Below are 55551 nucleotides of genomic sequence, written 5' to 3' on the forward strand. Positions count from 1 at the left end.
CCATCCATGTCCCGCAAAGGGAATAGCCCAGATAATGGGATGATGGAGTCTTTCTTTGGCGTCTTGAAAACAGAAATGTTTTACGGATTTGAAAAGAGTTTCAAGTCTCTGGATCAACTGGAGAAAGCTATTACTGATTATATTTTTTACTATAACAACAAACGAATCAAAGCAAAATTAAAAGGACTTAGTCCTGTCCAATACAGAACTAAATCCTTTCAATAATTATTTGTCCAACTTTTTGGGGTCAGTACACACTTGCGGCATCGCTTTTTATTTATGTTCTTAGTTACTACTATGCTCCTGTCATGGCCAAGTATTCAATCTTGATGCACTTGTTCATGACAATGGCAGAGCGCCCAGCCTGACGCAGGATCTCTTCTGCTTCTTGGCTCTCCAAACCCAGCTGAGCCCAAAAGATTTTAGCATCTGTTTGGATAAATTCACGCGCTACATCGGGCAAGAATTCACTGCGACGGAAAATATCGACAATGTCAATCGGCTGGTCAATATCCAGCAGACTAGCATAGACTGGCTCACCAAGAATGGTTTGGCCAACTGCCGTCGGATTAACAGGAATAATCTTATAACCAGCCTCCTGCATGAGCTTGGAAACCCGATAGGATGTGGCATCCTCACGAGCAGACAAGCCCACAACCGCAATGGTCTTGGCGTTTCTCAGATAATCAAAGATGACATTCTGATCTGGATTTTGAAAAGAATAGGTCATAACTACCTCCTTTTAAGAGTGATAATGATAGACAAATAGGAAAATCAAGAGGGCAAGCAGGCACACCGGGCGGATAAGCCTGACTTCTCTCTTGCTCAGTATCGAACGACCTGGCATTTGGGGAAAGAGGGCCACCAAAACTGCCGTAGCAGCCAGACCTATATTGGCCAGATAGGCCATCTTGGTCAGACTTGCCAGTAGGAAGCTCAGAAATGTAAGTCCTACTCCCAACAGAATCATTTGCCCATAGGTCCGTGTTTGCAGCCATTCTTACATCATAGTCGTCCTCTGAGTATTCTTATTTCTTAGAAAGGGAATAAACTACATCCTTAAGCTGACCGATAGCTTTCTTGAGTGCTGTCCGGTCCTTGTCCAAGCCTGGATCCAACGAGTAGTAGATAGAGCCTACAACAACAGAATCATCATACTCTCCAGTCGATTCCATCCGATAGAAGGTCAGGCGGGCCATTTTTTGATCGTTCATAATCTGACGACCGGCCTTCCACTCCTGGTCATTGATGATCACAACTGACTGCTCAATGAAATTGTGGTTGGTTTCCGCCATACGGGCAGCCAACTCTTCTTCGTTCATGTTAACACCTTCTTCCAGTGGTGACTTGTTGAAGGCATTGATAGTGTAGAGTTGAACCATGTAGTTGTTAGCGCCTTCCTTGACATCGTAAACCGCAGCTAGGGTCTCATCTTCTGTGTTTTCTTTATTGATGGTCCAGTTGGCAGGCACATCATAGTAGCGCCAATTTTCTTTGATATTGCCGTTTTCATCACGTTCCGCAACACCATTGTTGGCCGCATGTATCTTGTGACCTTTTTGCGTCTCATCAGCTGGCGGATTGTCATTGACAGCAACGACTGGGACATTGACAAGAACATTGAACTGTTCATTTGTGGTGTCTTGTTTTTCTTTTAAAATAGGCAATTGAGTTGAGAAATCATCACCCGAAGGATTGGTTCCCTTGTTTTCTTTCTTCTGGCCACAGCCAACGAGAATCACACTAAACAAGGCAAGTAGAAGAATTGATTTTTTCACGTTATTTCCTTTCTTATTTAGCTTCATACCAGGTCTGACCGGCATTTTCATCCGCAAGCAGTGGCACAGACAGGGCAATGGCGCTTTCCATCGTTTCCTTAACCATAGCTTTGACCGTTTCCAGCTCTGCCATTGGTACCTCCAAAACAATCTCATCATGGACCTGAAGGAGCATGCGGGTAGATAGACCAGCCTCAGTCAGGGCCTTGTCCAAGTTAATCATAGCCACCTTGAGGATATCAGCAGCGGATCCTTGGATTGGAGAGTTGATGGCTGTTCGCTCGGCAAAATTTCGGACGTTGAAGTTGCGAGAGTTAATATCTGGTAATTCTCGACGGCGCTTGTAGATGGTTTCTACAAAGCCCTTATCTCGTGCCTCACGGACGATGGTCTCCATGTAGTTCTTGATACCTGGGAAACGTTCAAAATAGGTGTCGATGTAATTCTTAGCCTCTTTTCTCGTGATTCCGAGGTTGTTAGAAAGTCCGAAGTCAGAAATGCCGTAGACCACACCAAAGTTGACAGCCTTGGCATTGCGACGGTCGTTAGCTGTCACATCTTCTGATTTTTCAATGCCAAAGACCCGCATAGCTGTCGAGGTATGAATGTCTGCCCCCTGCTGGAAGGCCTCAATCAAGTGCTGGTCCTGGGAAATATGGGCTAGGACACGGAGCTCAATCTGCGAATAGTCCGATGCCAGAAGAACGCTGTCTTCCAGCGAAGGCACAAAGGCCTTACGAATGAGGCGACCTTGTTCCAGACGGACAGGGATATTTTGCAGGTTAGGATCTGTCGAAGACAGACGACCCGTCTGGGTCAAATCCTGAACATATCTGGTATGGATTTTGCCGTCTTCCAAAATCGCTTCCTGCAAGCCAATAACGTAGGTTGATTGGAGCTTGGTAATCTGACGGTAGTCCAAAATCTTGGAAACAACTGGGGCAATTGGGGCAAGACGTTCTAAGACATCCACTGCTGTTGAGTAGCCTGTCTTGGTCTTTTTAGTGTATTCCAATGGTAGGCCCATATCCTCAAAGAGAATGGTGCCCAGCTGCTTAGGCGAATTTATATTAAATTCTTGACCAGCTAATTCATAGATTTCCTTGGTCAGCTGCTCTATCAAGACTTCATTTTCAGCCTGCATGGCTTGGAGAGTCTCTTTTTCTACCTTGATACCGGCAATTTCCATCTTGGCAAGGACATCCGCCAGGGGCAATTCCATCTCGTAGAAGAGCTCCAATTGCTCATGTTCTTCGAGTTTTGCCAGCATAGCTTGCTCGGTCTCAATCAAGACCTGGACCTTACGAGCCAGATGCGGGAAGAATTCCTCACGGACTGGTAGGGCCAATTTGGCTCCCTTACCATAGACCGCCTCATCTGGTACCAAGCTAGTCTGACCGTAGAGGTTGGCAATGGTGGTCAAGGTATTGTCCTCAACTGTTGACAGGAGATACTTGGCCAAGCGACTGTCAAAGCTGGCAAGAGGGAGGTTCAGGCTCTTTCTTGCCAAGAGAACCTTACCCCGTTTGAAATCATAGGTCTTAATGGTCTGATGTTCCAAGAAATCACGCAGGATAGGACTGTCCAGTAATTCTGGACCACCGACATAAATCCCGTCCTTATCGCCCCAGGCCAGGCCAACAATTTCCTCTCGGTGGTAATTTTCACCTAGAATCTCAAAATAGAAGAACTGGTCCTTCTTAAGCATATCAGCCGTCACATCTGTAACCGTTTGGAAATCCAGTACTACTTCCTCTTGGGTCTCGGTCACTCCCAGCTGGGCCCGGAGTTGCTTAAAGCCCATGTCATCGTAGAATTGAGCCAGCTCCTCAAGATTTGGACCAGAGTAGACAATGTCGTCCAGGCCAATTTCAATCGGAGCATTGGTATCAATGGTCGCAAGGGTCTTAGACAGGAAGGCCTGGTCCTTGTCGTTGATGAGGTTTTCCTTCATCTTGGAGGCCTTCATGCTGTCGATATTTTCGTAAATCCCCTCTAAGCTGCCGTGTTCAATGAGGAGCTTGAGACCCGTCTTTTCACCGATTTTAGTCACGCCAGGGATATTATCCGACTTATCCCCCATGAGGGCCTTGAGGTCGATAAACTGGACTGGGGTAATCCCCATTTTTTCCATGAGGTAGGCTGGGGTAAATTCCTCAAATTCTGCCACGCCTTTCTTGGAAATCTCCACAACCGTATTTTCATCTGTCAGCTGGATCAAGTCCTTGTCACCGCTGACAATGGTTACATCAAAAGGAGTGTCTATCCGCTCTGCCATTTTGTCCAAGGTACCGATAATATCATCTGCCTCGTACTGTGCCAGCTCATAGTGCTTGACCCCCATGGCATCCAGCATCTGGCGGATAAAAGGAAACTGCTCGCGGAACTCGTCCGGTGTCTTGGCGCGGCCCGCCTTGTAGTCGGCGTACATCTCCGTCCGGAAGGTGGTCTTTCCAGCATCAAAAGCCACAAGAATGTGGGTCGGCTCAATCCGCTTCATCATGTGGTCCAGCATGAGGTTAAAGCCATAAATCGCGTTGGTGTGGAGCCCAGTCGGACTCTTAAAACGGTCAATTTGGTTGTAGAGTGCAAAGAAAGCACGAAAGGCTACAGAAGAGCCGTCGATTAGTAAAAGCTTGTTTTTATTCATAGGTCTATTATAGCATGAAAAAGAGGTTTTGGTGGGCTGGGGAGGGCTGGAAAAAGAAAAATCCTAGCTAGGCTGCTAGGACTTCCTGAAGGTTTCATCAAATAAATTCTACTCCACTGACTTGAGGGCTTCCAGCATGTCGACCTTTCTGAGCTGGTGGTTGACATACCAGCCCAGGCCTGCCAGAATGCCCACTATGGCTAGGACAGGGATGATGTAGACTTCTGCACCCACATGGGGATTAAAGCGAATGGAGTCTGAGCCAATCATGGCCAGGAGCAGGCGGTGCAGGTAAAAACCTGATACCAGACCGACCAGCACGCCAATCAAGGATAGGGCAATGGTTTCCCGGTAGATATACATGGTCACTTCCTTATTGTGGAAGCCCAGCACCCGAATGGTAGACAGCTCCTGGATTCGCTCGGACATGTTGATGATGGTCAGATTGTAGAGGATGACCAAGCCCAGCAGGATAGAGAGGACCACTAAGATGGTCATGACCGACTGCAGGGAGCCTGCCATGGCCGTCAGCATGTTCATGAGCGAGGTATTTTGCACCAGACTCTTGACTCCAGGCATGGCTAAGAGCTGACTGGCTGTATCTTGGACCTGGTCGACTTGCCCCTGCTTGAGCTGGACCAGATAGCCATTAGCCGTCCGCCGCTTGCCCGTCACCTGCTCATAGTAGGCGTCCGTCATATAGATGAAGTGACCTGCATACATCTCGACAACATCGGCCACACGGACGGTCACTTGCTCATCTTCCAGAGTCATCTTGAGCTTATCACCCCTTCCGACACCGTAGAGCTGGGCCAATTTTTCCGTTAGGACAATGCCCCTGCCACTAAGCTGGATGGACTGACTAGCCTTATTTTCCAGGCTGACCAGATTTCCTATATCCTCTCTGTCCGTCACATAGATACCGACAGACAGGTTCTTTTTCACATCGCCAATCTGCAGGGTCTGATTGGTCTGTTCAAAGGCAATTGGCAAGGACTGGCGGACCTGGTTTGACTGGAGAAAGGCAGTCAACTTGTCCAATTCCTCTTCAGAAGCTCTGCCATTTTCCACCACCAGTAGGTCATAATGGAGCAGGTCCCCAAACTGGCGATCGACCACCCCAGAGATAGAGGAGCGAATCCCCAGACCGCCAAAGAGGAGGGCGACGGTGCCGGCCACGCCAAAGATGGTCATGAGCATGCGGAGCTTGTATCGGAAGATATTGCGGGCCGTCACCTTGTGAGTAAAGCTGAGACGGGACCAGACTGCCTGCCACTTCTCCAAAAGAATCTTGGAACCCGCTGCTGGAGGTTTGGGCAGGAGCAAATGGGCTGGCTTTCCCTTGAGTTCCCGGTGGGCCACCAGATAGGCCGGCAGAACCGAGGAAATGAGGGACAGGACCAGGGCTAGCAGGGTCCAGAGGGGATAGAAATGGAGCTTGGCAGGGCCAATCACCGTGGTCTTGGTGATGATATCCGAAATCATGGGCGACAGGGCGAAATTGCCTGCCAAAATACCAACCAAGGTGCCCAATAGACCGGCACCTAGACCATAGAGGATGAACTTGGTCATAATCTGACGGTTGGTGTAGCCCAGAGCCTTGAAGAGACCCGACTGGCTGCGCTCCTCGTCGACAAATCGAGCCATAGTGGTAAAGGTAACCAGGGCCGCTACCAGATAGAGGACTACTGGAAAGACATTACCCACTGCGGCAATAGAGCGAGTAGCATTGCTGTAGGTCGTATAGCCGTCTCCACCTGGTAGGCTGGACCGAGTAAAGACCTGATAGGGTGATTTCTCCAGCTTGGTCAAGTCTTCCTTGGCATGGGCCAATTCATCCTCGGCCTCCTTGATGTCCTTGGTGGCATCTGCTTTTTTGTTGCTGAGCTCTGCTTGGACCTGGTTCAAGTCCTGATCCGCCTGATTGAGACGGAGAGCCTCTTGATTGAGGGTCAGACTGGATGATTCCAGAAGACTAGCCCCCCATTCATAATCAGCGAAACCAGCCTGATAGGCTGCCAGACCTTGCTCGTATTGGGCCAGACCCGCCTGGTATTGGGCTAGACCTGCTTGGTGCTGGGCGTTCCATTCATTGAAGCTGGCAAGACCTGCCTCGTACTCGCCTAACTTAGCTTGGTAGAGGCTGTAGCCTGACATGTAGGTCTGATAGGCTGTGTCGTAATCCGCAGCATTGGGATCCAATTTTTCTAGGTCTGCATCCAGCTGGGCCTTGGCCTGGTTAAGCTGATTGGCAGATACTTCCAGCTGGGCATAGTTTTCTTCTAGGAAGACACCTGTCTGGTCCAGCTGGAGCTTGCTGGCATCCAACTCTGCTTTGCTGGCTTCTAATTGGGCCTTGCTGACCATGAGTTGGTCATAGGCCGCTTGCAATTCTGCTTCAGATTGGATAATCTTGGCTCTGCCACGGGAAAATTCTGACCTACCCGTTTCCAGCTGCTCTTTACCAGACTGGAGGTCCTGCTCTGCCTTTTCCAAATCAGCCTTGGCCTTAGAAATATCCTGCTCTCCCTTGGCAATCTCTTCCTGGCCTTCCGACTGGATGCTGGCCAAACGGAGCTCGTCGTTATCAGACAGGAGCTTTTCCAAGTCTTCCTGGTGCTGCTCCAACTTGTCTTCATAGGCTGGACTGGCATAATCCAAGCCTGCCAAATCATCGTAGCGGATCCGGGCAATGGTGTAAACGTCCGAGTCGAAGGCTTCTTCCATGGCCAGACCGTAGCCAGCCAGCTGTCCATTGCCGCTAGAGGCCAGACCCATGGTCGTGTTGTCCAAGATTTCCGAAGAGGCCACAAAGCCAACTACCTTGAACTGGTTTTGCGTGAGAATGGTTCCACCCTTGTTTGGCTCCGTCATGTCTATCCTGTCACCGATTTTGAAGGATGATTGAAGCGAGGGTGACAGGGCAATTTCGTCTTTTTGCTTGGGAAAATTTCCTTCCAAGAGCTGATAGCCTGAAATGGTCGGACTGGCCGAAAAGAGGCGAACTGCCTGGTCCTTTTCAAGAGTCACATCCTTAAAATAGCCAGCTTCAACTGCCGTTCCGTCAATTGCACCTATTTCATCAAGGTCTGCTTGGCTAATACCCAAACCAGAAATGACTGCCAAATCCAGGGTTTTCTGGTCAGTAATATAGGCTTGGGCTGTTTGTTCCATATTGGGAGCTGTTACTTTCAGACCTGTCAGAGCCAGGGCTCCCAGCATCATCAGGCTAAATAGGGACAAAAAACGCCCCTTGGAAGAAAGGAGGGATTGCCTCATATCCTTCCAGTAGATTTTCTTTTTCATAGGCTCCCCCACTAATATTCTAGACTAGCTATATCCTGCGGATTTGCATTCAGCTCTACAGAATGTACACGGGCATCCCGCATTCGAATCACTCGGTCGGCAATGGGAGCCAGTGAGTTATTGTGGGTCACGATAATCACCGTAGCACCTTGCTTGCGGGACATATCTTGCAGGATTTGCAAGACCTGCTTACCAGTTTGGTAGTCCAAAGCCCCAGTCGGTTCATCACAGAGGAGAATTTTAGGCTTTTTGGCAACCGCACGGGCAATGGCCACCCGTTGCTGTTCGCCGCCTGAAAGCTGAGCGGGGAAATTATTGATACGGTGACCGAGTCCGACTTGTTCCAAGACCTCCTCAGCATCCAAGGCATCCTTGACGATTTCTGCTGCCAACTCCACATTTTCCTTGGCGGTCAGGTTGGCGACTAAATTATAAAACTGGAAGACAAAGCCAACGTCATCTCGGCGATAATTGGTCAGTTCATGACTTGACAGCTTGGCGATATCCACACCGTCAATCCAAACCTCCCCCTCGTCATTGCTATCCATGCCACCTAAGATATTGAGCAGAGTGGATTTGCCCGCACCAGATGAGCCCAGAATGATGACCAACTCACCCTGCTCAATCTCAAAGGACACGCTGTCATTTGCCACAATGGTCGCATCCCCCATTTGGTAGTATTTCGACGAATTCTTTACTTGGATATAGGACATGGCACACCTCGCTTCTTCTCTTCCTAACAACTGTATTCTTACTACTTATTATAGCACAAAAGAGGGTTTTCACCCTCTCCTTCATCTTTTACACTTGGGCAATAGCAGAGCCGCCATAGAGTTTGAGTTCTTCTCTGATGGTTTGGTAGTAATAGCGATCAAAGGACCGCCAAGCCTGCCTGCTGGTTTCACTCAATCGCAGGTCACCTAATCCAACTAGAAAACTGGTCGAACGATAAAACTTCTCAATCGCAATCAGTTCTGAATTGGTGACCGACTTGGCTTCCGACAATATGCGAATGGTTTCTGTCAAATTATGCTGGAACCGTTGTTCATCAACTGTCCCCCGCTTATCTGCTTGAAAGGCCTGATTCAAGTCTTGAATGAGGGCCAAAACGTCTTGAATAATCTGTGTCTTTTCCATAAAAGACCCTCCTTTGAATTATTGAATTTAGTATATCAAATTAGACAAAAATATTCCAGTCCTTTGTAGAATCCCTTGATTTATATTTATGTTGATATTATAATTATAGAAAATGACACATTTATACATCTATCCGTTCGCCATTTTTCTCCTGGAGGTATCTATGTTTCAAATTGAAGGTAAGCTATTTTTCCGTAGCAAGAAAAACTTGGTCGCTATCTTGGTCTTGTTGATTGCTATCCTGTCTAGTTCCTTTCTAGCAGGCTACCACAATCGGCAAGCCAAATTAAAGGTCATCCAACACTATGAACAGTCTATCCGAAATTTTGAAAATATCATACAAGATTTAGAAACACAGTATCAGAATCAAGCCCTCAGCGAAGAGGATTACCAGGCTGAACAAACATTTTTTACAGACTATATTGCCAACTACCAGAAGGAGATTGAAGCGGTCAAAAAGGAGGACTGGACCTATTTTTATGAGAAAAATATCCAGCACTATCAGCAGGATGGCCAATACGTCAGCCTTTCCTACCGAAGCTATGAATTTACCCCACAAACCATCGAAAATACCTTCTTGATTTCCAAGTATCTGTTAGAAAAGGAGATACCCTCTGCCTTTCCAACTGAGCTTTACCTAACAGCCTTTGAACATCCCAAAACACCAACAGATAGAGAAATCGTCAAGAGTCTGGGCCAGCAGGCCTTAAAAGGAACCAGTCATGAAATCTGGCAGGGACAAAAACAGCTGGGCCTGGTCATCACCCTTCCCCTCTTTCTCCTGGCTTTCACCAATTTTTTCATCAAAGACCAGCAGGGAACTAGCCGGCAGATCCGCCTTTTACAGACCCTGGGGTTGACTAGAATTCGAATGACAACCAATAAATACCTAGCCTTCCTAACACTATATACTGCCCTCTTTCTCACCCTCTATCTGAGCCATTTTCTCATCGCTTTTTTGCTAAATGGCAATAGTAGCTGGATCTATCCCGTCACGACCTATAGCAGTAGGGGACTGGCTTACAGTTTTATTACCACAGCCATAAAACCTATTTACCAAGTCATCTTATTGGCCTGTGGTATGCACTATCTCTACCTTCTATTTTTGCTGGGACTGGCACAGACCTTGGCTAGAGTCTTAAAAAATGGACTGGCTGGACTGGTTGTCACACTAGGACTTGTCATCTCTGCCAATTTCTTTCCCCATATCTTCAATCCATTTAGCCTATGGAATGCGGGCAATCTGGCGGACGGAAGTGCTATCATCTACCAGCAATTAACAGGATACAGCATTCCAAAAGTCTTTACGGTTCTTCTCATCAGTAACCTGCTCATCTATATCCTGCAATTCTATCTCCTGACAAGAAAAAGTGAGGTCTAACCATGCGATTATCCATTCACAATTTGTGCAAATCCTACGGGAAAAATAAGATACTAGACCAGCTAAACCTAGAACTGGCGGAGCCTGGAATCTGGGCCTTGATTGGACCAAATGGAGCTGGAAAGACAACTCTCCTAGACTGCATTGCCAACCTGCAAACCTTTGATTCGGGAGAGATTTCTATAAACGGCAAGAAGCACGATAATCCAAATGTCTACCAAACCTTTTCCTACCTGCAGGACAACCGGGTCCTCTACCCTGAATTGACAGGGCTGGAACACTTGCGATTGGTCCAAACTATCCAAGGGTTACCCAAAGAGCGGATTGAGGAAGTCATCCAAGAAATCGGCATCCGTGATTACGTGAACATTCCTGTCAAAAATTATTCACTGGGGATGAAACAACATCTCCTGCTGGCAATCGGTATTATGAACAAGCCCCAGGTCATGCTCTTGGATGAACCCTTGAACGGCTTGGACCCGACCAGCTACATCCAGACCAGAAAATTGCTCCAGAAACTAGCCAAAAATGGTTCAACCATTATCGTTTCTTCCCACCAATTAAACGAGGTGGACCAACTAACCGACCAACTGCTCTTTCTTAAACAGGGAAAAATCATTGAGTGGAAACTGGAACAGGTTGGGCGACAATATGCCATTCAGACTAGTGACAATCAGACAGTGTATCAGAAACTTGGGCAAATGAAGGGACTGACTTTGGCCAATGATAGCATTCAGCTAGACACCAGTGTTCACAGTCTGCATTTCTACCTAGACCAAGTCATGGCGTGTCAGGTGGAAATTCTAGATATTAGCATTCAGGAGCACCAGTCCGAAGAAATCTATAAAGAACTATTTGAATAGGGAGGCTTGACCATGAATCTATTGTCCCTTTTCATTCTACGACTGAAACGCAATGCTATTTTTCTAGCCCTCATGACTGCTGTGGCTCTTATCCCGCTTGCTCTGTCCTATCGGAATGTTCTAGAGGCCGAAAACTTGCGCTTTGAGGACCGAACCCGTATCATACAGGTCAAAAAAGAAGCTGAAACCTTCTTGTATGCTGACGATAAGGAAGCCCAAGCCTTAGACCAGGAAAGCATGGATTATTATAAAAAACTCTTGGAACTGACGACCACCTACTTAGAAAAGGAACATATCCAAGGAAAAAGTCAGGAGGTCTTGGAAACGGAGTTAGAACTCTACCAGACCTTGCAAAACTGGGAGGCAAAGGGGCATAATATCAACCATTTTACGAACAGCGAACTGGCAGAACGTATCACAGTCTATAAAAACGTTCTAGAGCAAGCTCTTACTTTTCACTACCCTACTGCTCCTAAGGACTTTTATATGACCTTCTTGCAACTTCTTCCAGCTAGTAACTATATGATCCCCCTTGTCATCTGCTCTTTGATAGTCTGGCTCCTTATGACTGACCTTTCAAAACATCGTGGTCTCCTCTTTATCAACGGACTATCCCCTAGTCAATATGCCACTAGCCTGACCTTACTTGCTCTTCTCCTCCAAGTTGCTATCTATGCTCTCATCCTGTTCACGCTACTTCTATTGGCACATCAGTTCCAATTTACCTTCCAAGAAGACTATCCTCTACTAGTCGGCACAACTACTCTATCTACCATATCTGTCAGGGAACAAATACAGAAACTCCTGCTGGTAACGGCTGGAGTGACAGGTTTCTATCTGACCTTTATCCGATTAGCAACGGCTAAAGTCCTACAAACATACAAGCGAAAATAAGCCACCTCGAAAATGGTGGCTTTTTGCTGGCAAAAAAAAAACGATGCCTATTCAGACACCGTTATATCTTGATACAAGCCAAGCCACAATCCAACATGGATACCTGTTTATGATGAGTAATCATCCTAATCACCCTTTCTGATGCTAACATCGGCATAGGCATCTATTTTGAGGATACTTGCCTTATTAGCTCCTTCTTCAGGAACTTCTAGTAACTTCGCCCCGCTATTCAACTTGACATCATAACTTCCATCGTAACTTCTAGGCAGAGTAATATCTACAGTACCGTTCCATGTATCAACATAAACTTCTTTAAAAGTAGCACCCTTTGCCAATTCAATTTTTGCTTTTAAACTACTCTTCCCACTTGCTACGGTTACTAACTTAAAACCCTTTTTACCCAATGGTATATAAGCATCGTTTTCACTAATATCTGCCTTCTCAAGTGTTGACATTGCTGATTCAGAAATTTTCCCTGTCAAACTAATCGTCGTCACTTCTTGGTCTGTTTCCACAATTTCAAGTTCAAAAGGTTGCTCACTACCATAGATTTCAATAGTATTAATTTCTTTGCTTGTTACAGTCCAAGACTTAGCAATCTCTACATCTGTTTTGTCACTCTCTAAACTTAGGTAAATCGCAACTCCTAAAAAAGTAATGATTAAAATGAAAAATGGAATTATTTTTTTCATTACAAGTGCCCTCCTTAAACTATTTAAACTCCCTACTAGAAAAAAGTAAGTACGAACTCAATAAATAGACAACACTAAATATCAATGCAATCAGACTAGACGGAGTAAAAAATTCTGTTTGATTAGTGATTAACTTTACCTGATTAAATAGAAAGAAATGAGAAAAGACATCATTTGCCAAGAGACTTGTTGTAACATACGAAACTAAATTATCAAACATCAAGACAATCATGGTATAAATAAGGTAGGCTTGATAAATCTTATCTACATACTGAAAAATAAACAGACACAGTAGCGAAAAACAGAGATGAAATGGCAACTGTTTAATGAGTAGGTCAAATGATTCATCCACATCTACTTGTCCATTCAAAAAAATTCTACATACAATTACTGTAAAAAATAGTAAAAGCGTATATGCAAAACACAGGGACAAGGTTTCAAATAATTTATAAAGGTAAACTGAAAAACGAGAGGAACTTTTTATGATTGCATGGTTAATGGTGCGATTGGCAAATTCTTCTCCCCAGACTAGATTACAAGCACTTGAGAAGAATAGAGGAATAAACCCTGCCACTGAAGATAAAATAACCGTAATACCTCCTTGTCCATCAGTTTCTCTCATCAGATAAGCGAAGAGTACTCCTAAAAAAATCACCAGAGAGACTGGAAAAAATAAACTTCTTTCTTTCCATACCCTATAAAAGTCTGATTTCACTTTATGGAACATGAGGAACCTCCTCTCTTGCAATCAAAGATAGATAATAGGATTCAAAACTCGGTTGAAATTTAATGATTTCCTCGATTTGAATCTCATTTTTCCGTAAACAATCAATAATCCAGCTAGTTGATTTCCCAATTTCTGAAAGCTCAATTCCTTCTTCGGTCACTATCGCCTCAATTCCCTCGGAAAGTAACACTTCGAGTGCTTCATGCTCCTTATCCACTCTAACAATACGTTTGGTTTGAAGTAAGTTTTGCAAGGCATCTTTTTGTATTATTTGCAACACTTTTCCTTTGCTCATGATGATATACTTGTCAACGACTAAGTCTAATTCAGACAAGATATGGCTTGAAACTAGAATGGTCATACGATATTCATTTTTCAAAAGCAGAAGAATCTCACGAATTTCCTTAATACCCACAGGGTCCAGACCGTTTATTGGCTCATCTAATATGAGTAGTTTGGGCCAATCACAGATAGCCAAGGCTATTGCCAAACGTTGCTTCATTCCAAGAGAAAAATCTTTCACTTTTTTCTTAGAATCTACACCCTCAAGTCCAACCATTCGTAATAGATTTTTGACTTTGTCTTTATCCGTTCCGATTCCTAAACCAATCATTTGAACACGAAGATTGTCGCCTGCAGATAAATGGGGATACAGAGCAGGTGACTCTACTATACAGGAAACAGCTTGACTCTCTAAACCACTTATTTCTCCAGAATTACTCGAAATCAATCCTGCAAGAATTCGGATTAAGGTAGTTTTGCCAGCACCATTTTCTCCCACTAGACCACAAATTTCTCCACAGTTAATATCAAAACTAATATTATCTAAAACTTTTTGCTTTCCGTAAGTTTTGGATACTGCTGTAACATTTAATAATGTATTTGCCATAGCAACCTCCTAAAAAGAAAAGTCGATAGAAAAGTGACAAACTATCGACCAGTCAAGTTATTAAATTATTTGGTGAACGGAACCATGTAAACTAATCCCAGCAAAGGAAACCGATTCCATACCAATAGTATAGACAAATTTGACCAGCTGTTATTTTTGTTTTTTCTTCAATTTTCTCATGGCAGGCTTTTTTGTAACCCCTTTCATTTATAGATTATCACAACTCTTTTAGCTTGTCAATACAAAAAACAACCTATTTGTATTTTTTTAAATTGTATGTAAATATGCATATTTTGAACGATATAATTAAAAGAATTTTGCAAATAAAAACGCAGAAATTGCGTTTAAATATGTACAACCCAGTATTTTTATCTACTCACAACTCTTACCAATCTCCAAGTCGTTGGGGTTCCTAGATTTTGTCTTCTTCTATATATCGCTCCAGATTCAATTCCATTTGTCGGTTAGCATCCAATTTATATAAAAAATATGCCTGACGAAAATGTTGTTTCGCACTCTCTGTATTTCCAAGTTCTTCATGGACATTACCTAGTAAACAAAATAAATCGGGTAATGAATAATAGCTTCTGTGTGACCTACAAAATTCGATAGCCTTTGTGATGCTAGCTATAGCTTGGATGTAATCCTTCTTTAGCCATAGGTAACGTGAAATGTTATATTGAAGCTTAATTTTTAATTCCAATTCTTCAATCGTGATAGGTTGGAAATTATCCGTTTTTTCTATCAGTCTTTCAAATTGTACATCAAATAATTCTTCATCATTAATATCAAAATAAAAATTTAGGAGTGTATTTGATACTTGTAAAAAAAATAAATTAGAACTCTCCAATTTTTCTAGTAAATATTCCATTTTGGATATAGCTTCCTTCTTTTTATCATAAAAATAAAAATCAACTAATCCACCTATCCACTCTAAGTATAATTGATTTGCTACCGATAAACGATGTTTATTATTAGACTCCAATTCATAAACATATCGTAGTCCTTGGTAGTCTCTATGGACTAAGAAATTTCGGATAACAGTTTTAAATTCTACTAATTCCTCCTCCTGCTCAGAAACAGTGTCTTCAAAAAAGTAATTCATCGAAACATTTAATTTTTTTGATAATTCAAAAAGCAATTCAGATCCTGGAGTATAAGCGCCACTCTCAATTCTACTAATTTGACCTTGTTTACATACACCTTCTGCCAATTCTTTCTGAGATAATTTCATCTCTTTTCTTTTTTGTTTTAACCTAGAGCCTAGTTGTATACTCATTGTTGTTACCCCACTCGTATTATATAACTATTCTAGCACTTATGAATTTTAAAGACAATAAAAATATCCATTTGCATATTATTTATGAAATCTATATTAGAATATGTATGTCATCTCTTCGTTTCATACTAAACCATAATCTTCCCCTCTTATCACAACCTATCTTCACAATAAATTTCTAGCAGGATAACTGAGCGTCAAAAAACGATGCCTATTCAGACATCGTTATATTCTTTTATTTAACAGCTTCCAAAGCCGCATCATAGTCTGGATGTTCGTTGACGTTGTCCAGATATTCTACGTAGGTGATTTCATTGTCGGCATTGAGGACAAAGACCGCACGCGCCAAGAGGTTCCACTCCTGCATGAGAAGACCATAGGATTTTCCAAAGGCATGGTCATAATAGTCGGACAGGGTCACTGCAGACTCCAGGCCAGAATTTCCACACCAGCGCTTTTGGGCAAATGGCAGGTCGACAGAAACCGTGATAACCACTGTGTCTTCCATGCCAGCCAGCTCTTCATTGAAACGGCGGGTCTGGGTATCACAAATACCTGTATCAATGGACGGCACGACGCTGATAATCTTGGTCTTCTTGCCATAGTCCTTGAGACTCTTGAGATTGAGTTCATTGTCCATGAGGACAAAGTCAGGCGCCTTGTCACCAACCTGCAAACGTGGACCTACTAGGGTCACTTCTTTTCCAATAAATGTCGTCATTTTTCAATCTCCTTCCGATTGCTATACCCATTGTAAGCGTTTTTTATAAAAATTACCACTAATTTGACTAAAGATGTAGAAATTGACACAAATTTGCTTAAATCAATTTTCTGGTCCGCAAACGCAGGGCATTGAGCAGGACAGATACAGAGCTGAGGGCCATGGCTGCTCCAGCCAGCATTGGATTGAGAAGGGGACCGCCGAAGAGATGGAGGAGACCCATGGCAATCGGAATGCCGATGACATTGTAGGCAAAGGCCCAGAAGAGATTTTGCTTGATGGTTTTCATGGTCAATTGGCTCAGTCGAACAGCCTTAGGAACATCCATCAAATCACTGTGCATGAGAACCAAGTCTGCCGTTTCGATAGCGACATCAGTACCAGAACCAATGGCAATACCAACCTCGGCTTGGGCCAAGGCAGGAGCATCATTGATGCCGTCTCCGACCATAGCTACCTGCTTGCCTTGGGCTTGTAGGGCCTTGACCTGATTGGCCTTGTCCTCTGGCAAGACTTGGCTGATGACGGTGTCAATTCCCACTTGGTCAGCAATGGCCTGAGCTGTTTTCTCATTGTCCCCTGTCAGCATGACCACTTCCAATCCCATCTGGTGCAAAGCCTGGATGGCTGCGTGACTGGATGGTTTTACTTGGTCAGCAATGGCAATGACTACCAACAAGTGTCCGTCTGCTGCCAGATAGACAGGCGTCTTGGCTTGGTTGGCGTAGGTTTCTGCTGTCGCAATGGCAGAGCCAAGCGCAATCCCAGACTCCTTCATCAGCTTTTCATTGCCCAACAAAATAGTCTGCTCTGCTATTTTCACCGACAAACCGCGACCGGAAAGGGCTTGGAAATCCTGACTAGGGAGAAGAGATAATCCAGCGTCCTCTGCGGATTTGAGCAGGGCTTGAGCCAGCGGATGCTCAGAGTATTGCTCCGCACTTGCTGCCAGCTGGAGAACTTCTTCCTCAGTGGCAGAACTGAAAACTGTCATGTCCGTCACTTGAGGTTTACCTTGGGTAATGGTTCCCGTCTTGTCAAAAACGATGGTGTCGACCTTTTGAAGGACCTCAACGGCTTGACCTGACTTGAAGAGGAGACCATTTTCCGCCCCCTTACCAGTCCCGACCATAATAGCCGTCGGTGTCGCAAGTCCCAGAGCACAAGGACAGGCAATAACCAGCACTGAAATAGTGATGGAAAGAGAGAAAATCCAAGGTTCTTGCCCCAAGGTCCACCATGCTAACCCAGATAGGAGGGCCAGGACCATAACAATCGGCACAAAAACCGCTGAAACACGGTCAGCCAGCTGGGCAATGGGCGCTTTAGAACCCTGTGCCTCTTCGACCAGCCGAATAATTTGTGCCAGAGTCGTATCTGCTCCAACCTTGGTCGCTTGCATTTGAAAGGCACCATGCTGATTGAGTGTGGCACCTACTACGCTATCACCGACTGCTTTTTTGACCGGCAAACTTTCTCCCGTCAGCATAGACTCATCCACGGTCGATTGACCTTGGAGAACTTTTCCGTCAACTGGAATTTGTTCACCCGGACGGACCTGCAAGACATCCCCAACTTGGACTTGTTCTAAGGGAAGGGTGACTTCTTGCCCGTCGCGGATTAGTCTGGCTGTCTTAGGAGCTAGGTTCATCAATTTCTTAATGGCATCGGACGTCCATCCTTTGGACAGGGCCTCCATGTGTTTCCCAAGGGTAATCAAGGTTAAAATCACAGCGGCAGACTCGAAATAGAGCTCGGGGTGCCCATGCGACAGATCCGCCTGACCTCTCGCAATCAGAACCGTCATAATCAGACCTTGCACAAGAGCTGCGCTAGTTCCCACCGCAATCAAGCTGTCCATATTGGGATGACCTGCAAACAGTGTCTTAAAACCTTTTTGATAGAAGGCGCGCCCGATATACATGACCGGCAGAGTCAGAAATAGTTGAACCAAGGCGAAAGTCAAGGGTTGATGAAGAAAGGCAGGTAAAGGTAAACCACCACCCGGTAACATTGGCCCCATGGCGATATAGAGTAAGGGCAGGGTGAACACAGTTGACCAGATAAAACGGGACCACAAATCTGATTGATGTTGTTCCTTACTATCGACAGCTGTAACAAGCGAATTTGTTTGTGGCAAGACAGCCTTGTAGCCAGCTTTTTCAACGGCAGACAGAATCGCAGCTGCATCTAAGCGATCCTTGTCATATGTCATCGTTGCCTTTTCCGTTGCCAGATTGACAGCCACTTCTTCCATACCAGCCAGTTTCCCTAGCGCCTTTTCTACCGTCATGGCACAGGAAGCACAGGTCATGCCCTCAATAGCATAGGTTTCTGTGATAAGGTTGCGGACCAAGCCATAACCAGCCTTTTCAACTGCATGACCAATGTCGCTAAGGCTCAAGACATTTTCATCAAAACTGACACTCAATTTTTCAGTTGCCAAATTGACGCTGGCTTCCTCTACTCCTACTAATTTCCCGACAGCCTTCTCGACCGTCAAGGCACAGGTGGCACAGGTCATTCCTTGAACAGGCAGGGTCATTTTTTTCATAGAATTTCTCCTTCGACTACATTTGTAATTATATTGTACAACAATTGACTACAATTGTAAACAAACTTGTTTTAAAAAATCCATTTGAAAGAAAAATCTAGACCTCCGTATTTCCTTCTCCACCTAAACAGCCTGCGATATGCTATAATAATCTCATGCACAATCCAGTTTTATTAGACGGAGAGCGGATTGACCAGCTCTTCTCGACAGATGTTCAGATTATTCAAAATCGGGAGGTTTTTAGCTACTCGATTGACAGCGTTCTTCTTTCGCGGTTTCCAAAAATGCCTGCTCAGAAGGGGCTAATTGTTGATCTTTGTAGCGGAAATGGGGCGGTGGGGCTCTTTGCTTCTACACGCACCAAGGCCCAGATTATTCAGGTTGAATTACAGGAACGCTTGGCGGATATGAACCGCCGTTCCATTGCCCTCAACGGTCTAGAGGAACAGCTTTCGGTCATTAATGACGATTTGGCTAATCTGCCCCAATATGATTTGCGGTCCAAGGTTGATTTGATGCTCTGCAATCCTCCCTATTTCAAGGTAGATAAAGAGTCAAACCTCAATGAAAGCGAGCATTATCTCCTAGCCAGACACGAGATTGCGACCAACCTAGACAGCATTTGTCAGGTAGCCCAACAGGTGCTCAAGTCCAATGGTCGCTTGGCCATGGTTCACAGACCCGACCGATTTTTAGATATTTTGGACACGCTGAGAACCTACAAGCTCGCTCCCAAACGTATCCAATTTGTCTATCCCAAGGCCAGCAAGGAGGCCAATATGTTGCTGATTGAGGCGATCAAGGACGGCTCGGTGGACGGTCTGCACATCCTGCCACCTCTGGTTGTCCATGAGGAAAACGGCGACTATACTCCTGCCATTCGTGAGATTTATTATGGAAAATAAGGCCTACTTGTATGTTTTGGAATGTGCCGACGGGAGTCTTTACACTGGTTATACGACGGATGTGGAGAAGCGGCTTGCTACCCACAATCGTGGAAAAGGGGCCAAGTACACCCGCGCACGCTTGCCTGTCAGCCTGGTCTACCAAGAAGCCTTTGCCAGCAAGCAAGAAGCCATGTCTGCCGAGGCTTTGTTTAAGAAACGCAGTCGGCAGAGCAAGTTAGACTACATCGCAGAAATGACAAAAAAACCTCGACCCAAATAGGTCGAGGTTTTGGTTTAAAATCTTTCTAAAATCCGATCAATTTTAGCCATTGCCTCTTCAAAAATAGCCTGAGCCTGGCTCGGATCAGCCGATTGCCCTTCGATAAAGACTTGATGAATATCTTCAAAGCCTAAAAATTCAAAGATAGACTTGATGTACTGGGCAGCTGGATCCTGACCTGCATAAACACCACCATTGGACTGGATGTGCAGGAGCTTTTTGTCCTTGACCAAACCGATAGAGCCTTCTGAACCATACTTAAAGGTCAGGCCTGCTACATTGATGGTATTGACCCAAGATACCAACTGACTTGGCACATTGAGATTCCAGAGAGGATTGACGACGACAATCTTATCAGCTGCAAGAAATTGCTGGGTCAAGGCATTGTAACGGTCCAATTGCTTTGCTTGTTCAGGACTAATATTCTCGCCTTTTTTAGCTGCTCCCATAGCCGCTAACAAGGATTTGTCCAAGGCTGGAATCTGGTCTTCAAAAACATCCACTACTTCTATCTGATCTTCTGGGTGCAAACTGGCGTAACGAGTTTGAAACTCTTCCAAGGCTCGTAAGGCGTAGGATTTTTGGGCATCAAGTGGGTGGGCTTTTACAATCAAAACGGTTTCCATGGTATTTCTCCTTTTATCACTAGTTATTGGTAAATGTATTATACTCCATTTAATTGGAGATTCAACTGATATCCTCAAGACTTCAAATAGGTGTAAGCAACACAGTCCAAACTTTCAACAGCTGTAAAGCCAAGTGCCTCATAAAAAGACTGTGTTTTCTCAGTATTGTCCGTCAAGAGATGGAGCTGATAGATCTCTGGAAAGTGTGCAATGGCTTGCTCTAAAAGAGTGCGACCAATTCCCTGACGTTGATAGGTTGGCAAAACCAAGATATCCTGAATAAAAACAATCGAATAACCATCACCAACTGCCCGCAAAAGACCCACTAGACGGTCACCGTCAAAGGCCGCAAGAACGAGCAGACTATGTTCCAAGGCCTTCTGTAACATGGTAGGCCGGTCAGTATAATTTGTCCAACCAACTGAATCATAGATTTCAATGACTGCTTGAAAGTCGAGTTGAGGATTTTGTTTGTAAGTAATCATGTCTTTCTCCTTTGTATTGTTTTTTAGAATACAAAGGCTTTATCCATTGTCAAAATGCCCATGGTCACCCCTCCTGTTTTTCTACTTCTACTATAACAAAAACTGCTCCAATTAGGAAGCAGTTTCAACTTTATCTCTCACCCTTATTGCGAATTACGAAGCCTGTTTGCTTTTCACTTGAGGTGCGTTGGTGTGGTTTTTTGTTGTCTTGACGGCGGTTATCACGTTTGAACTTGTCATCGCGACGGTTGCGGTCTCCACGGCGTCCTCCACGATCTCGATTGCGGTCACCATCACGACGACCACCGCGATCACGGTCGCGACCTCCACGTCCACCTTTACCCTTAGCTTGACCGGGTGCAAACTTGAATGGCAATGGTTTTTCACGCGCGATTTCCACTTCTGGCAAGCTATCTGGATCTTGTACGGTCAGGCTGAGTACGTATAGAGCAAGCTCTTCAGGGGTAAATTCGGCCGCCAACTTAACTGCGTCTTTCTTAAACTTATCAAAGTTTCCACGAATGGTCTCGTCTGCGAAGTCACGCTCAATCTTTTTCAAAGCAACTTTTTTCTTCGCTTCAAAAGCCTCTTCAGCGGTCGCAGGCTTGAGCCCCTTCATACGCTTCTTGGTCAACTCTTCGATGATAGCCAAGTAACCCATTTCATTTGGCGAAACAAAGGTGATCGATTGACCAGACTGGCCAGCACGACCTGTACGACCGATACGGTGTACGTAACTTTCAGGGTCTTGTGGAATATCGTAGTTGTAGACATGTGTCACACCTGAGATATCCAATCCACGCGCTGCAACGTCTGTCGCAACGAGAACATCAATTTGATCTCCCTTGAAATCGCGGATAACACGCAGGCGTTTATTTTGATCTAAATCTCCGTGAATCCCTTCTGCACGGAAGCCACGCAGTTTGAGTCCACGAGTCAATTCATCGACACGGCGTTTGGTACGACCGAAGACGATAGACAATTCTGGCTGGTCAACATCCATGAGGCGTGTCATAGTGTCAAATTTCTCATTTTCTTTGACACGGATATAGTATTGATCCACGTTGACGTTGGTCAATTCCTTGGCCGCAATCTTAACGTGCTCAGGCTCTTTCATGAACTTGACACCGATACGCTTGATTGGCTCAGGCATGGTCGCAGAAAATAGAAGGGTCTGGCGACTCGCTGGCACACGTTCGATGATGGCTTCAATATCGTCCAAGAAGCCCATGTTAAGCATTTCATCCGCTTCGTCAAGAATGAGGGTTTCAACTCCGTCAAGCTTGAGGGCTTTTCTCTTAATCAAGTCCAAGAGACGACCAGGTGTACCAACTACGATATGGGCACCTGAACGAAGGGCCTTGATTTGTTTTTCAATGCTAGAACCGCCGTAAACAGAGCGAACTTTTACACCCTTCTCACGACCAAATTTGAAGAGTTCTTCCTGACTTTGCACTGCCAACTCACGTGTTGGAGCAATAATTAAGGCTTGAACAGCTTGATTGTCGATGTCAATTTTGTTGAGGGTTGGCAGACCAAAAGCTGCGGTTTTCCCAGTCCCCGTCTGGGCCTGACCAATCACATCCTTGCCTTCAAGAGCAAGCGGAATAGTCTGCTCTTGGATAGGTGACGGTGTTTCAAACCCCGCCTTCTCAACGGCAAGCAAAATGTCTTCGGACAACTGTAAATCTGTAAATTTCAATGTTTTCTCTTTTCTAAAAGGCAGTGCGAAGCTACCTTATCTCACTTTTTTTGTAACAACTATTTCCACTGGCAGCGAACTAACCAGTATCAGACTTGCAACTTACCTAGTATACCACATTCTAAGCGTAAAGGTTGGCTTTTGCCTTGAAAATATTAATAATACGTTTTCATGATTTGTCCCAAAACCGAGCCCATCCTTCTTTCACTTTTTTCTAAAATCCAGCATATTTACTTTACAAATCTATCAAAATAAGGTAAAATATTCTTCGTGTGTAATGGACGCACAAAAATACAGTTTATCCGCTGGGTTTAAAAGCACCTATGATTGACAAAGATAGGAGAAAAAAATGAATCCATTGATCCAAAGTTTGACAGAAGGTCAGCTTCGTACTGATATCCCTTCTTTCCGTCCTGGTGACACTGTGCGTGTTCACGCGAAGGTTGTCGAAGGTAACCGCGAACGTATCCAGATCTTCGAGGGTGTTGTGATCTCTCGTAAAGGCCAAGGCATCTCAGAAATGTACACTGTACGTAAAATCTCTGGTGGTGTAGGTGTTGAACGTACATTCCCAATCCACACTCCACGTGTTGACAAGATTGAGGTTGTTCGTTACGGTAAAGTACGTCGTGCTAAATTGTACTACTTGCGTGCTCTTCAAGGTAAAGCAGCTCGTATCAAAGAAATCCGTCGTTAAGATAGTCCCAGAGGCTAGCTTAATCGGTAAAAGAAGAGGCATTCCAATCGGGATGCCTCTTCTTTTACCAAATTTTATTTAAAATCCTATATCCAGGATTTTTATTTTATCTCATAAGTTACAGCCAGCACCCCAGACTTCAGAACATGGCTCTCTTGAAGCTGAAATTCTGCTGCAATTCCCTCCAAGAGACGGAATCCACTACCGACAGATACAGGGGAAATGCTTAATCTCAATACATCTATTAGGCCTTCTTCCATGAGAAATTTAGCCAGGCGTGAGCTACCCAAAACCAGAATATCTCCACCTTCTTGCATTTTTAGCTGCTTCTACTATCCAACAATGTCACCTTTAAGCAAGGTCGTATTGTTCCAACCCGCTTTCTCTAGGCTGGTCGAGCAGACCAACTTTTCAACCTTCTCAATCCAGGCAGCATGGTTTCTCTCATGGTCACTAGCATCAGGATTGTCCAGCATAATCGGCCAGTAGCCATACATCATCTCATAGGTCTTTCGTCCCCACAGGATTGTATCGACAGTAGACAGGACCTGATTGGCTACCGCCTCCAATTCTTCATTGTAAGCTACAAAGCCAATATCCATGGTACCATTTGGTCCCTCAACCATGCCGTCTACTGACGAATGCAAAAATACAATCAAATTTCTCATAACACTTCTCCACTTTTCTTAATAAGCTATTAGTCTAGCCTATTTCCGATAAAAATGCAAAAAAAGAAGGACTAGTTTCCTAATCCTTCTCGTTTGAATCTTCTTCAATCGGTGTGATAAGAATCTTCAGCTTGGTCACACGACCATTTTTCACCTTATCATTGCTGAGAACCAGGTGGTGGCCCTTGCTGTCCACCTCAAAGGAAACTTTTTCCTCCTGGCTTGGAATGGTACCCACACCTGTCAGATAATAGCCGGCAATGGTATCCACATCATCGCTCTCCAACTCCATATCAAAATGTTCATTGAAGTCGTTGAGGGTCATATTCCCCTGAACGATAAAGGTATTGTCTGCAATTTCACGGACAAAGACTTCTGTCTTATCGGTCTCATCATCGATTTCACCGACAATTTCTTCCAGAAGGTCTTCCAAGGTAGCAAGACCAGCAACGCCACCGTATTCGTCCAGCAAAATAGCCATTTGGTTTTGGGTATTGCGAAGGGCCTTGAGCAAATCATCCACAAAAATTGTCTCCGGTACGAAGAGCGGTTCTTGCATGATGCGGCGAATATTGAGATTATCAAAGCCGTTGGTAAAGCCTTCCGCCAAGATTTTCTTTGTATGAATCAGGCCAATCACATTGTCCTTGTCGCCTTCGTAGACTGGGATACGAGAAAAGTTTTGCTTGAGAATTTCAGCCATAATGGCGGCAATTTCATCATCAATATCCACCATGAAAGCATCGGTACGAGGAACCATAACCTCACGGGCCATGAGCTCGTCCAGATTGAAAATCCCCTGCAGCATCTCGATTTCTTCCGCATCCAAGGTCTGCTCGCTCTTGGTCAAGATATACTCAATCTCGTCACGGGTCATCTGGTCATCCGCATCATCAAAATTCATAGGTGTGATACGGCTAATCAGGTTGGTCGCAGCTGAAAGCAGCCAGACAAAGGGGCTGACAATCTTGCCAAGAAAAATAATGACAGGAGCCGTTACAACTGCTAGATTTTCCTTCATATTCATGGCAATCCGCTTGGGATAAAGCTCACCAAGGACAATGGAAATAAAGGTCAAAAGTGCCAGAGCCAACCAATAGCCAGCTGTCTGAGCTGTAGCCGAATCGCCCAGCCACTGGGCCAAAATCGCACCTAAATCACTAGCCAAACTTGCACCCGAAAGAATGGAGATGAAGGTGATGCCGACTTGTATGGTCGATAAGAAGTTATTTGGATTTTCCAAGACGGAAACCAGGCGAATGTACTTCTTCTCCCCCTCGGCTGCCTTCTGCTCCACACGAGAGCGGTTGAGCGACACCAGGGCCATTTCTGAAGCCGAGAAAAAGGCGTTGAGCAGGGTCAACAAGAGCAAAACAAGTAATTGAATGTAAATGGTCTGACTACCGGGGTCTTCCATGATATGAATGTCTCCTAAAATAAAAGTTATAGCATTCCTATTATACCACAATTTCTAAAATTTGCTAGAAATGTGCTGAATCTTTCATTCTGTGGTAAAATAGTCAAAAAGATGAGGAGATGGGTCATGATTATTTCAATGAAAAATGTCAGCTACCGCAGACAGGGTAAAAACTTACTAGAGGACATCAACTGGGAATTCAAGGAAGGTGAGCGCTGGGCCATCCTGGGTCTCAACGGGGCTGGAAAATCTACACTGCTACGCATTCTCATGGCAGAATTTTGGAAATCGTCTGGGGACCTGGCTGTTCTCGGAGTTGAATTTGGCAGAGGGGACATCCCCAGCCTCCGTACAAAAATCGGTGTGGTTGGCTCCTTTCTAGCCGAACGTTTTCCTATCGACCTGACGGCAGAGCAGATTGTCCTGACAGGAAAGTATAAGTCCTCCATTCTTTACAAGGAATACGGTCAGGCAGAAATCGATGAGGCCACAGCCATGTTGCGGGAAATTCGTGCGGGGCATTTGATTGGGCGGACCTATGCTAGTCTGTCGCAGGGGGAGCGTCAGCTGCTGCTGATTGCCCGCAGTCTTATGGAAAATCCAGCAATTTTGATTTTGGACGAGGCAACGGTTGGTCTGGACCTCTTGGCTCGTGAGCGCCTACTCCAGCATATCGACCATATCTGTCAGCTACCGACGGCGCCTGCTATCATCTTTGTGACCCACCATGCGGAGGAAATCACCAGCAACTTCAGCCATGTCCTCCTGCTCAAGGAAGGCAAGGTTTTGACCCAAGGACCAAAGGAGAAAATCCTGACGCCTGAACTTTTGGGTGACTTCTATGGCAATCAGGTCGAACTGATTGAACTCGGGGAGGAACGGATTTTTATCAAGCCAATATTAGACTAAAAAACCAGGAAAACCTGGTTTTTTGCTGTTTATTTGAATTAGCTTACGAGCCCACTATTAAAATGAATCAAATTCCCGTAAACTGTAGCTTTCCAGCTGGTTGATATTGCGGCGAAGATCCTTGGCAACCTGATTGGAAATGAGCTGATCTGCCTCGTATTCCGCCACAATCTTCCTTTCCAAGTAAAATCCTCGCAGCAAATCCTCCAAATTATCCGGCTTGAGACGACCAATCAGGTCTTCTACTCGAACCCCTGCCAAGACAAGCTGGGACTGGTAGACCCGGTAGCGCTTGAGAATAGTCAGATAGTCCTTGGGATAGTTTGACTGGCAACTATTAAGGAAGGCAATGATATCAACCGTATTTGCAATAAACAAATCTGACAGGTCTGGATGACCATGTTGATTGTCAGCTTTCATCCGTCGTCCCTTGTTTTTCACCAATTCCACCCATTCATGGTACCACTTGGCCAGGACCCGGCGACCAATCATAAAGAGATAGGTCCAGGTAGCTACCAAGTCTCGGTTGATGTCCTGCTCCATTTCGCTGAGATAGGATTGGTAAATCCGGTAGGAAGACATATCCAACAGGCCCTCTTCAAACCGTTTTTCAAGACCAGCTCGTTCAATTTCTAGGATTTTCAAGCGTAATTTGGCAACTTCACGTCGTCGCTCCACAGGAATGAGCTGGCGTTGCAGATTTTCCATCCGCTTATAGTATTGACCGATAACTGCATAGATAGTACTAGGATTGTTGGCATGCTCCACATCCATTTCCAAGAGATCAATCACTTCCTTCAAAATCGCCAAGCGTGCGGGACCTTCTGGGATGGTCGCCTCTGTTCGAGGTTCTGCTAAAAGGGGCAGGACAAGGAGACCGGTCAGGAAACTAAAGAGGGTAACCATGCCGACCGTAAAGAGGATGAGACTGTAGGTTGTCTGATCTACTTCTGGCAGCAGGAGAATGGTTGCTATGGAAACCGAACCCTTCATTCCAGAAAAGGTCAAGATAAGCAGGTTCTTAAGTTGGTAATCGCCAGATTTCTTGACTAATTTCAACAGGAAAATACCCACAAAGCGAACTAGAAAGAGACTGGCAGTCAAGACCAAGACCGTTGTCATCAGCCAAGCATTACTGATGAAGGGATTCTTCAAGGCCGGCTGGACAATCCGGGTAAATTCATAACCAAAAATGATAAAGACAAAGCCATTGAGAATAAAGCTCAGAGTCTCCCAGATAATAAACGTCACTCGATCAACACGCGCATCAAAGAGGGACATTTTCTTCAATTGCTTGGACTGGAAAAGACCAGCAATCACGACGGCGATAATGCCTGACCCCCCTAGATAACTAGCTACTATATAGGCCAAGAGAGGCAAGGAAATTTCCAGCAATAGGACCCCAGCAACATCAGCCGCATCTAATTTTTCCAGAATAGAAACGGCCGCTCGGTGCAAGAATACAAAGAGCAAGCCAACAAGGGCACCAGCAAGCAAAACCCAGACCAATTGCCCACTGGCCTGCAGGAGGGAAAAGGTCCCGGTCGTCAAGGCCAGGATGGCAAATTGGAAGGCAACCAGGCCACTCGCGTCGTTGAGCAAGCCTTCCAGGGTCAGGATTTCTTCTAACTTCTTGGGAAACTTAAAGCGTTTGGACAAGGCCAGAAAGGCCACCGCATCCGTCGGAGCTAAGGCAGCTCCCAGGGCAAAGCTAAGTGGCAGGGGAATTTCCACTGGGAGAAGATATCCTGCCAAACCACCAATAGCCAGAGTGGTCAAAAAGACCAGAGGAAAAATCAAGTAAGCAATAGTGGACTTATGTCGCTTCAAACTCTCAATATCACTCTCCTGTCCCTCACGGAAGTTGAGGGGAGCAATGACCAGGGCCAGGAAAAGCCCGGCGTCAATCCCCACAGTCTCGTCACCAAACAAGGCACCGACCAGGACCCCCAAGAGCAGCTGGACAAAGGGCAGGGGCAGTTTTGGATTGAGCCTATAAAGGGTATTGGACACAATCAATAGAATCAATAAGAGTATCAAGATAAATGTATGACTGATAAAATCACCTCCGCTTTCTCAGTAGGATAGCACTAAACTACTTCATCCGTTCCACCATGACCAAAAACGGTGGAGTGTTGACTTGGTTGAGCGGTTTGTAGAGCATGGCTGTAAAGACGGTCTGGTCTAGCTGGCTGACAAAGTCTAAGACAGCATCCTTCTCAACCGCCCCACCCTCATGTCCATAATAAATCATGATGGCTAGGCGACCACCAACCACCAGTCTGTCAAGAACTTTTTCAATAGCTTGAAGGGTGGTTGCAGGCAGGGTAATAACTGACTTATCCGCCGAAGGAAGATAGCCCAGATTGAAAATTGCTGCCTTGCATTCCTCCACATACTTGTCTAGGTTTTCGTGCCCTGTCAAAACCAATTGGGCATTGGTCAAGCCAGCTTTTTCTAGTTTTTCAGCCGTTGTGGCCAGGGCTTGTTCCTGAATATCAAAGGCCACAACTTTTCCTGCTCGTTGGGCTAAAAATAGCGTGTCATGACCATTTCCCATCGTCGCATCGACCGCTAGGTCCTGGTCTGTTAAAATCTCATCTAAAAAGGCATGGGCCATGTGTAAAGGTCTAAGCATTTTCACTCCTTAAGCTAATAATCTTACATAATATTCGGTCAAGGTGGCTTCGTCCACCTTTTTGCGTTGCTGCAACCACCAGCTGACCGTCTCCACAAAAGTGGTCACAACAAAATGCACCAGCAAATCCTCTGGAAGATTCCCCTTGTCCTGCATGTAGTCTTCAACCACTTTTGGAAAAATGTCGTGTTTCAGCTCCGCTTCCAGTTCTCTTAGAAAATAGGCATTGCGGGACAACAAAAGGCTGGCAACACGATCTTGATTGGTCCGAAAGTGTTTGAAAATATGAGCCAACAAAGTCTTCACATCCGCATCTTCACGACCTGTAAATAAGTGGTGAAAGAGGTCATGACAAAGTTCTTCCAAAAGAGCCTCTTTACTGGCATAGTGGGCATAGAAAGTGGAACGCCCCACATCTGCCAGGTCAATAACATCCTGCACGCGCATGTCATCATAACCTTTATCATTTAATAAGGTCAAAAAAGCCTGAAAAATAGCTCTTTTTGTTTTTGCAATTCGTCTATCCATTTTTCGTACATTTCAAACAATTTGTTCAGAAAAAGACAAACCGTTTCTCTTGTTTCTAGTTTTTTGGCTCATTACAGTACATAATAAACCTATAAACAGTATAACACAGAAAGGGAATCTCATGTCATCTTCTAAAAATACATTTATCGCTTTTCTCCTCAATCTTAGCTTTTCTATCATCGAGTTTATCTTTGGCTGGCTCTTTGGTTCTAGCGCCATCTTAGCAGATGCTGTTCATGATTTGGGTGACGCCCTCGCCATCGGAAGCTCTGCCATCATGCAAACCTATGCCAACAAGCCTGCTGATAGGGTTTATCCCTTTGGCTACAAGAGATGGAATATTTTGGCCGCTCTCTTGACTTCTAGTATTCTGATTATCGGCTCCAGCTTGATCCTTGTAGAAAACATTCCCAATCTTTTCCATCCCAACCCTGTCAATCAAGATGGGATGTTGGTCCTCGGCATTATCGCTATCATCATCAATTTACTCGCTTCCCGTATTGTAAAAAATGGCCATAGCCATAATGAATCCATTCTCAGCTTACACTTTTTAGAGGATATATTGGGATGGCTGGCGGTCATCCTTGTTTCCATCATTCTTCAATTCACTGATTGGTACTTTCTAGACCCATTACTCTCACTCGGTATTGCTATCTTCATCCTCTCCAAAGCCCTGCCAAAAGCTTGGAACAATGTTAAGATTTTACTTGAAACCAGTCCGCAAGGAGTAAATCTTGAAGAAGTTAAAGGAGTCCTCCTGGCTCTTGAAAATGTTCACGAAATCACTCAGCTAAATGTCTGGACCATGGATGGATATGACCATTGTGCGACTGTGACGGTCAAACTGACAAATCCTGCTGTAGCAGACAAGACCAAAGCAAAAATACGGAATTCTCTCCATTCCTTTGGCATTATCCAGAGTACCATCGAAATTTTGTAAAAAAATTTTAAAAAATATCTCATTTTCCTCTCCCATTTGCGAACTAATAGGTATGAAAGCAATTATCTTATTTTTCCTTGGAGCCTCTATCGGTTCCTTCCTCGGTCTGGTCATCGACCGGTTTCCCGAGCAATCTATCGTTGCACCTGCCAGCCACTGCAATGCCTGCAAGCGTAGGCTCAAGGCCTGGGATTTGATTCCCATTGTTTCCCAAGTCCTGACCAAATCCAAATGCCGCTACTGCAGAGCCAAAATCCCTTATTGGTATCTGGGACTGGAAGTCTTGTCTGGTCTCTTGGTCCTGCTCTGCCATTTTCAAGTCCTTTCCCTTATGGAAATGGTGCTGGTCCTTGGCGGCCTGGTCTTGACTATTTATGACATCAAACACCAGGAATATCCCTTCATGGTCTGGTTGGTCTTTACCCTTGTAGCCCTAATCTTATCTCAACTCAATTGGCTCTTCTGTGGCTTTTTGGTCCTAGCCTTTGTGACAGAAAAAATGTCCAAGTCTATCGGCTCAGGCGACTTCCTCTATCTAGCCAGCCTATCCCTGCTTTTTGGCTTTACCGAAATTCTCTGGATTGTCCAAATCAGCTCCCTCCTGGGTCTGGCTATCTTCTACATCTTTAAATCTCGGTCCCTGCCCTATGTCCCCTTCCTCTTTTTGGCCAGTATTTTGGTGACTATTGTTCTTTAAATCGGGTTTTCCCGATTTTTTTTGTTATAATGATATTATTGTTAGCAAAGGAGAATACCATGACTCTATATACAGACGACAGCCTGACCATGCACACCGACCTCTATCAAATCAATATGATGCAGGCCTACTTCAAGCAAAACATTCACAATAAAAGGGCGGTTTTTGAAGTGTATTTCCGTAAGCAACCCTTTGAAAATGGCTACGCAGTCTTTGCAGGGCTAGAGCGGGTTGTCCACTATCTTAACAACCTGACCTTTAGCCAGACAGATATTGACTACTTGACCGAATTGGGCTATCCAGAGGATTTTCTGGATTATTTAGCCAATTTAGAGATGAAGTTGAGCCTTCGTTCAGCCAAGGAAGGGGATTTGGTATACGCCAATGAACCGATTATGCAGGTTGAGGGACCGCTGGCTCAGTGCCAATTGATTGAAACGGCTATTTTGAATATCGTCAACTACCAGACCTTGATTGCTACCAAGGCCCGTCGCATTAAAGCCGTTATCGAGGACGAACCCTTGATGGAATTCGGGACACGCCGGGCCCAAGAAATGGATGCAGCCATCTGGGGAACACGCGCAGCCTTTATCGGTGGTGCTTCAGCCACTTCCAACGTCCGAGCCGGCAAAATATTTGGCATTCCTGTAGCTGGTACCCATGCTCATGCCTTGGTTCAAACCTATGGCGACGATTATCAAGCCTTCAAGGCCTATGCAGAGACTCATAAGGATTGCGTTTTCTTGGTCGATACCTACGATACCCTCCGTGTTGGTGTGCCAGCCGCTATCCGTGTCGCCAAGGAAATGGGCGACAAAATCAATTTCAAAGGTGTTCGTATTGACTCTGGTGACATGGCCTACATTTCTAAAAAAGTCCGTCAACAGCTGGACGACGCTGGTTTTACTGAAGCCAAGATTTACGCTTCTAACGACTTGGATGAAAATACCATCCTCAACCTCAAGATGCAGAAGGCTAAAATTGATGTCTGGGGTGTCGGAACAAAATTGATTACAGCCTACGACCAACCAGCTCTCGGTGCTGTCTACAAGATTGTTGCCATCGAAGAGGAAAATGGAGTCATGCGTGACACAATCAAACTATCGTCCAACGCAGAAAAAGTGTCTACCCCGGGTAAAAAACAGGTTTGGCGCATTACTTCTAAGGAAAAAGGCAAGTCAGAAGGCGATTATATTACTTTTGCCGACACAGATGTGACCAAGATGGACAGCATCTACATGTTCCACCCGACCTACACCTATATCAAAAAGACGATTGAGAATTTTGAGGCTCGTCCGCTCTTGGTTCCTATTTTTGAAGAAGGCAAGCAGGTCTATGAATTACCAAGTTTAGCGGATATTCAATCCTATGCCAACCAAGAAATTGACCAACTCTGGGACGAATACAAGCGCGTACTCAATCCACAGCTCTACCCTGTTGACCTTGCCCAAGATGTCTGGGATAACAAGATGGACCTCATCCACCGCATTCGCAAGCAAAGTCAAGCAAAATCTATCTAAGAGAGGCTCCTATGACCTTACAAAAAACGATTATCCAACAGCTGGGCGTCAAGCCCAAAATTGATCCACAAGAAGAAATCCGCACATCTATCCAATTTCTCAAGGATTACCTAAAAAAAAATCCCTTTCTAAAAACCTATGTTCTGGGCATTTCTGGCGGTCAAGATTCCACCCTTGCTGGTCGTCTGGCCCAATTAACCATGGAAGAAATGCGGGCTGAGACAGGAGATGAGGACTACCAATTCATTGCGATTCGTCTGCCTTACGGCGTTCAGGCTGATGAATCCGACGCCCAAGCCGCTCTTGCTTTCATTCAGCCAGATGTCAGCCTGACCATCAATATCAAGGATGCGACGGATGCTATGGCAGATGCCGTCAAATCGGCCGGCCTGCCCTTGTCTGATTTTAACAAGGGAAATGCCAAGGCCCGCATGCGGATGATTGCCCAATATGCTGTCGCTGGCGAACGCAAGGGTGCCGTGGTCGGAACCGACCATGCCGCAGAAAACATTACAGGCTTTTTCACCAAGCATGGCGACGGCGGTGCAGACATTCTGCCGCTCTTCCGCCTCAACAAGCGTCAAGGCAAGCAGCTCTTAGCGGCTCTCGGTGCCGACCGCAAACTCTATGATAAAGTTCCTACGGCTGATTTGGAGGAAAACAAGCCCGGTCTGGCAGATGAAGTAGCCCTCGGCGTGACCTATAATCAGATTGATGATTATCTAGAGGGGAAAACCATTGACCTCCAAGCCCAAGAAATCATCGAAGGCTTTTGGAAAAAAACAGAACACAAACGCCACCTACCGATTACGGTATTTGACGATTTTTGGAAATAAATCACTTGAAACACAGAAAAAACCTCACTGTAACAGCTAAACAGTGAGGTTTTTCTATGAAACAAGACGAATAAACATGCACGAATATTCAAGGAATCTCATCATTATTTCATCCACTAACCAAATCCCGTAAGTCATTTGATTAATTATACATATTTTACAAGATTATATGAAAGCCGTCAATGGTTTTTGCGGAATTTTCTGAATAATCCGAATAATCATTCATTTCATTTCTTCTGCTTATAGATACGGTACCAGAACCGATAGAACAGGTAAGCCAACACCCCACCCAGCGTATTGGTCCAGAGGTCATCAATTTCAAAGACACGGCCGGCATCAATCAGAAGATCCAACAAGAGTTGGGTGCACTCAATGAAGAGGCTGATACAAAAACTATAGAGGGCAGCTGCTCGAAGGCTCCGCCATTTTTCAAAAAGAAAAACAAGAGCCAAAACGAGAGGAAAGAGCAGGAAAATATTGGTGGCATTTTGCAGGAAAATCCAGCCCAAATCCGCCAGACTGTCGACCTTGTCACCGTTGACGATGCTATTAAAGGGAACCGGCAGAAAATAGAGGCGCCCGACCTGGATGATGCCCGGAGTGGAAAAATCCTTGTACTGGGGGTACCAGGACTGCGGGAGGAAACACATGAAAACAATAGCCAGAGCATAGGCTCCAGCTAAGATTTTGTATATCTTTCTTCCAAGACCAGTCAAATTGCCGTCACTGAGGAATAACCTTCTCATGCCTGAATACCTGCCTTGGCCTTGGCTTCAGCGATGCGGGCACGCGCCTTTTCACGGTCTTTCTTGAGCGTATTGGAACGCAGCTGACCACAAGCGGCATCAATATCCGTACCATGCTCTTGACGAACGACACAGTTGACCCCATTTTTCTTAAGCAGGTCAAAGAAGGCAAGGGTCCGCTCACGGGTCGACCGGCTGTACTGGTCATGCTCAGATACCGGATTGTAAGGAATCAGGTTGATATAGGACAATTTGCGGATATTCTTGGTCAAGTCTGCCAATTCCTGAGCCTGTTCCAAACCGTCATTCACTTCATTGAGCATGATGTACTCGAAGGTCACGCGACGGTTGGTCGTTTGGATATAATCCTCAATCGCCTCAAACAAAACCTCAATAGGGTACTTACGGTTGATGCGCATGATGCTGGAACGTAGGTCATTATTTGGCGCGTGAAGGGACACGGCCAGATTGACCTGAACGCCTTCGCGGGCAAAATCCTTGATTTTTGGTGCCAAGCCAGACGTCGACACAGTAATGTGACGGGCACCGATAGCCAGCCCCTTGTCATCATTGACTACACGTAAAAAAGTCATGACATTGTCATAGTTGTCCAGTGGCTCACCAATCCCCATGACCACGATATGGCTGACACGTTCACTCTGTCCACGTTCGTCCAAGTATTTCTGCACCAGCATGATTTGAGCCACAATTTCACCACTGGTCAAGTCCCGTTGCTTGGGTATGAGACCAGAGGCACAGAAGGTACATCCGATATTACAGCCGACCTGGGTCGTCACACAGACAGACAAACCGTAGTGCTGACGCATGAGCACCGTCTCAATCAGCATGCCGTCTGGCAACTCGAATAGGTATTTAATCGTACCGTCTTTTGACTCCTGCACAATCCGCTGTTTCAAAGGATTGACAACAAAGTTCTCCTCCAATTTTTCAATCAAAGATTTGGGCAAATTAGTCATCTCTTCAAAGGACTGAACCCGCGAACGGTAGAGCCACTCCCAAATCTGAGTTGCGCGGAATTTCTTCTCGCCATTTTCTAAAATCCAGTCCACCAAATTGGCCTGGCTAAATGAATAAATTGATGGTTTCATGTTTCTCCCTACTTCTGACGAATGACAAAACTACGCTTGGTCTCTTTGGCATCCGATGCTTGTCTACGCTCCTGCTTGGGCGCCTGCTTGCCAGCTTTCTTATCATGGTGGACCGTAAAGTGCCGAGACTGGTCTGCCACCTTATCCTGGCGCACCACCTTCTTACGGTCATTCCGGTTGGACTTGGCACGATTGTCCCGCCCCTTCTTCTCCGGTTGAGCCTTTTGTTGTTCCTTATGGGAAATATGCTCCGTCCGCTGCTGGTTGCGATTGCGGTTACGAGACCGGCTCCGCTTACGACGTGGTCTGTCCTCCACCTCTTCAGGCAGCTCCTGTGGATTTGGATTTTCCAAGACAAAATAAGCACAACCAAAATTACAAAACTCGGTCAGATAGTCATCCAAGCGACCGATTTTCAAGTCAGACTTGACCGTCTTATCATCCTTGTAGAATCCCTTGAGACGCAATTGTTCATTGCCCCAGTCGCCCACAATATAGTCAAACTTGAGCATAAGCTGGGAAAAGCGTTGACCGAAAATGGTCTGGTCAAAGGCATCCTTGTGATTTTCTAGCAAGTCCAACTCGATATTTTCAGAGACAACCTTGTCCCCAACCCGAGCAAAACTAGGACCAGGATACTTGTTGTAGTTATACATTTCTGGTGTAATTTCTTTTTTCATTGGGCCTCCATTCTATTGGTTTCTCATACATTCTAACCTTACCATTATACCATGATTTTAACAGGAATGCTCCTCCTATCAGTTTTCAAAGAAATTTCTGACAATTTTAAGAAAAAAGGAGCAACTAGGTTACTCCACAGACTCTATTTCTTTAAATAATCAATGGCATCTTGGACTGTTTTGACAGGTACGACCTCGATGTCTACTCCCGCTTTCTCTACAGCCTCCTTGGCCTCCTCATAGTTGGTCTTGGCATCTGGATTTTCTTTTAGGATTTCCTTATCCACAGGATTATTAGGAACAAAGAAGATGCTGGCACCGGCCTTGGCAGCAGATAGGACCTTCTTGTCCGCCCCGCCAATATCGCCGACCTTGCCGTCCTGCTCAATGGTTCCCGTTCCTGCAATGGTCCGGCCATCCCTTAAATCTGGCTCAGCCAGCTGGGTATAGATAGCCAAAGTGAACATGAGACCTGCACTAGGACCGCCGATATTGCCCGTCTGGAAGTCAATAGGTACTGAGGACTTGACCTCTGTGTGGTCCACCAGGGTAATCCCGATACCATTTTTTCCATTGACCAGCTTGATAATCTTACCGTCAGCTGATTTTTCCTGACCGTTTGTCACATAGCCCACCGTCACAGGACTGCCCAGTTCCAAACCGCTGACATACTTAATCAAATCAGGCGACGACTCAAAGGTCTTGCCATTGATACTGACAACCGTATCCGCAATCTTGAGAACGTCCTTAAAGGTCGAATCCTCCGCCAAATCAAGCACATAGACCCCAAAGAAATCCATTTCAACATCTTTTTTGGCCAAGGTTAATCCCTGGTATTTGGCCATATTCTGCGAAGTTTCCATGTAAAATTGCGCAATCCGGAAATATTCCTCGCTGTCTGCTCCTCCCGTCATCTCCTCAGCCGAAGTAATATCCGCATAGGGATCGAACTGGGCAAAGAGCAGCTGCAAAGCCGTTGCCTGCTGAACAGAGACATAGGTAAACTCATAAGAACCGTCCTTCTTGTCCTCTTCCTCATTAACCGTCAGGACCTGTTTCACATCCATGGCTCCGCCAGGACTCTCGATATAATAGGGCAGGGGAACAAAGACCGTAAACCAGAGTAAGAGTACTCCTAAAATGATAGATAAAATTAAAATGAGACCTTTATTTTTTTTCATGCTTTTCTATTTCCTTACTAACAAGCTCGGGCACATAAGGACTAATATCCTGCTTGTAGGCTATCAGTTCACGGATTTGGCTGGACGAAATATTGCGGTATTCCGGCTTGGAAATCAAATATACCGTCTCCAAGTCTGGGGCCAACTGGCGATTGAAATAATCAAAATTGGCCTCATATTCCAGGTCAATCCCATTGCGCAAACCGCGGACAATATGGGTCACTCCCCGTTCATGGGCTGCATCGACCACCAGCTCTTGACCCGCTAGAAAGACCTGAATCTTCTCATCTTTGGCAAAGACCTTCTCCAATAAGTCCAGCCGCTCTTGACCAGTAAAGAGACCATTTTTATTGGGATTGTAAAAAATCCCCACATAAAGCCTGTCAAAAAGGCTACTGGCCCGTTCGATAATGTCCAAATGTCCCTTGGTAATGGGATCAAAGGAGCCTGTAAACATTCCAATTTTATCTGACATAGACTGTTACCTTACTTATTCCGTAGACTTTTTCCTTCCAGATGCCCAGCTCTGCGATTTCTTCAGGAAGTGTGACAGATTTATCCGTCTCGCAAACCACCATGACATCCTCGGACAGAAGTTTTCGCTGGCAGAGTTCAGTGACCATTGCCTCAATCTCCTGCTCCGCATAGGGCGGATCCAGAAAGACCAGGTCAAAGACTCCTTCCAGTTGAGTCAAGGCCTGACGGGCCTCCGTGGGCAAGAGACGGAACTTACCTTCCTCCTTGGTCATGACTATATTTTCTCGGATAATGGCCTGGGCCTTGCGATCACGTTCGACCAAGACCGCCTCATCCATGCCCCGAGATACTGCCTCAATGGACAAGCCACCGCTACCAGCATACAAATCCAGCACTCGCCCACCTTCGAAATAGGGACCAATCATATTGAACATGGCTCCACGAACCTTGTCCGAAGTCGGTCGTGTCGTCTTGCCATCTAAGGTCCTGAGGAGCCGTCCGCCATAGTTTCCTGATACAATTCTCATAGGGTCTATTATAGCACAAAACAACCAATCTTTTCCTTAAAACACAGTTGAAAAAACATCAGCAAGGCTGATGCTAAGATTTGTTATCAAGATAATAAAGGGTGGTCTGCCACATTTTTTTGAACAGGCGACTGGTCCGCCAAAACCAAAATAAGGTAGTTGGAATAAGAAAGAGATTGAAAATGAGAATGAACACTAGATTGCCTTTGCCTATGGAAAAAAGTGTATAACCTACTAAGAAGGCCAAGAAAGCTCCCATAATCAGATTCACCAAAATCCCTAGCCAGCCCAACCAATAGCGACCTCCGAAAGGCTTGTGCTTTTTGGGATCAAAATCTGGCAATTCCGTCAAAAATTCAACGATTAATTCACCAATTATATTCGCACTAGTCCCTCCTCGTCATTGACCGATAAAACCGTGTACGAGCAACAACCCTTTTACAGGCAAAATAGGCATAGCTCACTAAAGCAAACGTCATCAGAAAAAATAGAATTCCAAGCAAAACGGTGCCATTACCAAATCGATGATAGAGCATCAAGGAAATGCTAGTTACAAAGATTAAGCAGGAAATTAGGGCAACCAAAACCAGACAGAAGGCTCCAACAACACTTAGCCAATAGCGAAAGCCGAAAGGCTTATACCGCTTATCATCATAGAAGACAGAACTTGCAATCACCAAGACCAATCCAAGCCAGACAAGATACCACATATTCAACTCTTCCATAGCCTACTCCTTTTTCTCAGTATAGCAAATTTTAGCAGAAGAAACAACTAAAAAAGAGGGTTTCCCCTCTTCAGAATTTATCTAGAATTTACTTTCGCATACCTCCAAAGGTTTCCAAATCCTTTGGAAGTTGGAGATAATGGGAGTGGGAAAGAATTCGACCAGTCTAAAAAGAGTTCGTCTTCCCACCCCCGCACAGTTGATTAGGTCAGATTTGGAGTGTGAAACACGAATAAATCTGCCAATCAACCACTGCGCTGAGATGTTGACACGAACTCTGAGAAGCGAGGCTGGACTTTCTGCCCAGACGCATCCAAAAAGCTGTAGAAGACAGTTAAAGATTGAAAATAGAGCGAACGAAGTTCGCACCATTCATTAGGTCTAGTTTGGAGCGTAAAACTCGAACTATCGAGGATTGTTTCACAATCCCTGTTTCCCGTCTTTCACAGTTCCCCGAACCATTTGAACAATCAACCCCTGCGCTAATGTAATTTTGTTAATCAAAGAACTAGAGGTTGGACTTTATGCCCAACCTCCTCTTTCAAAATAAGTTCAATTACTGACCTTCTGTGACCAGTGTTTCTGATGCTGGAACCTCTGCTGTAGGAGCTGTAGGTGCAACTTCCTCTGGAGCTAGTTCAGCCGGCGGTGCTACAGAAGGCTCCACAGGAACCTCTACAACCGCTGGTACTTCATAATATTCCTCTACAACTGGTTGTTCTATCACTACTTCTGGTGCAGGAGCCGGTTCAGCCTGGCTTGGTTCGGTTTGATTGTCTGCCGCCTGGTCTTTCTGGTGTTCCTCAACATATTTGCGGGTTTCTTCTGCCCGAATCTTTTCAGCCTTTAATTTTGCCTGTGTTTCTACTTCTTTCTGCTTAGCAATCGCTTGCTTGACCGTATCGATTCGCTTCTGCAGGCTCTCTTTTGCAGTCGTAGCCTGTAACTTATCTACAGCAGCCTGGGCAGCTTTCAAGTCAGCCTCACTGGAAGAATTTTCCAATTTTTTCACAGCTTTTTCAGCCGAAGAAAGACTGGTATCAACCGTTTCAGACTGCTCAGCCCTAGTCTCTTTTGTTGCAGTTGAGCCATTGAACCAAATTGCCAATAAACTAATGGATAAAATCAACACGATACCTGCAATTATGCCAATTTCATCCAAGGATAATTTTTCATCTTTTCGATTCATTTTCGTTTCCTCATACTAACATTCTACACTCGTAATGAAAAATCTACTTATTTTGCGGTCTTCACCTTGCCATCCCAGCCATTCAAACCATAGCTCAAGATATAGATGTCATTAAACCCTTGCTTTTTCAAATAAAGAGCTGCTGGGGTAACCAATTGACCACGGTCATTTTCATAGATCAAAACAGGCTTGTCCTTGCGAAGGGCATTAGTACTTTGCTTGAGCTGCTGGTAGGGAATATTCCGCGCACCCAAAATGTGCTTGCGGTTATACTCGCCCGGCTCGCGCAGGTCAATCAGCTGACCACCATGGATTTTCTGCGCAAATTCCGCATTGTCAATGACCTGGGCTGCACGGCGCAATCTCCAATAATTAAAGCCCATCCAGGCACCCAATAGGGCTACAAATAATAAAAGTGTCCACAAGGTTTCCATCTACTTCTCCTTCAATCTCTGGTACTCTAATTCCAAACGATGTTCCCGACGTAAAACCAACTCAGCCTCCATGTATTCCAGCCTATCCAGAACTCCAGCCTGGTAGACCCGATTGAGCTCAATCTGCATCATTTCAATATCATACAAACGATTTCCCATATACACAATGATACCAAAACGTTTGAGCAACTGCTGCACATCGTAAAGTCGTTCCATAAGAAAATTCTAGCAAAATATAGGGATATTTTCAATAGAGAAATGAAGGTTAAAGCAAAATTCGACTAGAAAAAGACCTGCCGAGTGCAAGCCTTTTCCTGTGAATAGAGGTTCTAGCTATATATAGCCCTTTTCCTGTGCAATCTTTACAGCAGCTGTGCGGTTTTCAGCACCCAGCTTGGACAGGATAGAGGTCATGTAGTTGCGGACTGTCCCATCAGAAAGGTGGAGCTGGCTGGCAATTTCCTTATTGGACAGACCTTCTGCCACCAGCTTGAGTAGTTGACTTTCCAAGTTGGTCAAGGGACTGCGTTGGGTTAGGAGAATATCCATCAACTCTGGTGAATATTCCTTCCGCCCCGCCAAGACAGTTTCAATGGTCCGCATGAGGTCTGCGATGGAGCGTTCCTTGAGCACATAGGCATCCACATCTGCCTTGACCGCCCGCTCAAAATAGCCCGGTCGCTTGAAGGTGGTCATGATGACAACCTTGACAGGCAAGACTTGCCCCCGCACCCATTCCAAGACATCTAGGCCCGTCTTTTCAGGCATTTCTATATCTAATAGCACCACATCTACGGGCTCTTTTTTCAAAAGAGCAATGGCCTGACTGCCGTTTTCAGCCTGTAAAACAGCCTCAACCGCATTTTGAAAGCCCAAGAGTTGACAGAGGGCGTCCCGCAGCATCGCTTGGTCTTCTGCGACTAAGATTCTCATTCTACCACCTCCTCAAACGGAATTCGTATGGACAGACAGGTGGGCTTGGCTAGAGAGATAAATTCCAAACTGCCTTTGACCGTTACCAACCTGTCTTTTATGGTATGCAATTCCTGACCAGTCAACTGGGCAAAGCCCACACCGTTGTCTTCGTAGTGCAAAACCAATTCTTGCTGGTCTTTTTCAAACATCAAACGACATTTGCTAGCCTGGCTGTGCTTGAGCAGGTTGTTAGCCAATTCTCTCAGCACCATAGCCAGCTTGTTCTGGACAGGCAAGCTGAGCTGCTCTGCTATTTCCCCGCCCAAGACGACTAAATCCACTCCTGCAAGATCCAACATCTGCTGTAAAATCTGGAGTTCCTCTGTCACGGTGTGCTGCTTGAGGGACTGGACAATCTGGCGGACCTCCTGCATAGAGTCCTTGGCCAAGGTCTGAAGGGCTGCCACCTCCTTCTTGGCCTGGTCAATCTGATCGTGGTCTAAAAGTGTCTGGACCAACTCGGCCTTGACAGATAGCATGGCAAAGACATGGCCCAGGGTGTCGTGTAAGTCCTGACCGATACGGTTGCGTTCGTTCTCAGCTAGCAAGAGGTTAATGGAAGCATTTTGCTCCTGTAGGCGTTGCTGAAGGGCTTCCCGCTTGGTCTCAATCCAGCTGAAAATCAGCAAGGTCAAGCCGAAAAAGTGGATAACAAGTGCAAAAGCTCTCATCTCAAAAGGAACAGGGCCAAAGAGAGCCCATAGGATAATAGCCAGCAACAAAAGCCCGTAGGACACCGTCCGATAGGTCGGTCGATTCTCTTTATAATACCAGCCCAGCATATTGGACAGGTTAAAGATGAAGAGGGAAAATTGCAGATTGCCCCAAAAGCTCATGACGGCGATATAGCCAATCAGGTAAAACCAAGCCAGCAGGGAATATAGCTTGTGGTCGGTATAAAAGAGGGAGCAATAGACCAAGGCAAAGAGAAGGGTCGCTAGGACAACTGCCGTCGGATTGGGACTATACTGGGCATAGTAAAAGGGAAAATAGAGAAAGACCATGCCCACGAAGAACATGAGTGGTACCTTTCTTTTTTCAAATATCATCTGTCACCTCACTGCTGCTCGGATTTTCTATTCAGTATCAGAGCAACTCCTAAGAAAATTATGGCATATCCTAGGACAATTAGCAAGGATTTCCATAGAAAATCTCCCTCTTGGGCATAGGTGGTCACCAGCTGGTTGACATGGTAGCTGGGCATGAGTTTGCAGATCCGCTGCACCCAATCTGGAAAGAGGGAAACAGGCATCCAAGATCCGCCCATGATAGCCAGAACAAAATAGAGCAAGTTTGCCACAACCGACATGGCCTGTTCAGACTGAATTTGCACCAAAAGCAAGCCAATGGCTAGAAATACGATAGAGGTTACAAGGAGTATGAGTGCGGACACGACCCATTCCTGAGCTGACAAGTCTACTCCCTTGACCAAGCCACCCACCGCAAAAACAATGGCAATAGAAGACACAAAGCAGAGCAAGACCCGAACCAGTTTGGAAAGATAGTATTGCCAGATTGGCAGGGGCGAATGCTGGATAAAGGTCAACCAGCTATTTTTCCTGTCCTCTGCCAGCATCATGGGAAAGGTGAAAAGGGCAAAGCCCGACATGGAAAAACCTGTCATGGTCAGCATGTAGGACTGGATGAAAGCCTTTTGCATGGCCGCATCGTCAAACTGGACCGTCGATGAGAAAATCAGGAAAAAGATGACGGGCATACCGATAGACAGGAGAAATACTCCCAAACTTCTGGATAATTTTACCGCCTCTACTTGAACTAATGCTTTCATGATTCTTCCTCCCTTGTCTTGTCAAATAGGCTATTGAGCAGAGTTTTGTTCTGAACCTCTAGGTCTGAAATCCGACAACCTGCCTCCTGCAAACTAGCCCAAACCTGCTCAATAGCTCCGGTCTTGAAGCTAACCGTGTCTTGTTTATAGCTGATTTCATTGATTTCAGCCAAGCTCTCCACCACCGCCGCAAAAGCAATCGGCAAAGTCACTTCTTTTTCTTGCTCCTCACTCCGCATGGCAAATGGCGTGGTATCTCTTAATAGCCTACCCTGGTGCAAGACCAAAATCCGCTCCGCCGTATGCTCCACTTCCTCGATATAGTGGCTGGTATAAAAAATGGTCACATCCTGAGCCTTGAGTTCATGGACAATTTCCCAAAAACGCTGACGGGTCGAAGTATCCATGCCCGCCGTCGGCTCGTCCAAGAAGAGCAACTTAGGCTTGCCAATCAGGCAGATGACGAAAGCCAAGAGCCGCTTCTGACCACCCGATAGCTTGCCGGCCAGTTGATTTTTTTGCTCTGGGGAAAAGCGGAGCAGGCTGTCGATTTCCACATCTGTCAGACTGTCCTTGTAGATGGCTTGGAAAAAGCGGAGCAATTCCTTGACCTTCAGATCTGCCGGAATAGCATTTTCTTGTGGTAAGACTGCTACCATTTCCTTATTGGACTGAGCCTGTGGAACCAGACCATCCAACAAAACCTTGCCTTTCGTCGCCTTTCTATCACCCAACAAACAAGACATAAGCGTCGTTTTCCCAGCCCCGTTTGGACCGATTAAAGCCACACATTCCCCGGACTTGATTTCAAAGGAAATAGTGGACAAGATTGTCCGTCCTTTGATGACTTTGTCTAGTGCTCGTACTTCTATCATCTTTCTACCTCCCACTTCTTGAACATCTTACATAGACAGTATATCTCGAAAATGAAGCCCGAACTAGAAGGCTTTGTCATTAACTCATGTGACAAATGTCATATTATTGTCATTTAGTTTATCTTTGAATATTTCCATCTAATTTTGCTTTGGTACATCGACACTTTCGACTTGCTGCACTCTTCATAAGTGACTTGCTTTACATGGGTTTTCCACCCTGTCTAATTGCAAATTCATTCGACTATCATCTATGCAGCAAAAAAGAGTCCTTCTGGACCCTTCATCTATTTACAATTTCGGAGCTTGTCCTAGTTCTGCCTGCAACATCCAAATATGTTTTTCAATACTTGCCTTAGCCACATTGAAAATATCGTTGGTTACGCTGTCACCTTCTTCATCACTGACATCAAATCCCTTTTGGAAAAGAGTAGCTAGATAGCGGAACACCGCTACCACACGCGCCAATTGCTCTTCAATCGTTACAGTATAATCACCAGGAACTTCCTTGAGCTGACTATTTTCACTAAACTCTTTAAGAGTTGAAAATGGAGCACCGCCCAAGGTAATCAAACGCTCACTCATCTCATCTAGGTAACCATCCAACTCATCCATGTATTCATCCATTTTTGGATGCCAAATCATAAATCCAGCACCACGCATGTACCAATGAACCTGATGCAAGATAGAATGAGCCACTGACAGGTCTGCGACAGCCTGATTGAGAACAGCCTTGGTATCCTGATAGTTCAGAGATTTCCCCAGAGACAGACTAGCAACTTCAGCTGACGGCTTCAATATTTCTTTTTTCATAAAAGGAACCTTCTTTCTTTTATTTTTATTTATATTTATTATAATGTTATTTCAATAAATGTGCAACTAATTACCATCTAGTGAGAAGTCCATTTTTAGACAAGCAAAGCGCTTGCAAAATGAGGATAATTAAGGTATTCTATAGATAGTCAACATATGGGAATTTCTCCCATCACTCCCTATAACATCTATTGGAGGTTCATATGTCAGAAGAAAAATTCGGTGCTAAATTAGATCAATTGACTGGTTCTGTCAAAGAGGGCTTGGGCAAATTGACAGGTGATAAAGAGCTTGAAGTGGAAGGTCTTGTTGAAAAAGGGCTCGGCAAAGCTAAAGAGTTGGTCGAAGATGCCAAGGGCTTTGTAGAAGATGCTAAAGACGGCCTCGAAGGTGCTGTCAACGGTATCAAAAACGCCTTTGACAAGGACGAAAAATAAACATGCTAAGGTAACTTCGGTTGCCTTTTCTTGTGAAGTGAAAGGAAAATCATGAAAAAAATTGCATTTGTCTGTCTTGGAAATATCTGTCGCAGTCCAATGGCTGAATTTGTCATGAAAGACTTGACCGACGACTACCACATCGAAAGCCGTGCCACATCAGGCTGGGAACACGGCAATCCTATCTATCCGGGAACCCAGAAGATTTTCAAAAAATACCAGATTCCCTACAGTAGTAGCAAGACATCTCAGCAGATTTCAGCAGCGGATTTTAAGGAATTTGACTATATCATCGGCATGGACAGCAACAATGTCCGTGACCTAAAAAAGATGGCTCCTCCTTCTGCCCAAGATAAAATCTACCAATTTGCCGACAGATCCGTTCCCGACCCTTGGTACACAGGGGATTTCGAGGAAACTTATCAAATGGTCAGCCAGGGCTGCAAGGACTGGTTGGAACGGCTAAAATAAGCAGAGGAATTACGTAACATTTTTGTAATATATGAGAAAAAATGGTAAAATAGTAGGCGAATCTATTCTAGTAAGGGACAAGACATGAAAAGCATGCATTATTCGCTTCCAGAAGATTGGAAGGCCTTCCTCACAAGGCAAAATATCGAACGGTTGACACTCCTATTTATCCTAATCTGCCTGATTTCCGTCTTTATCGGACGCATTCCCAGCCAACGAACCTTGACCCTAGATGACGGTAAAATCAAGTATAGCGGCACCGTCTTGGCCAATAAAATGGACGGTAAGGGCAAGCTGACCTTTGAAAATGGAGATACCTATGAAGGACAGTTTAAAAATGGCAGTTTCAATGGTCAGGGAACCTTCACTTCAAAGGATGGTTGGAGCTATTCAGGTCGATTTGTCAATGGCCTGGCTGATGGTAAAGGTAAGCTAACAACCAAGGCAAAATCAGTCTACGAAGGAACGTTTAAGCAGGGGATTTATCAACATGAGGATTAAATGGTTTTCAACAATTCGAGTGCTAGGACTGGTAATGGTCCTGCTCTATCATTTTTACATCAAATACTTCTCTGGAGGCTTTGTCGGAGTTGACCTCTTCTTCACCCTATCCGGCTATCTGACGACTGCCCTGATTATTGACCAATTTCATGCCGACAAGGAGTTCGATTTCAAGGCATTTCTAAAACGGCGCTTGTACCGTATTTTCCCACCTTTGGTCCTGCTGATTCTGACCGTCACACCTCTGGCTCTCCTGATTCGTAATGATTTTACAGCCAATATCGGACGGCAAATCACAGCTGCTCTGGGCTTTATGACCAACATCTATGAAATTTTGGCCGGTGGTGGATACGAAAATCAATTTACCCCCCATCTCTTTGTTCACACCTGGACCCTTGCGATTGAAGTCCAATTCTACATCATCTGGGGGCTAGCTCTCTGGTGGATAACGCGGCAAGCCAGGTCTGTAGGACAACTTAGAGGAACTATTTTCCTCAGTTCAGGCCTCCTATTTGTCCTTAGCTTCTTTGGAATGTTTATTTCTAGCTTCTTTGTCACAAGCTATTCTAGGATTTACTTCTCTACACTAGCTCACTCCTTCCCCTTCTTTCTGGGGAGCCTGCTTGCGACCATTGTAGGCATCAAGCATACTACAACCGGTTTCCAGAAAATGGTGCAACAATGGGATTTACGGAAGACCCTATTGGTTTTCTCAGGTGGTCTGGGCTTAGAAGCCCTCCTCCTCTTCTTCCTACGGTTTGATTCGATTTTCACCTATCTTTTCGGTTTCTTCCTCTCAAGTCTGGCAACCTGTGCCATGATTCTTGCGGCTAGAATCTTACACGAAAAGACAGCAAGCGTGAAGGAGCCGGCAGCTATCCAGTTTCTGGCGGATATTTCCTACGGTATCTACCTTTTCCACTGGCCCCTTTACATTATCTTCAATCAACTGATTTCCAACCACCTTCTGGCCGTTGGACTGACCTTGCTTGTGACACTGCTGATGGCTAGCCTATCCTACTATGTTCTAGAGCCTTATATTGCAGGCAGGACGGGAAAACTCTTTGGTCTGGAAATTGATTTAGTTCCCTATACCAAATGGTTGGCTATAACGTTTGGTGTTCTCAGCTTGCTTACCTTGGGCATTAGTTTGTTTGTTCCAAAACTCGGTGATTTAGACCATTCGCTTATGGTGGAAAGCCTCAAGCAGGCAGATACCCGCATGACACAGACCAAAAACTTTGCCGAAAAGGGAAAAGCCAGCCATTTTGATATCACAGACGGAGTGACCATTATCGGTGATTCTGTGACACTTCGAGCAAGCGAGCACCTACAAGCAGCCCTGCCTGATGCTATGATTGATGCGGAGAAGAGCCGGAATACCATCCAGGCTAACGAGATTCTACAGACCAATATTGACAATGGAACACTCTTGAAAAATGTTGTGGTAGCAACCGGTGCCAATGTGGTCAGCAATTACCAGGAAGAGCTGAAGAAAATGGTTGATATCCTGCCGAATGGTTACCGCTTGATTCTAGTGACCCCCTACGATGGTAACTCTGCTACGTACGATGACCCAATAGCTGAAAAACATGCGCGTTACATTCGTCAATTAGCCAAGGATTATGACTTTATCACCGTGGCTGATTGGAATGCCGTTGCCAAGCAAAATCCTCAGATTTGGGCCGGCACAGACAATATTCATTTTGGTAGCGAACCAAGCACCATCAATGAAGGTGGACAACTCTTTGCACAAACGGTTCAAGAAGCTCTGAAAGAAGCAGAAAACGGCCCGATTAAGAATAAATAAGACCATTGTTGAAAGCAAATAAGCGAGGTAGGAGCCTCGCTTATTATTTTTGTTTACTCTGAAAACGCCATTCGAAGCGTTTTTGATCATAGAAAGGATAGAGGACTGACAGCAGGAAGCCTGCCAACAGCCAACCACCGATAATGTCTGTTGGAAAATGAACGCCGATGTAAATCCTTGAAATCGCAACTAGAGCCGCTAAAATGAGCAGACCAGCTTGAAGCAAGAGCTTTAGTGCTCCCTTCTTCATTCGTTGCTGAATAATGATAACCACCGCTCCTGTAATCATCATGGTCGAGGCAGTGTGCCAGCTAGGATAGGAATAACCAATCGTATCGATTAACCATTCAATACTAGGGCGCGGCCGTTGGTAGACATATTTCAGGGCTGTTGATGCCACCCCCATAACCGCAAAACTAGCAAGAATCAAGGAAGCCTCCATCTTCCACTTTTTATAAAAATAGAAGAAAGCTGCAAGGAGCAAGGAAATAGTCAGAATAATCACTGTATTTCCAAGAACCGTAATCGAGGTCCAAAACTGGCTGGCAATGCTAGGTAGATTGCCACGGACAAGTGTCTGAATTGCCGTGTCAAAGCCTGCGACTGCCTCTGGATAGAATTTGACCGTATAGCCTAGAATAACAAAGGCCAGGGCCAAAAAAGATGCGTTTCGTAAATGTGTTTGTTTGTTTTTCATGTATTTAGTTTACCATAGAATGGTTAAACTTTCTTTAAAATTGGCTGGGCTGCCTTGTAACATACATAGAAAGCCAGCGACAGCACGATTCCCTGCAAGAGGTTGAAGGGAAGGACCATGGCAAAGAGATAGTTGCCAAGTCCTAGAATTTGTTTGATATCGAAGCCTGCAAAGGTCGCATAGACTGGCACAGCATAAACATAGTTCATGACCAGCATGACCAAGGTCGATGTAATTGTTGCCACAGCTGCTGTTTTCACATAATTTTTCACTGTCTGGTCTTTTTTCCAAATGTAGGCCACAGCTAGAATGAAGACTGACATAGCTGCAATATTCATTGGCAGACCAATAATGGTCGATGCACCTTGGTTGTTCAAAATCAACTTGAGCAAGGTCCGGATGAAAAGAATCGCAAAGCTTGATTTCAGATCCAGCATCAAGAGACCAAAGAGAATGGGTACGATTGAAAAGTCCACTTCCAGGAAATTAGCTGTTGGAATCAGCGGAAATTTCAAGTACATGAGCAGAAAAGATACTGCTGAGAGAATGGCGATAATCGTCATTTTGCGTGTGTTTGTCATAAAGGTTCCTCCAATTTTTGAAAATTGAAGAAGGCCAAAAGAGCAGGCCGAGGCCAACTACTTCGTCTTCTCCCATCCAGACTGTACTGTCGGTTGTGGAATTGCACCACATCAGCTTGCGCTCGCAGACTTATTTACTAGATAATTTCTTTTTTGACACTTGTCTAAGGTGGTGGGGACGTCAGCAAACCTTCGGTTTCATGACTTATTTTCGAGCCTAAGGTCTCGAAAATCCCCTGTCATCCTATTCAAAAATAGGATGACTTTCACCACGGCGACAAGCGTCGGACTTGCGACCTTCGGTCGCTCCTGCTGCCGCCCTCAAAGAAAAATTTTCAAAATAGAGAAACTATCTTAATAAAATCACTGCCGGTCGGGAATTTCACCCTGCCCTGAAGACTATTTAATGATACCAAAAAAGCCTTGCCTCTGCAAGACTTTGGTAATGATATCACATTATTTGAGTTTGTCCCCTTCATAGGTATGGACCAGGTCAAGGCCTGCAAATTCCTGCTGACGCAGGGCTTCATAGACAATCATGCAGACTGTATTGGATACATTGAGGCTACGGACATGCTCATCGTTCATGGGAATGCGGATAGCCTGTTCTGGATACTGGCGCATGAATTCTTCTGGCAGGCCCTTGTCCTCACGCCCAAAAAGAAAATAATGGATTCCCTCCTGATAGGACTGGTTGGAATAGGTCTTATCAGCGAATTTTGACACCAGATGTACCTGGCCATGCTGGCTGGCGTAGGTCATAAATTCATATAAATTTTCATAAAAACGTACGTCCAGCTTGTCCCAGTAATCAAGACCAGCTCGTTTCATCTTGCTATCATCAATAGGAAAACCCATGGGCTTGATAATGTGCAGAGGACTGTTGGTCGCAGCACAGGTCCGGGCGATATTGCCCGTATTCTGGGGAATTTGTGGCTCAAACAGAACGACGTGGTTTTTAGCTGTTTCTTCTTTGTAGTGCAATTCTTCGATATTCATTATCTTTCATCTCATTTCAAGTAAAAAAAATGCCACACTGCCCGGAGTCAAGCTCAGCAAACAGCATGGTGAATGATGATTCATTCACTTAACTCACAACAGGTTTGAGTTAAATCAATGAAATCGTGTTACTATTATACCGCTCAGTTGATGCCTCTGTCAAGGATTTATTCCCAAAAATCACCATTTTTCGCTATTTTTTACACCTTTTCATACTTTATTTCTTCTCAGGCTAAAATGGTCCGGTACTGGATCTTCACCACCTTCCACAAAGGGATGACAGCGCCCAATACGGGCTAGGCCCATCAAGAATCCCTTTGAGCCGTGCTTCTGCAAGGCCACAATCATATAGGCCGAGCAGGTAGGTCGATAACGGCAAGACGGTGGAAAGAGGGGAGAGATAAATCGTTGATACAGCCGGACCAGGCCGATGATGAGCCTGGTCATTTCTTCTTAGATGGCTTGGTAACAGCCATGGTATGGAGCTTGCTGATGTCCTTCTTATTGAGCTTGCGGTACTCACCTGGACGCAGACCTGTCAAGTCTAGATTACCAAAACGAGTCCGAGACAGCTTGTCCACCTGTAGACCAACCGCTTCAAACATCTTCTTAACCTGGTGATTGCGCCCCTCATGGATAGTCAATTCGACCACCGAACGGTTCTTGACAGGGTCCACCTTGATAATCTCATAGACAGCTGGCTTGGTTTTCTTACCGTCAATGACCACTCCACGGGTCAAGGGACGAAGAACGTCCTTATTGGCAACCCCCTTGACACGCGCCAGATAGACCTTATCAATCTCATTGCGCGGGTGAATCATCTCGTCTGTGAAATCTCCATCGTTGGTCAAAATCAGGACACCTGATGTATCCCAGTCCAGACGACCCACAGGATAAATCCGTTCCTTGACCGTAGGCAAAAGGTCTACGACCGTCTTTCTACCCTTGTCGTCCGATACGCTGGAAATCACTCCACTAGGCTTGTTGAGCAGGTAATAGACCTTCTCTTCATTGTAAATAGGCTGGCCTTCTACCTCAACCCTGTCACCAGACTTGATGACAGTTCCCAATTCACGCACCACCTGACCATTGACAGTCACCAGCCCCTGCTTGATCAATTCCTCAGCCTTGCGTCGGCTGGCAATGCCTGCGTGGGCAATATATTTGTTAATTCTCATCTTCTAACTCATTTCTTTCTAGGAAAAGCTCTGTTTCCTCATCTTTCAGGTCCAAATCTGACACATCCGGCAATTGGTCCAGGCTGTTAATCCCCATGTAGTCCAAAAAATAATCAGTGGTCACATAGAGATTTGGCCGGCCCAACACCTCCTTCTTGCCATTTTCCCGAATCAAATCAAAAGCCTGGAGCTTACTAATGGCACCGCTGGAATTGACCCCACGGATGTCATCCACCTCTATCCGTGTAATGGGCTGCTTGTAGGCAACAATAGACAGGGTTTCCAAGAGGGCCCGGGACATGGTCTGGTTTATCGGTGTCTTGGCATAAATCCGCAAGAGCTCGGCAAATTCCTTCTTGGTTACCAGCTTGTAGCGGTTGGATGATTCCAAGAGTGCCAGACCAGAATCCTTATCCGCCATGTACTTTTCAGATAATTTCTCCAACTGCTGGATGAGGGCGGTCGGCTGCATGTCCAGCATCTCCGCTAGATTACGCAAGGTCAGGCCTTCCTCACCTGCCACAAATAGCAGGACTTCTATTTCAGCTAATCGGCTCATGCTCCCTCCTTACTAGGTAAATGTCCCCAAAAGCCTCCGTTTGTTCAAAGCTAATCTCATGGACCTTTACCAACTCCAAAGTGGCCAGGAAAATGGTGATAACCTCATTGATATCCTGACTATCCTTAAAGAGCTGGCGCAACTCCAGACGCGAACCAGCCTTAAAGTGACTACGGACCAGGTCCATCATGTCCTCAATCTTGTACTCATCTCTGGCAATGGTCGTATGCGATTGGCGCAGGCTGGCCTGCTTTTCAGCCATGACTTTGGAAAAAGCCAGGAACAAATCGACAACGGTCTTGTCCTGGACCAGCTGCACATCTTCGTAGACCAGCTCTTCCTTGGGCTTGGAGAAACTCTTAGCCCGCTCATCATGCTGCTCTCCCAGCTTCTCGCTGAGAAGTTTGAATTTGCGGTACTCTTCCAATTGGTCCAATAGCTCCAGCTCTGGGTCATCTTCTGGGTCTGTCTGCTCCACTACCTTGGGCAGGAGCCTCCGACTCTTGATGACCACCAACTGACTGGCCATGAGCATGTATTCACCTGCCACTTCCAGCCGCATGGCCTGCAAGGTGGCAATATAGGTTAGATACTGCTCAATGACCTCTGTAATCGGCACCTGGTAGATGTCCATCTGGTACTTGGACACCAGGTGGAGCAAGAGGTCCAGAGGTCCTTCAAAATCTTTCAGTTTAATATCCATTACTTGTATTTTTCCAAACTCATGCTTGATTTCAAGCCCAATTGTTTGACCAGCTGGTCCAGAGACTTGCCTTGCTTGATTTGCCTCAGAATATACTGTTCTCTCAATTTCTGGGCGGTCCAATCTGACCGACCTATGGAGCTAACAAATTCAGTCAAGCGATTAAAGAACCACTGGCGGGAATAGGTTTGCCCTTTTTTGTCAAAAAGATAGACACCGGTCAAGCGATTTTCTAGGTAGGGCAGGATCTCTTTAGGAATATCCAGGACCCGCTTGGTCTGACCCTTCTGGACAGTCAACACCTGAAAAACTAGGTTGAGGTCATCCACAGTCAGCTCTGCTATTTCACTAGGCGTCAGCCCTAAAAAGCCAATCAAAAGAGCAATGGTCTGCCCATCAAGAAAGGCTGTCTCCGTCCATAAGGGGGACAAATCTTCCACCTGTGGTCGCTGCTTGATAGAGGCAGGGTTGGTCAAGGCCTTGAGCTTATAAAATCGCTCCAGCTGCCCCTCCTCGTAGAGAAAATAGAGGAACTGATTGACTGCTGACAACTTGCGCTTCTGGGCAGCAGGCTTCAGAGTCAAGAGCGTCTGCTGGTAGGTTAAGAGCGTCTGCTGGTTGACCTGGCCCTGGGTCACCTCCATGAATTGCTGTAGGTCATAGGTGTAGGACTTTTGACTGTTGCTGCTTATGGACTTGCTCCTGATAAATGCTGCAATCCAATCTTTCATTTTTTTGCCTCTTTAGACGGCAGGGGAAAGTTGTGGAGCAGGGCATTGATGGCCTTGAGAATGGATTTCCGAGTAATAATCCCCTTGAACTCCCCATTTTCACCCAGAACAGGAAGGAAGGACTGGTCGACCAATTTTCGCATGACTTCTGTCAGGTCGTAATCTTGACCAACTGTCTCCTCATCTGTCTTTGCAATCAGGGAAATATCGCTATTAAGCTCATCATCGCTCAAACCATTTTCAGCCTGGTAACGATTGATTTCCGTCAGGCCAATGGTGCCGAAAAATTGCCCTTCTTCAGTCACAACAGGTACCCGTGAATAGGACATGTGGCTGAGTAGGAGCTTAGCATGGTCGATATTATGGCTATCAATAATGACCGCCAGCTTATTGGCCGGAGTCAAAAAAGTCTCTTCTTGAGCCAGCAAAAATGCTTCAAATTCGCGTGCAATCATCGTGGAATGTCCTTTGTTAGTGGCTGATAAATCTGGTGCTGACGATTGTAGTGTTCAACATGGAAGTGACTATCTGTAATGGTCACCAGGGCATAGAGGCACTCTCTGACCAAGCCCCGTGGCTGACTGACTGATCCAGGATTGAGAAAGAGGGTCTTGCCCCGCAGCTCTGCATCGGGCACATGGAGATGCCCGTAGAGACAGATATCCGCCTCCACTTCTTGGGCCCAATAATCCAACCGCTGCCAACCATAATTGATGCCATAGAGATGGCCGTGGGTCTGGGCAATGGTCACATCCTCCAACCGGGTAATCAGCCTATCTGGATAGCCACCAAAGTAGTCACAGTTGCCATTGACAACGTATATTCCCTCCCAAAGCTGGTCTTGGCTGTCTAGCTCCGAATCTCCATTGTGAAAGATTGCATCAACCTTGCCAAGGTAATGGTGCTTAATTTCCTCTACAATCTTACGGTCTCCATGAGAATCACTCATGACTAGGATTGTCTTGCTTGCTCCTGCCATACTGGAAATGCCTCCAACAATTTTTCTAAGGCTTGCGCCCGGTGGGAAATCTTATTCTTCTCTTCTAGACTAAGTTCAGCCGATGTCTTGCCAGTCTCACCGACCAGAAAGAGCGGATCGTAGCCAAAGCCATTTTCTCCCTTGGGTTCTGTGCCAATGTAGCCTGCCCAATCTGCCTCAACCACCAGGCTTTCCCGACCCGGTGCTGCCATGACCAAGGTGCAATGGAACTGGGCCGAGCGGTCCTTGGTCTCAAAAACCATGGCTAATTCGTGGAGCAACTTGGCATTGTTACGGCTGTCTGTCGCCTCTGGACCTGAAAAACGAGCTGACCAAACTCCTGGTAAACCGCCGAGGACATCTACCTTGAGACCCGAATCATCTGCCAGGACCATCTTACCTGTCAGCTCTGCAATGGTTTCCGCCTTGAGACGAGCATTCTCCTCAAAAGTGGTCCCTGTCTCAGCCACATCTGGCAGGTCAGGATAGTTGTTGAGATTCTCGACCTGATAGCCCAATTTCTCAAAGAACTTGCGAAATTCCTTGGTCTTGCCTTCATTTTTAGTGGCAATCAGAATGCTGTCTCCAAGACCGGACAAGCCTTGCTCCTGACCAAAGAAAGCCTCTGTGGACACCCCTTCCTTGGGCAAGTAAACCAGGTGCAGTTTTTCGCCTTCGGTCACCAGC

At 45.4% G+C, this 55551-nt stretch carries 62 protein-coding genes and 1 pseudogene (1 of these 63 only partly in view); 16 read left to right on the plus strand and 47 right to left on the minus strand.

From position 1 onward, the window contains the following. Positions 1–225 (plus strand): transposase (locus ACVC7T_RS06465; protein ID WP_447262667.1); only part of this gene is annotated, 225 nt, incomplete at its 5' end. A gap of 70 nt (positions 226–295) precedes the next feature. Here ACVC7T_RS06465 and ACVC7T_RS06470 read toward each other — a convergent pair. The 7 genes from ACVC7T_RS06470 to ACVC7T_RS06500 form a co-directional block, all read right to left on the minus strand. Further along, positions 296–730, minus strand: a complete 435-nt coding sequence (locus tag ACVC7T_RS06470) for a CoA-binding protein (RefSeq protein ID WP_105110423.1) — start codon at positions 728–730, stop codon at positions 296–298. Positions 731–742: 12 nt separating this feature from the next. Next, positions 743–970, minus strand: a complete 228-nt coding sequence (locus ACVC7T_RS06475; RefSeq protein ID WP_172059759.1) for a hypothetical protein — start codon at positions 968–970, stop codon at positions 743–745. 58 nt (positions 971–1028) lie between these two features. Beyond that, entirely contained in the window at positions 1029–1805 is a 777-nt protein-coding gene (locus tag ACVC7T_RS06480) for a glucose-6-phosphate isomerase (RefSeq protein ID WP_125266056.1), read from the minus strand. Next, positions 1792–4428, minus strand: coding sequence for a DNA polymerase I (gene polA, locus ACVC7T_RS06485; protein WP_447262668.1), 2637 nt, complete (start codon positions 4426–4428; stop codon positions 1792–1794). Before polA ends, ACVC7T_RS06480 begins: the two co-directional genes overlap by 14 nt. A 108-nt stretch (positions 4429–4536) precedes the next feature. Further along, a complete protein-coding gene (locus ACVC7T_RS06490; protein ID WP_447262669.1) occupies positions 4537–7734 on the minus strand; it encodes an FtsX-like permease family protein in 3198 nt (1065 codons plus the stop codon). 11 nt (positions 7735–7745) lie between these two features. Beyond that, complete coding sequence (locus tag ACVC7T_RS06495; protein WP_105160582.1) at positions 7746–8447, minus strand: ABC transporter ATP-binding protein; 702 nt, start codon at positions 8445–8447, stop codon at positions 7746–7748. Between the two features lie 88 nt (positions 8448–8535). After that, entirely contained in the window at positions 8536–8871 is a 336-nt protein-coding gene (locus ACVC7T_RS06500; RefSeq protein WP_447262670.1) for a helicase BlpT, read from the minus strand. A gap of 163 nt (positions 8872–9034) precedes the next feature. Between ACVC7T_RS06500 and ACVC7T_RS06505 the strand changes: the two genes are divergently transcribed. From ACVC7T_RS06505 to ACVC7T_RS06515, 3 genes are read left to right on the plus strand one after another with little or no spacing between them, the layout of a single operon-like run. Beyond that, complete coding sequence (locus ACVC7T_RS06505) at positions 9035–10252, plus strand: hypothetical protein (protein WP_447262671.1); 1218 nt, start codon at positions 9035–9037, stop codon at positions 10250–10252. Between the two features lie 2 nt (positions 10253–10254). Continuing rightward, complete coding sequence (locus ACVC7T_RS06510) at positions 10255–11115, plus strand: ABC transporter ATP-binding protein (protein ID WP_447262672.1); 861 nt, start codon at positions 10255–10257, stop codon at positions 11113–11115. Between the two features lie 12 nt (positions 11116–11127). Further along, entirely contained in the window at positions 11128–12009 is an 882-nt protein-coding gene (locus ACVC7T_RS06515; RefSeq protein ID WP_447262673.1) for a hypothetical protein, read from the plus strand. A 125-nt stretch (positions 12010–12134) separates the two neighbouring features. On the opposite strand, the gene ACVC7T_RS06520 is transcribed toward ACVC7T_RS06515, so the two are convergent. The 6 genes from ACVC7T_RS06520 to ACVC7T_RS06545 form a co-directional block, all read right to left on the minus strand. Then, positions 12135–12701: a hypothetical protein gene (locus tag ACVC7T_RS06520; RefSeq protein WP_447262674.1), complete on the minus strand. Its 567-nt coding sequence runs from the start codon at positions 12699–12701 to the stop codon at positions 12135–12137. Positions 12702–12720: 19 nt separating this feature from the next. Next, complete coding sequence (locus ACVC7T_RS06525) at positions 12721–13428, minus strand: hypothetical protein (protein WP_447262675.1); 708 nt, start codon at positions 13426–13428, stop codon at positions 12721–12723. Beyond that, entirely contained in the window at positions 13418–14317 is a 900-nt protein-coding gene (locus ACVC7T_RS06530) for an ATP-binding cassette domain-containing protein (protein ID WP_447262676.1), read from the minus strand. Before ACVC7T_RS06530 ends, ACVC7T_RS06525 begins: the two co-directional genes overlap by 11 nt. A 412-nt stretch (positions 14318–14729) precedes the next feature. Then, positions 14730–15596: a helix-turn-helix domain-containing protein gene (locus ACVC7T_RS06535; RefSeq protein ID WP_447262677.1), complete on the minus strand. Its 867-nt coding sequence runs from the start codon at positions 15594–15596 to the stop codon at positions 14730–14732. A gap of 235 nt (positions 15597–15831) precedes the next feature. Further along, the gene (gene tpx / locus ACVC7T_RS06540) at positions 15832–16317 is read right to left on the minus strand and encodes a thiol peroxidase (protein ID WP_172074216.1); all 486 of its coding nucleotides are present in this window, start codon (positions 16315–16317) and stop codon (positions 15832–15834) included. A 97-nt stretch (positions 16318–16414) separates the two neighbouring features. Further along, a complete protein-coding gene (locus tag ACVC7T_RS06545; protein ID WP_394731895.1) occupies positions 16415–18871 on the minus strand; it encodes a heavy metal translocating P-type ATPase in 2457 nt (818 codons plus the stop codon). Between the two features lie 155 nt (positions 18872–19026). Between ACVC7T_RS06545 and ACVC7T_RS06550 the strand changes: the two genes are divergently transcribed. Together ACVC7T_RS06550 and ACVC7T_RS06555 are read left to right on the plus strand one after the other, a co-directional pair. Beyond that, complete coding sequence (locus ACVC7T_RS06550) at positions 19027–19776, plus strand: tRNA1(Val) (adenine(37)-N6)-methyltransferase (protein WP_447262678.1); 750 nt, start codon at positions 19027–19029, stop codon at positions 19774–19776. Further along, entirely contained in the window at positions 19766–20038 is a 273-nt protein-coding gene (locus ACVC7T_RS06555) for a GIY-YIG nuclease family protein (protein ID WP_447262679.1), read from the plus strand. Before ACVC7T_RS06550 ends, ACVC7T_RS06555 begins: the two co-directional genes overlap by 11 nt. A 14-nt stretch (positions 20039–20052) precedes the next feature. Here the strand turns inward: ACVC7T_RS06555 and ACVC7T_RS06560 are convergent, their stop codons facing one another. The 3 genes from ACVC7T_RS06560 to ACVC7T_RS06570 form a co-directional block, all read right to left on the minus strand. After that, positions 20053–20664, minus strand: a complete 612-nt coding sequence (locus tag ACVC7T_RS06560; RefSeq protein WP_447262680.1) for an FMN-dependent NADH-azoreductase — start codon at positions 20662–20664, stop codon at positions 20053–20055. Between the two features lie 74 nt (positions 20665–20738). Further along, entirely contained in the window at positions 20739–21149 is a 411-nt protein-coding gene (locus ACVC7T_RS06565; protein WP_447262681.1) for a GNAT family N-acetyltransferase, read from the minus strand. 130 nt (positions 21150–21279) lie between these two features. Next, a complete protein-coding gene (locus ACVC7T_RS06570) occupies positions 21280–22851 on the minus strand; it encodes a DEAD/DEAH box helicase (RefSeq protein WP_105123540.1) in 1572 nt (523 codons plus the stop codon). A 349-nt stretch (positions 22852–23200) separates the two neighbouring features. Between ACVC7T_RS06570 and rplS the strand changes: the two genes are divergently transcribed. Further along, on the plus strand, positions 23201–23548 hold the full coding sequence (gene rplS, locus ACVC7T_RS06575) for a 50S ribosomal protein L19 (RefSeq protein ID WP_011921928.1): 348 nt from the start codon (positions 23201–23203) through the stop codon (positions 23546–23548). A gap of 101 nt (positions 23549–23649) precedes the next feature. On the opposite strand, the pseudogene ACVC7T_RS06580 reads toward rplS, so the two are convergent. Then, a pseudogene (locus ACVC7T_RS06580) lies at positions 23650–24216 on the minus strand (dihydrofolate reductase family protein). A 79-nt stretch (positions 24217–24295) separates the two neighbouring features. Beyond that, positions 24296–25633, minus strand: coding sequence for a hemolysin family protein (locus tag ACVC7T_RS06585; protein ID WP_105160591.1), 1338 nt, complete (start codon positions 25631–25633; stop codon positions 24296–24298). Between the two features lie 126 nt (positions 25634–25759). Here ACVC7T_RS06585 and ACVC7T_RS06590 point away from each other — a divergent pair, with 126 nt between their 5' ends. Then, positions 25760–26542 carry an ABC transporter ATP-binding protein gene (locus ACVC7T_RS06590; RefSeq protein WP_105110443.1) on the plus strand — a complete coding sequence of 261 codons (783 nt, stop codon included), beginning with the start codon at positions 25760–25762 and terminating at the stop codon, positions 26540–26542. A gap of 57 nt (positions 26543–26599) precedes the next feature. On the opposite strand, the gene ACVC7T_RS06595 is transcribed toward ACVC7T_RS06590, so the two are convergent. From ACVC7T_RS06595 to ACVC7T_RS06605, 3 genes are read right to left on the minus strand one after another with little or no spacing between them, the layout of a single operon-like run. Beyond that, positions 26600–28600: a cation:proton antiporter gene (locus tag ACVC7T_RS06595; protein ID WP_105160592.1), complete on the minus strand. Its 2001-nt coding sequence runs from the start codon at positions 28598–28600 to the stop codon at positions 26600–26602. Between the two features lie 37 nt (positions 28601–28637). Then, positions 28638–29180, minus strand: a complete 543-nt coding sequence (locus ACVC7T_RS06600) for a class I SAM-dependent methyltransferase (protein ID WP_105160593.1) — start codon at positions 29178–29180, stop codon at positions 28638–28640. A gap of 9 nt (positions 29181–29189) precedes the next feature. After that, positions 29190–29708: a TetR/AcrR family transcriptional regulator gene (locus tag ACVC7T_RS06605; protein ID WP_024378110.1), complete on the minus strand. Its 519-nt coding sequence runs from the start codon at positions 29706–29708 to the stop codon at positions 29190–29192. A 121-nt stretch (positions 29709–29829) separates the two neighbouring features. On the opposite strand from ACVC7T_RS06605, the gene ACVC7T_RS06610 reads away from it, so the two are divergent. Genes ACVC7T_RS06610 through nadE form a run of 4 tightly spaced genes read left to right on the plus strand, consistent with a single transcriptional unit; the run spans position 29830 to position 33701 of the window. Further along, positions 29830–30648 carry a cation diffusion facilitator family transporter gene (locus tag ACVC7T_RS06610; protein WP_447262682.1) on the plus strand — a complete coding sequence of 273 codons (819 nt, stop codon included), beginning with the start codon at positions 29830–29832 and terminating at the stop codon, positions 30646–30648. 52 nt (positions 30649–30700) lie between these two features. Further along, on the plus strand, positions 30701–31345 hold the full coding sequence (locus tag ACVC7T_RS06615; protein ID WP_105110447.1) for a prepilin peptidase: 645 nt from the start codon (positions 30701–30703) through the stop codon (positions 31343–31345). A 59-nt stretch (positions 31346–31404) separates the two neighbouring features. Beyond that, a complete protein-coding gene (locus tag ACVC7T_RS06620) occupies positions 31405–32865 on the plus strand; it encodes a nicotinate phosphoribosyltransferase (RefSeq protein ID WP_447262683.1) in 1461 nt (486 codons plus the stop codon). Positions 32866–32876: 11 nt separating this feature from the next. Beyond that, positions 32877–33701 carry an ammonia-dependent NAD(+) synthetase gene (gene nadE / locus ACVC7T_RS06625; protein WP_105110449.1) on the plus strand — a complete coding sequence of 275 codons (825 nt, stop codon included), beginning with the start codon at positions 32877–32879 and terminating at the stop codon, positions 33699–33701. A 227-nt stretch (positions 33702–33928) separates the two neighbouring features. On the opposite strand, the gene ACVC7T_RS06630 is transcribed toward nadE, so the two are convergent. The 15 genes from ACVC7T_RS06630 to ACVC7T_RS06700 form a co-directional block, all read right to left on the minus strand. Beyond that, entirely contained in the window at positions 33929–34447 is a 519-nt protein-coding gene (locus ACVC7T_RS06630; RefSeq protein ID WP_105110450.1) for a VanZ family protein, read from the minus strand. Next, positions 34444–35556 (minus strand): 23S rRNA (adenine(2503)-C(2))-methyltransferase RlmN, encoded by a 1113-nt coding sequence (gene rlmN / locus ACVC7T_RS06635; RefSeq protein WP_105110451.1) that lies wholly within the window; start codon positions 35554–35556, stop codon positions 34444–34446. Before rlmN ends, ACVC7T_RS06630 begins: the two co-directional genes overlap by 4 nt. An 8-nt stretch (positions 35557–35564) precedes the next feature. Beyond that, positions 35565–36236: a YutD family protein gene (locus ACVC7T_RS06640; RefSeq protein WP_105110452.1), complete on the minus strand. Its 672-nt coding sequence runs from the start codon at positions 36234–36236 to the stop codon at positions 35565–35567. Positions 36237–36379: 143 nt separating this feature from the next. Further along, positions 36380–37417 carry a SepM family pheromone-processing serine protease gene (locus ACVC7T_RS06645; protein ID WP_105110453.1) on the minus strand — a complete coding sequence of 346 codons (1038 nt, stop codon included), beginning with the start codon at positions 37415–37417 and terminating at the stop codon, positions 36380–36382. Beyond that, positions 37404–37892, minus strand: a complete 489-nt coding sequence (gene coaD, locus ACVC7T_RS06650) for a pantetheine-phosphate adenylyltransferase (protein ID WP_105110454.1) — start codon at positions 37890–37892, stop codon at positions 37404–37406. The genes ACVC7T_RS06645 and coaD overlap by 14 nt, the downstream gene beginning before the upstream one ends. Next, positions 37882–38421: a 16S rRNA (guanine(966)-N(2))-methyltransferase RsmD gene (gene rsmD / locus ACVC7T_RS06655; protein ID WP_105110455.1), complete on the minus strand. Its 540-nt coding sequence runs from the start codon at positions 38419–38421 to the stop codon at positions 37882–37884. Before rsmD ends, coaD begins: the two co-directional genes overlap by 11 nt. Before the next feature lie 386 nt (positions 38422–38807). Next, positions 38808–39146, minus strand: coding sequence for an MFS transporter (locus tag ACVC7T_RS06660; RefSeq protein WP_105110457.1), 339 nt, complete (start codon positions 39144–39146; stop codon positions 38808–38810). Between the two features lie 556 nt (positions 39147–39702). Then, entirely contained in the window at positions 39703–40335 is a 633-nt protein-coding gene (locus tag ACVC7T_RS06665; protein ID WP_105160603.1) for a hypothetical protein, read from the minus strand. 47 nt (positions 40336–40382) lie between these two features. Next, positions 40383–40769, minus strand: a complete 387-nt coding sequence (locus tag ACVC7T_RS06670) for a rhodanese-like domain-containing protein (RefSeq protein ID WP_105123528.1) — start codon at positions 40767–40769, stop codon at positions 40383–40385. Continuing rightward, positions 40770–40985 (minus strand): YqgQ family protein, encoded by a 216-nt coding sequence (locus ACVC7T_RS06675; RefSeq protein WP_105110460.1) that lies wholly within the window; start codon positions 40983–40985, stop codon positions 40770–40772. A gap of 117 nt (positions 40986–41102) precedes the next feature. Continuing rightward, positions 41103–41702 carry a response regulator transcription factor gene (locus ACVC7T_RS06680; protein ID WP_105160604.1) on the minus strand — a complete coding sequence of 200 codons (600 nt, stop codon included), beginning with the start codon at positions 41700–41702 and terminating at the stop codon, positions 41103–41105. After that, the gene (locus tag ACVC7T_RS06685; protein ID WP_447262684.1) at positions 41699–42793 is read right to left on the minus strand and encodes a sensor histidine kinase; all 1095 of its coding nucleotides are present in this window, start codon (positions 42791–42793) and stop codon (positions 41699–41701) included. The genes ACVC7T_RS06680 and ACVC7T_RS06685 overlap by 4 nt, the downstream gene beginning before the upstream one ends. Before the next feature lie 8 nt (positions 42794–42801). Further along, the gene (locus tag ACVC7T_RS06690) at positions 42802–43533 is read right to left on the minus strand and encodes an ABC transporter permease (RefSeq protein ID WP_105160606.1); all 732 of its coding nucleotides are present in this window, start codon (positions 43531–43533) and stop codon (positions 42802–42804) included. Beyond that, a complete protein-coding gene (locus tag ACVC7T_RS06695) occupies positions 43530–44408 on the minus strand; it encodes an ABC transporter ATP-binding protein (RefSeq protein ID WP_105160607.1) in 879 nt (292 codons plus the stop codon). The genes ACVC7T_RS06690 and ACVC7T_RS06695 overlap by 4 nt, the downstream gene beginning before the upstream one ends. A 288-nt stretch (positions 44409–44696) precedes the next feature. Then, positions 44697–45218, minus strand: a complete 522-nt coding sequence (locus tag ACVC7T_RS06700; RefSeq protein ID WP_105160608.1) for a Dps family protein — start codon at positions 45216–45218, stop codon at positions 44697–44699. A gap of 203 nt (positions 45219–45421) precedes the next feature. Between ACVC7T_RS06700 and ACVC7T_RS06705 the strand changes: the two genes are divergently transcribed. From ACVC7T_RS06705 to ACVC7T_RS06720, 4 genes are all read left to right on the plus strand, one after another. Continuing rightward, complete coding sequence (locus ACVC7T_RS06705) at positions 45422–45655, plus strand: CsbD family protein (protein ID WP_105160609.1); 234 nt, start codon at positions 45422–45424, stop codon at positions 45653–45655. A 51-nt stretch (positions 45656–45706) separates the two neighbouring features. Further along, a complete protein-coding gene (locus ACVC7T_RS06710) occupies positions 45707–46126 on the plus strand; it encodes a low molecular weight protein-tyrosine-phosphatase (RefSeq protein WP_105160610.1) in 420 nt (139 codons plus the stop codon). 84 nt (positions 46127–46210) lie between these two features. After that, complete coding sequence (locus ACVC7T_RS06715) at positions 46211–46627, plus strand: hypothetical protein (protein ID WP_105136862.1); 417 nt, start codon at positions 46211–46213, stop codon at positions 46625–46627. Beyond that, positions 46617–48437, plus strand: coding sequence for an acyltransferase family protein (locus ACVC7T_RS06720; protein WP_105160611.1), 1821 nt, complete (start codon positions 46617–46619; stop codon positions 48435–48437). Before ACVC7T_RS06715 ends, ACVC7T_RS06720 begins: the two co-directional genes overlap by 11 nt. A 43-nt stretch (positions 48438–48480) precedes the next feature. Here ACVC7T_RS06720 and ACVC7T_RS06725 read toward each other — a convergent pair whose 3' ends face one another. The 11 genes from ACVC7T_RS06725 to ACVC7T_RS06775 all read right to left on the minus strand — a co-directional run. Next, entirely contained in the window at positions 48481–49134 is a 654-nt protein-coding gene (locus ACVC7T_RS06725; protein WP_105160612.1) for a phosphatase PAP2 family protein, read from the minus strand. Positions 49135–49157: 23 nt separating this feature from the next. Then, positions 49158–49715 carry an ECF transporter S component gene (locus tag ACVC7T_RS06730; protein WP_105160613.1) on the minus strand — a complete coding sequence of 186 codons (558 nt, stop codon included), beginning with the start codon at positions 49713–49715 and terminating at the stop codon, positions 49158–49160. Positions 49716–50171: 456 nt separating this feature from the next. Beyond that, on the minus strand, positions 50172–50714 hold the full coding sequence (locus ACVC7T_RS06735; RefSeq protein WP_105160614.1) for a tRNA (cytidine(34)-2'-O)-methyltransferase: 543 nt from the start codon (positions 50712–50714) through the stop codon (positions 50172–50174). A 210-nt stretch (positions 50715–50924) separates the two neighbouring features. After that, positions 50925–51161 (minus strand): membrane protein insertion efficiency factor YidD, encoded by a 237-nt coding sequence (gene yidD, locus ACVC7T_RS06740; RefSeq protein ID WP_105111931.1) that lies wholly within the window; start codon positions 51159–51161, stop codon positions 50925–50927. Beyond that, positions 51158–51892 (minus strand): pseudouridine synthase, encoded by a 735-nt coding sequence (locus ACVC7T_RS06745; RefSeq protein ID WP_447262685.1) that lies wholly within the window; start codon positions 51890–51892, stop codon positions 51158–51160. Before ACVC7T_RS06745 ends, yidD begins: the two co-directional genes overlap by 4 nt. Next, positions 51882–52451, minus strand: a complete 570-nt coding sequence (gene scpB / locus ACVC7T_RS06750) for an SMC-Scp complex subunit ScpB (RefSeq protein ID WP_105111929.1) — start codon at positions 52449–52451, stop codon at positions 51882–51884. The genes ACVC7T_RS06745 and scpB overlap by 11 nt, the downstream gene beginning before the upstream one ends. Then, complete coding sequence (locus ACVC7T_RS06755; RefSeq protein ID WP_105160616.1) at positions 52435–53154, minus strand: segregation/condensation protein A; 720 nt, start codon at positions 53152–53154, stop codon at positions 52435–52437. The genes scpB and ACVC7T_RS06755 overlap by 17 nt, the downstream gene beginning before the upstream one ends. After that, the gene (gene xerD / locus ACVC7T_RS06760) at positions 53154–53885 is read right to left on the minus strand and encodes a site-specific tyrosine recombinase XerD (RefSeq protein WP_105160617.1); all 732 of its coding nucleotides are present in this window, start codon (positions 53883–53885) and stop codon (positions 53154–53156) included. The genes ACVC7T_RS06755 and xerD overlap by 1 nt, the downstream gene beginning before the upstream one ends. Beyond that, complete coding sequence (cbpB, locus tag ACVC7T_RS06765) at positions 53882–54340, minus strand: cyclic-di-AMP-binding protein CbpB (RefSeq protein WP_105111926.1); 459 nt, start codon at positions 54338–54340, stop codon at positions 53882–53884. Before cbpB ends, xerD begins: the two co-directional genes overlap by 4 nt. Then, entirely contained in the window at positions 54337–54864 is a 528-nt protein-coding gene (locus ACVC7T_RS06770) for a metallophosphoesterase (protein WP_105111925.1), read from the minus strand. Before ACVC7T_RS06770 ends, cbpB begins: the two co-directional genes overlap by 4 nt. After that, positions 54837–55551, minus strand: the 3' portion of a protein-coding gene (locus ACVC7T_RS06775; protein ID WP_105160618.1) for a nucleoside-triphosphate diphosphatase. Its footprint extends 293 nt past the window's final position; the window shows 715 of its 1008 coding nt (coding positions 294–1008); the start codon falls outside the window, past its right edge; the stop codon is at positions 54837–54839. Before ACVC7T_RS06775 ends, ACVC7T_RS06770 begins: the two co-directional genes overlap by 28 nt.

The organism is Streptococcus sp. P25B114 (assembly GCF_053010325.1).

Bases quoted from the DNA above. Each gene is read 5' to 3' on its own strand.
- ACVC7T_RS06660 (WP_105110457.1), bottom strand. From the start codon at position 39,146: ATGGAAGAGTTGAATATGTGGTATCTTGTCTGGCTTGGATTGGTCTTG.
- ACVC7T_RS06710 (WP_105160610.1), top strand. From the start codon at position 45,707: ATGAAAAAAATTGCATTTGTCTGTCTTGGAAATATCTGTCGCAGTCCA.
- ACVC7T_RS06510 (WP_447262672.1), top strand. From the start codon at position 10,255: ATGCGATTATCCATTCACAATTTGTGCAAATCCTACGGGAAAAATAAG.
- polA (WP_447262668.1), bottom strand. From the start codon at position 4,428: ATGAATAAAAACAAGCTTTTACTAATCGACGGCTCTTCTGTAGCCTTT.
- ACVC7T_RS06685 (WP_447262684.1), bottom strand. From the start codon at position 42,793: ATGATATTTGAAAAAAGAAAGGTACCACTCATGTTCTTCGTGGGCATG.
- cbpB (WP_105111926.1), bottom strand. From the start codon at position 54,340: ATGATTGCACGCGAATTTGAAGCATTTTTGCTGGCTCAAGAAGAGACT.
- ACVC7T_RS06505 (WP_447262671.1), top strand. From the start codon at position 9,035: ATGTTTCAAATTGAAGGTAAGCTATTTTTCCGTAGCAAGAAAAACTTG.
- tpx (WP_172074216.1), bottom strand. From the start codon at position 16,317: ATGACGACATTTATTGGAAAAGAAGTGACCCTAGTAGGTCCACGTTTG.
- ACVC7T_RS06550 (WP_447262678.1), top strand. From the start codon at position 19,027: ATGCACAATCCAGTTTTATTAGACGGAGAGCGGATTGACCAGCTCTTC.
- xerD (WP_105160617.1), bottom strand. From the start codon at position 53,885: ATGAAAGATTGGATTGCAGCATTTATCAGGAGCAAGTCCATAAGCAGC.
- ACVC7T_RS06495 (WP_105160582.1), bottom strand. From the start codon at position 8,447: ATGTCCTATATCCAAGTAAAGAATTCGTCGAAATACTACCAAATGGGG.
- ACVC7T_RS06770 (WP_105111925.1), bottom strand. From the start codon at position 54,864: ATGGCAGGAGCAAGCAAGACAATCCTAGTCATGAGTGATTCTCATGGA.
- ACVC7T_RS06585 (WP_105160591.1), bottom strand. From the start codon at position 25,633: ATGGAAGACCCCGGTAGTCAGACCATTTACATTCAATTACTTGTTTTG.
- ACVC7T_RS06530 (WP_447262676.1), bottom strand. From the start codon at position 14,317: ATGGCAAATACATTATTAAATGTTACAGCAGTATCCAAAACTTACGGA.
- ACVC7T_RS06610 (WP_447262682.1), top strand. From the start codon at position 29,830: ATGTCATCTTCTAAAAATACATTTATCGCTTTTCTCCTCAATCTTAGC.
- ACVC7T_RS06630 (WP_105110450.1), bottom strand. From the start codon at position 34,447: ATGAGAAGGTTATTCCTCAGTGACGGCAATTTGACTGGTCTTGGAAGA.
- ACVC7T_RS06665 (WP_105160603.1), bottom strand. From the start codon at position 40,335: ATGAATCGAAAAGATGAAAAATTATCCTTGGATGAAATTGGCATAATT.
- ACVC7T_RS06475 (WP_172059759.1), bottom strand. From the start codon at position 970: ATGATTCTGTTGGGAGTAGGACTTACATTTCTGAGCTTCCTACTGGCA.
- ACVC7T_RS06680 (WP_105160604.1), bottom strand. From the start codon at position 41,702: ATGAGAATCTTAGTCGCAGAAGACCAAGCGATGCTGCGGGACGCCCTC.
- ACVC7T_RS06525 (WP_447262675.1), bottom strand. From the start codon at position 13,428: ATGTTCCATAAAGTGAAATCAGACTTTTATAGGGTATGGAAAGAAAGA.
- ACVC7T_RS06480 (WP_125266056.1), bottom strand. From the start codon at position 1,805: ATGAAGCTAAATAAGAAAGGAAATAACGTGAAAAAATCAATTCTTCTA.
- scpB (WP_105111929.1), bottom strand. From the start codon at position 52,451: ATGAGCCGATTAGCTGAAATAGAAGTCCTGCTATTTGTGGCAGGTGAG.
- rplS (WP_011921928.1), top strand. From the start codon at position 23,201: ATGAATCCATTGATCCAAAGTTTGACAGAAGGTCAGCTTCGTACTGAT.
- ACVC7T_RS06535 (WP_447262677.1), bottom strand. From the start codon at position 15,596: ATGAGTATACAACTAGGCTCTAGGTTAAAACAAAAAAGAAAAGAGATG.
- yidD (WP_105111931.1), bottom strand. From the start codon at position 51,161: ATGACCAGGCTCATCATCGGCCTGGTCCGGCTGTATCAACGATTTATC.
- ACVC7T_RS06620 (WP_447262683.1), top strand. From the start codon at position 31,405: ATGACTCTATATACAGACGACAGCCTGACCATGCACACCGACCTCTAT.
- ACVC7T_RS06705 (WP_105160609.1), top strand. From the start codon at position 45,422: ATGTCAGAAGAAAAATTCGGTGCTAAATTAGATCAATTGACTGGTTCT.
- ACVC7T_RS06725 (WP_105160612.1), bottom strand. From the start codon at position 49,134: ATGAAAAACAAACAAACACATTTACGAAACGCATCTTTTTTGGCCCTG.
- ACVC7T_RS06520 (WP_447262674.1), bottom strand. From the start codon at position 12,701: ATGAAAAAAATAATTCCATTTTTCATTTTAATCATTACTTTTTTAGGA.
- ACVC7T_RS06640 (WP_105110452.1), bottom strand. From the start codon at position 36,236: ATGAAAAAAGAAATTACACCAGAAATGTATAACTACAACAAGTATCCT.
- ACVC7T_RS06555 (WP_447262679.1), top strand. From the start codon at position 19,766: ATGGAAAATAAGGCCTACTTGTATGTTTTGGAATGTGCCGACGGGAGT.
- ACVC7T_RS06695 (WP_105160607.1), bottom strand. From the start codon at position 44,408: ATGATAGAAGTACGAGCACTAGACAAAGTCATCAAAGGACGGACAATC.
- ACVC7T_RS06645 (WP_105110453.1), bottom strand. From the start codon at position 37,417: ATGAAAAAAAATAAAGGTCTCATTTTAATTTTATCTATCATTTTAGGA.
- ACVC7T_RS06670 (WP_105123528.1), bottom strand. From the start codon at position 40,769: ATGGAAACCTTGTGGACACTTTTATTATTTGTAGCCCTATTGGGTGCC.
- ACVC7T_RS06565 (WP_447262681.1), bottom strand. From the start codon at position 21,149: ATGATTACTTACAAACAAAATCCTCAACTCGACTTTCAAGCAGTCATT.
- ACVC7T_RS06490 (WP_447262669.1), bottom strand. From the start codon at position 7,734: ATGAAAAAGAAAATCTACTGGAAGGATATGAGGCAATCCCTCCTTTCT.
- ACVC7T_RS06735 (WP_105160614.1), bottom strand. From the start codon at position 50,714: ATGAATATCGAAGAATTGCACTACAAAGAAGAAACAGCTAAAAACCAC.
- ACVC7T_RS06745 (WP_447262685.1), bottom strand. From the start codon at position 51,892: ATGAGAATTAACAAATATATTGCCCACGCAGGCATTGCCAGCCGACGC.
- ACVC7T_RS06675 (WP_105110460.1), bottom strand. From the start codon at position 40,985: ATGGAACGACTTTACGATGTGCAGCAGTTGCTCAAACGTTTTGGTATC.
- ACVC7T_RS06600 (WP_105160593.1), bottom strand. From the start codon at position 29,180: ATGCTTAGACCTTTACACATGGCCCATGCCTTTTTAGATGAGATTTTA.
- ACVC7T_RS06690 (WP_105160606.1), bottom strand. From the start codon at position 43,533: ATGAAAGCATTAGTTCAAGTAGAGGCGGTAAAATTATCCAGAAGTTTG.
- ACVC7T_RS06715 (WP_105136862.1), top strand. From the start codon at position 46,211: ATGAAAAGCATGCATTATTCGCTTCCAGAAGATTGGAAGGCCTTCCTC.
- ACVC7T_RS06615 (WP_105110447.1), top strand. From the start codon at position 30,701: ATGAAAGCAATTATCTTATTTTTCCTTGGAGCCTCTATCGGTTCCTTC.
- ACVC7T_RS06560 (WP_447262680.1), bottom strand. From the start codon at position 20,664: ATGGAAACCGTTTTGATTGTAAAAGCCCACCCACTTGATGCCCAAAAA.
- ACVC7T_RS06470 (WP_105110423.1), bottom strand. From the start codon at position 730: ATGACCTATTCTTTTCAAAATCCAGATCAGAATGTCATCTTTGATTAT.
- ACVC7T_RS06590 (WP_105110443.1), top strand. From the start codon at position 25,760: ATGATTATTTCAATGAAAAATGTCAGCTACCGCAGACAGGGTAAAAAC.
- ACVC7T_RS06730 (WP_105160613.1), bottom strand. From the start codon at position 49,715: ATGACAAACACACGCAAAATGACGATTATCGCCATTCTCTCAGCAGTA.
- ACVC7T_RS06700 (WP_105160608.1), bottom strand. From the start codon at position 45,218: ATGAAAAAAGAAATATTGAAGCCGTCAGCTGAAGTTGCTAGTCTGTCT.
- ACVC7T_RS06755 (WP_105160616.1), bottom strand. From the start codon at position 53,154: ATGGATATTAAACTGAAAGATTTTGAAGGACCTCTGGACCTCTTGCTC.
- ACVC7T_RS06500 (WP_447262670.1), bottom strand. From the start codon at position 8,871: ATGGAAAAGACACAGATTATTCAAGACGTTTTGGCCCTCATTCAAGAC.
- nadE (WP_105110449.1), top strand. From the start codon at position 32,877: ATGACCTTACAAAAAACGATTATCCAACAGCTGGGCGTCAAGCCCAAA.
- ACVC7T_RS06545 (WP_394731895.1), bottom strand. From the start codon at position 18,871: ATGAAAAAAATGACCCTGCCTGTTCAAGGAATGACCTGTGCCACCTGT.
- ACVC7T_RS06515 (WP_447262673.1), top strand. From the start codon at position 11,128: ATGAATCTATTGTCCCTTTTCATTCTACGACTGAAACGCAATGCTATT.
- rsmD (WP_105110455.1), bottom strand. From the start codon at position 38,421: ATGAGAATTGTATCAGGAAACTATGGCGGACGGCTCCTCAGGACCTTA.
- ACVC7T_RS06605 (WP_024378110.1), bottom strand. From the start codon at position 29,708: ATGGATAGACGAATTGCAAAAACAAAAAGAGCTATTTTTCAGGCTTTT.
- rlmN (WP_105110451.1), bottom strand. From the start codon at position 35,556: ATGAAACCATCAATTTATTCATTTAGCCAGGCCAATTTGGTGGACTGG.
- coaD (WP_105110454.1), bottom strand. From the start codon at position 37,892: ATGTCAGATAAAATTGGAATGTTTACAGGCTCCTTTGATCCCATTACC.
- ACVC7T_RS06720 (WP_105160611.1), top strand. From the start codon at position 46,617: ATGAGGATTAAATGGTTTTCAACAATTCGAGTGCTAGGACTGGTAATG.